Raw genomic sequence first — 56,062 nt, 5'->3', positions numbered from 1 at the left:
CCAGGCGCGGCGGTTGCTCCAGAGCCCGGCCCGGGGCGCCGGGGGGCCATTGCGGCGTCCTGCGCCCAGGGGCAGGCACAGCCACAGCAGCAGGGCGGCCATGGCCGGCAGCACCCAGATGCCCAGTCCCACTTGCCAGTTGGCGAAGTGGCTGGCCAGCTGCGGGCTGAGCAGGGCGGCGATGCCACCACCGCCCATCAGCGACGCCGAGTAGACGCCCATGGCCAGGGCCACGCGCTGTTGAAACTGGCGCTTGATCAGCGTCGGCACCAGGGCCTGGATCAGGGCCACTCCGGCGCCGCCGAGCAGGGCGGTGGCGAGCAAGGCCGCGGCCTGGCCGAAGAACAGCCGCACCAGGCAGGCCAGCAGCACCAGCAGCAAACCCAGGGACACGCCCCGGCGCTCGCCCAGGCGGGCTTCGATCCGTACCCCGAGCAGGGCCACCAGGCCCATGCAGATCACCGGCAGGCTGGTGAGCCAGGCGCTGCTCTGGAAGCTCATGCCGGTGGCGCCGCGGATCTCGTTGAGCAGCGGGCTGACCGAGCTGAGGATCGGCCGCAGGTTCAGGCCCAGGCACATCAGCAGCGCCCAGCCGGCGAAGGTCTTGAAGGCCGATTCAGTTCGCGGCATGACGCGCCTGCCAGTCCTGGTACAGGGCGGTCATGGCCGCCTGGGGCAGGTGCAGCAGCGGCAGGCGCTGGGCTTCCAGGGGCTTGCTCAGCTGTTGGTAGATGGCCGCGGTGGACAGGCCGAACGGCTCTGCTTGTTCATTGCTGGCGGCGAACACCGCGCGGGACACGCCGCACAGGTACATGGCGGCCAGGCACATGGGGCACGGCTGGCCGCTGGCGTAGATCACGCAGTCGTCCAGGCGCGGGCCCAGTTGCCGGCTGGCGGCGCGGATGGCCAGCATCTCGGCGTGGGCGGTGGGGTCCTGGCTGAGGTGGATTTCATTCACCGCCTCGGCCAGCACCCGGCCGTTGCGCACCAGCAGCGCGCCGAACGGACGGCCGCCCTGTTCGACATTGCGCCGGGCCAGTTCAACGGCCCGGTGCAGGAAGAGTTGATCGTCGTTCATCAAGGTTTCCGAGCAAGAGGGGGGATCGGCACGTTCTGAAGTTGCCTCGCAACGGCGGGTCCCGATTGCAGAGGGGAAAGTATGCTGAGCGGCCCTGGTATTCTGAAATTAAATATAACCATGCCAATCAGTGGCGTTGAGGATGGTAGGTCAAGATGCTCGATCCCGTGTTGCTCCGCAGTTTTGTCGCCGTGGCCGACAGCCAGAACTTCACCCGCGCCGCCGAGCGCCTGCACTTGACCCAGTCCACGGTGAGTCAGCAGGTTCGACGTCTGGAAGAGAGCCTGGGCTGCCAGTTGCTCGACCGCGACCAGCGCCGGGTGGTGGCCACGGTGGAGGGCGAGCGCCTGCTGGCTTATGCCCGGCGCATTCTGGCGCTGCATGAAGAGGCCTGCGATGTGCTGGTCAACCAGCGCGGCGAGGAGGTGCTGCGCCTGGGCGTGCCGGAAGATTTTGCCGCCGAGCGCCTGATGCCGATGCTCTCGCGCTTTGGCCGCGACTATCCGGCGGTGCGCCTGGAAGTCACCAGTGGTCTGGGGCCGGAGTTGCTGCGTCAGTTCCGTCGTGGCGAGTTCGACTTGCTGCTGGTCAAGCAGATGGGCCACAGCGACGACTGCGTGGAATCCTGGCCCGAGCCTTTGTGCTGGGTCGATAGTGTTCGCCAGCCCGCCTTTGGCCGCGATCCACTGCCGCTGGTGGCGTTCCCGGTGGGCGGTTTGTATCGCCAGGAAATGCTCCACCACCTGGAAGTCGGCGGCTGGCCCTGGCGCATCGCCTATTCCAGCGCCAGCCTGGCCAGCGTCTGTTCGGCAGTGGCGGCGGGCCTGGGTATCAGCCTGTTGCCGGTGCGGGTGCTGGGCAAGGGCCATCGGATGCTCGATGCCGCCAGCGGTTTGCCGGATATCCAGGGCGTGCGCCTGGCGTTGTACGCCGGCAGTGGCCTGAGTCGGGCCGGCAAGGCGTTACAGGAGCAGTTGCGCGCAGTGGCCAGCGTCAAGCCGCAAGTTGAAAACACCGGGAAGTTATAAGTGCTGTTGTTTCGGTCATAACTTATAGAGGGCCGATTGCAGGCTATAGCTATTTAATTAGTTGTTGCGCAAGTTTGTTTTGGACAGAGTTATAAACGCCGACCATGCTGGGTTTGTGAGTTCCAGGAGGAACTTGCTTCATTGGACGAAACATTCAACCGCATAAGGAAACCCGCATATGTCGAGCATCAATGGCACCTATGTAAACTCCAACGCTGACGCCCGTCTGGTCGTGACCGACGGCAACGACTCCAACGGTTCGTTCAGCGGTGAGTTGACCCAGGCCGGGGTCAAGTACAGCGTCGCCGGGCATTACCACTTCCAGAACAGCACCGGGCAGCCGACCATCATCAATGTATCCGGCTACAACGATGGCTACGGCTACCAGGCCTGGGCGCTGTTTTCACCCGATCACAACTATTCCCGGTTGCGTGCCTCCGGTGCCCGCAGCAACTTCAGCGGCGATGTGGTCGGCCTGAGCGGTGAGTTCGTCAAGCAATAACCCGCTCGATAATAAACAGCCGCTGAATACGCGCTGCCTTATATAAGGTGGCGTGCCGGTTCAGCGGCTTTGTCGTGTCCGCTTGTAAAGTTAATTAAGTACATGGGCGCTGAAGTTGGTTTCGAGTGCAATGGAGTTCTATTGTTTTTCTGCACTAACAGGCCTGTTTCGATGCTTTGCGGGAATATTTTCAATGCCTGCAAGGCATGGCGTTTTTCCCTCTTGGCTACAGCCCTTGAATCACGGGGCCTGAGCTGTTCCGGGTGAATTCAATATTCCGTTTCGGTCTATCTATAACTTGAAAGATTACTTTAAGAGATAAGCGCGGGGCACTGATCATTGGCCCCGCGGCACCGTTGCGTGGGGGGTGTTCAAACGCCGGTGCCGGGTTTTTCAAAAGATCGTAGGGAGTGAATCCATGGGCAATGTCCAGACCGCCGCCAGTGCACACGAGGTGCTGTGGCGCCAGGCACCGAGCGGCGAGTTGGTCGACCTCGGCCGGCCTCACCGCTCGCCGCTGGGCCAATTGCGTCTGCAACGCACGCCCAAGGGAATTTTGCGCCGCCGGGAGGCATTCATCCTTGGCGCGGCGGCGCTGCTGCTGCATGCGGCGGTGATCTACTGGCTGAGCCAGAAACCGACCCCGGTGCTGCCGATCGTGCCGCCGGAAATTCCGCCCATGACCATCGAATTCTCGCACCCGGCGCCGCCTGCAGTGGAGCCGCCTCCGCCTGTGCCGGTACAGCCGGTGGTGGAGCCACCACCGCCGGTGGAGGACGAGCTGGCGGTCAAGCCGCCACCGCCCAAGCCGGTGCCTAAACCCAAGCCCAAGCCAGTGCCCAAACCCGAGCCCAAGCCTGCGCCCAAGCCGGTGCAGCAGACGCCGGCACCGCCGCAGCCGGCCGCTCCGGTAGCCGCTCCGGCACCGCCCGCGCCACCGGCTCCGGCCCCCGTGACCCCGGCTTCGGCCAGCGCCGCGTACCTGAAGAACCCGGCGCCGGAATACCCGTCACTGGCTCAGCGCCGGGGCTGGGAAGGCACGGTGCTGCTGCGGGTGCACGTACTGGCCAGCGGCAAGCCGGGGGAGATCCAGATCCAGAAGAGCAGCGGTCGCCAGCAGCTCGACGATGCGGCCCTGGCCGCGGTCAAGCGCTGGAGTTTCGTTCCGGCCAAACAGGGCGACGTGGCCCAGGACGGCTGGGTCAGCGTACCCATCGACTTCAAGATTCATTGAGCCGCAAGGCCGATCAACCAACACGTGCTAAACGCTTACACAGAGGGAACACATCATGACGTTACTGGCATCTCCACTGGAATCCATCGAAAGCGCGGTGATCTGGCTGTTGGTGGTCTTCTCCGTCGCCACCTGGGGCCTGGCCCTGGTCAAGGGCGTGCAGTTCGCTCGTCTCAAATCCCAGGATCGCAAGTTCCACAATCAGTTCTGGGCGGCGTCCAGCCTCGACTCCGCCGCCCCGTTGAGTGAAACCCAGCCCGGCGCGGCGGCCCGGGTGGCCCAGGCCGGCTATGCGGCGATCCAGGTTGGCGAAGCGCCCCATGCGGCGGACCTGAGCCAGGCAATCAACCACCAGGACCGTCTCGAACGTGCCCTGCGCCAGCAGATCGTGCGTGAGCGTCGTTCCCTGGAAACCGGCCTGGCGGTGGTTGCCAGTATCGGCAGCACCTCGCCCTTCATCGGCCTGTTCGGCACCGTGTGGGGGATCATGGAAGCCCTGAAAGGCATCAGCGCGGCGGGCTCGGCGAGCCTGGAAACCGTGGCCGGGCCCATCGGCGCGGCCCTGGTCGCCACCGGCGTGGGGATCGCCGTCGCGGTGCCGGCGGTGCTGGTTTACAACTACTTCCTGCGGCGCCTGAAGCTCACCGCCGCGGACCTGGACGACTTCGCCCACGACTTCTACAGCCTGGCGCAGAAGAACTCGTTCCGCGTGCTGATCCACCCGAGCCTGCACAAGGCCGCGGCCCAGGGCAGCCAACAGAAAGTCAAGGAGGCGTCCTGATATGGCCTTCTCCACCCAAGACAGCGATGAGGTGCTGAGCGAGATCAACGTCACGCCCCTGGTGGACGTGATGCTGGTACTGCTGGTGGTGTTCATCGTCACCGCGCCGCTGCTGACCAACGCCATCCCGATCAACCTGCCCAAGACCGAGGCCGTGGCCCCGGTGGAGCAGAAGGACCCGCTGGTGGTGAGCATCGACGGCACCGGCAAACTCTTTATCAACAAGGACCAGATCCAGCCGGACCTGCTGGAAACCAACTTGCAAGCGGCCAAGGCCAAGGACCCGCAAGTGCGGGTCCAGCTGCAGGCCGACGATGGCGTCAACTACGGCGAAGTGGCCCGGGCCATGGCGTCCATCGAGCGTGCGGGCATCACCAAGCTGTCGGTGATTACCGCGCGCTGACACCGAGCAACAAAGCCACGACTTTTCAGGCCGTCTCCTTGGCAGGGTGCGGCCTTTTTTTTGTCTGGCGAAAAAGCCCCCGCAGAACTCCCTTCGCCGGCAAGAACACCCCCGCAATCGCGCCAACTGTAGGAGCTGGCTTGCCAGCGAAGGCGTCCTCAAGGTTGCGCAAGAGCTGATGGCCTCTTCGCCGGCAAGCCGGCTCCTACGGAGGGCAGGGGATGTTTTATATTCGTTTAAGGTATTAATAAATAGCTTCTTATTCCTTAACGAATATAAATCCCCTCCCTATACTCGTCCGGGAACAGACACGCAGCAGGAGAGTTCCCCATGCGCAACGCATCCATTCGCTACTTGATTGTGCCGGGCTGGCAAGGATCGCCAGAAGATCATTGGCAAACCCATTGGCAGAACAGCCTGCCCAACAGTGCGCGGGTGGAGCAGGCCGATTGGCTGACGCCGCGTCGCGAAGACTGGGTGGCGGCCCTGGCGGAAGCCATCGCCGCCGACGACACGCCGGTGATCCTGATTGCCCACAGCCTGGGTTGCATCACCGTGGCCCACTGGGCGGCTCGCGCGCCCGTAGCCGCGCTGCGCCAGGTGCGCGGGGCGCTGCTGGTGGCGCCGGCGGATGTCGAGCGTCCGGCCTGTGCCCCGGCGCTGCGCAATTTTGCGCCTATTCCTCGGGACCTGCTGCCGTTCCCCAGCCAGGTGGTCAGCTCGGACAACGACAGCGCGGTCAGCGCGCCGCGTGCCCTGGAACTGGCCCGTGACTGGGGCGCCGAAGCCGGGATCCTGGCCGGTGCCGGGCATATCAACGTCAAGTCCGGCCACCAGCGCTGGGAGCAGGGCTTTGCCTATCTCTACCGTCTGCAGAACCGCGTGGAGCAACACGCGCGGCGTCGTGCCTGATCGTCCTTTTCCTGTTTAAGCGCCCCCGTCCCCAGGCGGCCTGGGGCGGGAGTCTGCCATGAGTCCTCATACCCCTTTCGGCCAGCCGCTGCTGACCTTTCCCGATGCGGAAAAAAGCCCCCTGAGCATCCGCGCCAAGGCGCTGGTGTTCGTCGATCCGCGTTCGCGGCAACTGCGTGAAGAGCTGGAGCACTTGGCGCCGCGTGCGGTGTCGGTGCTGATCCGCGGTGAAACCGGCACCGGCAAGGAGCTGCTGGCCCGGCACATCCACCGCGCCAGCGACCGCAGCGGCCTGTTTGTCTCGGTCAACTGCGGCGCCATCAGCCCCACCTACGCCGACGCCGAACTGTTCGGCTACGCCGCCGGCAGTTTCAGCGGCTCGGCCAGCAGCCGCGCCGGCTGGTTCGGTTCGGCCAATGGCGGGACCCTGTACCTGGATGAGATCGGCGACCTGCCGCTGCCGATCCAGACCAAGCTGCTGGCCGCCCTGGAGAACCACGAAGTGACCCGGGTCGGCGCCCAGCAGCCAAGCCCGGTGGATGTGCGCCTGGTGGCGGCCACCAGCATCGACCTGGCCCAGGCGGTGGCGGCGGGCAAGTTCCATGAGCGCCTGTATCGCTACCTCAGCGAAGGCCAGCTGGAATTGCCGGCGCTGCGCGAACGGGTCGGGGACATCGAGTCCCTGGCCGAGTACTTCCTGGGGATCTACAGCCAGCGCCTGGACCTGCCGGTGCCGCTGATCAGCGAAGCCGCGCAACAGGCCCTGGAGCGCCACAGCTGGCCGGGCAATACCCGGGAGCTGGAGAACGTCATTCACTTTGCCCTGCTGGTGAGCAGTGGCGAGGAGATTCTTCCCGAGCACCTCAACCTGCCGCCGACCCCTTCGCCGCTGGAGCAGATCGAGCAATTGCTGCGGCAGATCAGCGAATCCGGCACCCCCGCAGAGCGCCAGGCCCTCGAGCGCCTGCTGGCGGTGTAGCCGCTGCCGCAGGCTGCGACCGGCTGCGCAGCAGACGCCAAACCGTTCCCCACGATCCTGCTGGAGAGCCCCGATGGCCCCGGCGCCGACTGCGTCGTCGTTCGCAGCCTGCGGCAGCGGCTACAGGGGGCGGTGGGGCGCGTTGGCGGGCTGTCTGGCTGTATGAACAAAATGGAATATGAACGTGAATAAAAGATATTGTTCGGGAATAAAAAATCTCGGTATTGTCCGCTTCACGCCAGCAGTGGCACTTCACTGGCACCGCAATCAGCCCCCTATTTGAAGCCGTCGTCGATCCCGACACCTAAGGACCTTGCATGAAAAAAGTTCTGTTGTTCACCGCACTGGCGGCAGCCCTGAGCGCCGGTATTGCCCAGGCCGGCGAGAAGCTGGTGGTTGCCGCGACTCCGGTGCCACACGCCGAGATCCTTGAGCTGATCAAGCCCACCCTGGCCAAGGAAGGCGTGGACCTGGAAATCAAGGTGTTCACCGACTACGTGCAACCCAACGTGCAGGTCGATCAGAAGCGTCTGGACGCCAACTACTTCCAGACCCTGCCGTACCTGAAGAACTTCAACGAGGGCAAGGGCACTCACCTTGAAACCGTGATCGGTGTGCACGTCGAACCCTTCGGCGGCTACTCGAAGAAGGTCAAGTCCCTGGCCGAGCTCAAAGACGGCGCCACCATCGCCATCCCCAACGAAGGCAGCAACAGCGGCCGCGCCCTGATCCTGCTGCAGAAGGCTGGCCTGATCGAGCTCAAGGACCCGAAAAACGCCGTGTCCACGCCCAAGGACATCGCCAAGAACCCGCACAACTTCAAGTTCAAGGAACTGGAGTCGGCCATGCTGCCGCGGGTCCTGGATCAGGTTGACCTGGACATGATCAACACCAACTACGCCCTGGAAGCGGGCCTGAACCCGGCCAAGGATGCGCTGGTGATCGAAGGCGCCGATTCGCCTTACGTGAACTACCTGGTGGCGCGTCCGGACAACAAGGACAGCGCGGCGATCCAGAAGCTGGCCAAGGCCCTGACCAGCCCCGAGGTGAAAGCCTTTATCGAGAAGAAATACAACGGCGCGGTATTGCCAGCGTTCTGATGAACTAGGCTACTGACGCGATAAACCCCTTCAGGTTTGAACGCCGACGGCTATGACAGCGTCGGCGTTTTTTATTGCCTTCGTAAAAGCCGTAGGAGCCGGCCGGGCGGCGAAGAGGCCGTTGAGTTTTGCATCGCTCTTGCGGGCGCCTTCGCTGGCAAGCCAGCTCCTACACAAGCCAGCCCTTGAAGCGGAGCGCTTTAGGCGCTGGGTTGGGTGGCGCGGCGCAGGGCTGCCAGCCATTTCATCAGTTCATGGGGGTCCAGCGGTTGCGGGGTCTTTGCATCGGCCATGGCGGTCGTCCTTGAGAAGTGCAGCGTCCGGTGGGGCTGTACGAGCGCGAAAGAACCCGGCAGGCCCGGCAGAAAAGGTAGTAGCTCGGCGCCAGCCCGGCAAATCCGCGGGTTAGGTTTTTGGGTGATATCAATATGCCTTAACGGTATTTAAATTCTGCTTTTTATAGCTATAAAGTCGCGGCAGCCGGGCGGTTACCCACTGCCCCACGGACTGCGCCACCGCCGCTGTACCCCAGCGGCGTTCAGGATGATTCATGACCCTCGATTACGCTTTTATCCTCAGCACCCTGCCGGCCTTTCTCAAGGCCGTGGGGGTGACCCTGCAGGTCGGCCTGATCGCCATTGGCACCTCGCTGCTGGTGGCCCTGATCAACGCCACTGTCCTGGTGTTTCGCACCCCTTACCTGCACCGGCTGATCGGCCTGTACGTGGAACTGGCGCGCAACACACCGCTGCTGATCCAGCTGTTCTTCGTCTACTTCGCCTTGCCGGCACTGGGGATCAAGGTGTCGGGGTTCACTGCGGCGATCATCACCATGACCTTTCTCGGCGGCGCCTACCTCACCGAAGTGCTGCGCGCCGGCGTGGATGCAGTGCCCCAGGCACAGTTGGAATCGGGGCGCTCCATCGGCCTGTCGCAGTGGCAGTTGCTGCGCTACGTGATCCTGCCCCAGGCCGGGATCCTCAGCCTGCCGTCGCTGTTCGCCAATTTCATTTTCCTGCTCAAGGAAACCACCGTGGTTTCGGCGGTGGCGGTGCCGGAGATTCTCTACACCACCAAGAGCTACATCGCCCTGTACTACAAGACCTACGAAATGCTCGCCGTGCTGACGCTGATCTGCGTGCTGTTGTTCCTGCCGTTGTCGCTGTTGCTCAGCCGTCTGGAAAGGAGGCTGCAACATGGCCAGTTCGGGTCTTGAGCTGTTGCTGGTGTCCTTGCCGCAACTGGCCCGGGGCGCTGCGCAGACCTTGTCGATTTCCCTGCTGAGCATTGCCTTCAGCACCCTGGGCGGGGTGCTCTACGGCGTGCTGCGCAGCTTGCAACGCAAGGTGCTGGACGTGCCGCTGCGGATCTACCTGGAGCTGTTCCGGGCGATCCCGGTGCTGGTCTGGTTGTACCTGCTGTTCTTCGGCTTTCCGATCTTCTTCGGCCTCAGCATTCCCAGCTTCACCTGCGCGGTGCTGGTGCTGTCGCTGTGGGGCGCCAGCGAGGTCGGCGAGGTGGTCCGCGGGGCCCTGCAATCCCTGCCCCGGGGCCAGCGGGAAGCGGGCTTGTCCATTGGCCTTTCCGCTGCCCAGTTGTACGGCTACGTACTGCTGCCCCAGACGCTGAAGCGCATGACCCCGCCGACCATCAACGTCTACACGCGAATCATCAAGACCAGCTCCCTGGCGGTGCTGATCGGCGTGGTGGACGTGATCAAGGTCGGCCAGCAGATCATCGAGCGCACCTACGAGTCGGTGTTGATCTACGGCGTGTTGTTCCTGTTTTTCTTCTTTATCTGCTACCCGCTGTCGGCCGCTTCCCGCGTGCTGGAGCGGCGCTGGACGCAAGCATGAGCGCATTGATCGAGTTCCAGGGTTTCAACAAATTCTTTGGCCCGCAGCAGGTGCTCAAGGAGGTCGACCTCAGCGTGGCCGCAGGGGAGGTGATCGTCATCCTCGGCCCCAGCGGCTGCGGCAAGAGCACTCTGCTGCGCTGCCTCAACGGCCTGGAAAGCGCCCAAAGCGGCCATCTGCGTTTCGCCGGGCGCGAGCTGCTCAACCCCGACACCGATTGGCGCCAGGTGCGCCAGCAGATCGGCATGGTGTTCCAGAGCTATCACCTGTTCCCCCACATGAACGTGCTGGACAACCTCCTCCTCGGGCCGCTCAAGGTGCAAAAGCGCGAGCCCCGGGAAGCCCGGGCCCAGGCCGAGGCGCTGCTGGAACGGGTGGGCCTGCTGGACAAGCGCGAGGCTTTTCCCCGGCAGCTGTCCGGCGGCCAGCAGCAACGCATCGCCATCGTCCGCTCGTTGTGCATGAACCCCCAGGTGATGCTGTTCGACGAGGTCACCGCGGCCCTTGATCCGGAGATGGTCAAGGAAGTGCTGCAGGTGATCCAGGGCCTGGCCCGGGACGGCATGACCCTGTTGATCGTCACCCATGAAATGGCCTTCGCCCGGGCCGTGGCCGACCGCATCGTGTTCATGGACGGCGGGCGCATCGTGGAACACAACACCCCCGAGGCTTTCTTCACGAACCCGCAGAGCGCACGCGCGCAGCAGTTCCTGGAGAAGTTCTCCTTCGTTGCAGCACTGCCCAAGAAAGCCCCCAAAAAGGAACTGGAGCTCTTATGAAAACTGCCAAGTCTTCGTTGTTGTTACTGCCGCTGTTCGGTCTGGCCCTGCTGGCCGGCTGCGATAAAGCGGCCGAGGCGCCCAAGCCGGCGGCCACCGCTGCCAGCGCCGCGCCGGCGCCTGGCTACCTGGACAAGATCAAGGCCCGGGACAAGCTGATCGTCGGCGTGTTCACCGACAAGCCGCCGTTCGGTTTCGTCGATGAAACCGGGCGCTACGTGGGCTTCGATACCGACATCGGCCGCCAGTTCGCCAAGGACCTGCTGGGGGACGAGAACAAGGTGGAGTTCGTCGCCGTGGAACCGGCCAGCCGCATTCCCTTCCTGCAGAGCGACAAGGTTGACCTGATCCTGGCCAACATGACCGTGACCCCGGAGCGCAAGCAGGCGGTGGAATTCACCAACCCCAACCTCAAGGTGGCGGTGCAGGCCCTGGTGCCCGAAGGCAGCCCGGTGAAGAGCCTGGATGACCTGGCGACCCGCACCACCATCGTTACCACCGGCACCACCGCGGACATCTGGCTGACCCAGAACCACCCGGACTGGAAGCTGCTCAAGTTCGAGAAGAACACCGAGTCCCTGCAAGCCCTGGCCAATGGCCGTGGCGACGCCTATGCCCAGGACAACCTGATCCTGTTCAGCTGGTCCAAGCAGAACCCGGGCTACCGTGTATTGCCGCAGACCCTGGGCGAACAGGCGCCGATTGCCCCGGCGGTGAAGAAGGGCAATATCGAGCTGCGGGATTGGGTGAATGCCGAACTGGCCAAGCTCGGCGAGGAGAAGTACCTGCTCAAGCTGTATGACCAGTACGTGCGCAAGGAACTGAGCGACGACACCCCGCCTGAGAGCGTGATTGTCGAAGGCGGCAAATGGCAGGGCTGAGGCGTACTGTCAGCTGCTGAAAGCGGATCCTGAATCCACTGTGTAGCCGCTGCCGAAGGCTGCGAACGGCTCCGAAGGAGACGCCGCTCTTGAGGGCCTCGGAAGGTCCTGCGGACCTTATCGCAGCCTTCGGCAGCGGCTACAGGGTGTGGGGAGACGCGATTTTCAGTCAGGCCAGTGCCACGCCGGTTCGTCCAGCAGGCGCTGGCCGACGATGCCGGTCTGGCCCAGCTGTTTTTCCAGCACGATGCAGTTGCATTCGGGGGCTTCCTGCAAGGCCGCGATCAGGCGCCGGGCGTGGGACACCACCCACACCTGGCACTGCTCTGAAGCCCTGATGATCAAGCGCGCCAGGGCCGGCAACAGGTCCGGGTGCAGGCTGGTCTCCGGTTCGTTGAGCACCATCAGGCTCGGCGGACGCGGGGTCAGCAAGGCCGCCACCAGCAACAGGTAGCGCAAGGTGCCGTCCGACAGTTCCGCCGCCGACAGCGGTCGCAACAAGCCTTCCTGGTGCAGCTGCACGCTGAACAAGCCCCCCGGAACGGCATCGATCTGCAGCCGCGAATCCGGGAAGGCGTCGCTGATGCTCTCGTGCAATGCCTGCTGATCGCCCACCTCGATAATGGTCTGCAACGCGGCGGCCAGGTCCCGGCCATCGTGGTGCAGCACCGGGGTGCGGGTGCCCAGCTGTGGTCGGCGCGCGGGTGCCTGGCTGTCGGTGCGCAAGTGGTCATAGAAACGCCAGCCACGAATCTGCTCGCGCAGATGCAGGACCTCGGGCGATGAGCTCAGGTTGCCCACCCGGTCGAACAGGCTGTCGCCGCTGCTCGTATGCTGCGCCAGTACCTCCCATTGACGCCCCGCGCGGGCTCGTACCATCGGTCCCTGGCGGTCTACCAGGGCACTGGCCGAGCGATACAGGGGCCCGCCCCAGATGCTCTCGCGCTTGATCCACGGGTCGAGAGTGAAGCGCGAGGCAATCGGCAGGCTGTGCCCGGGCAACATGAAATGACCGCTGGAATCCGGCAGCCCCAGGCTGATCGCGTACCCGAAGTCCTCACCGGCAAAGCCCAGCTGCAGGCGTCTGGCGGCCTTGCGCGGCCCGCCCTGGACCGGCACCTCGCCCTGGCTCATGCGCCGGCTGATCTGTTCCGGCCCGGCCCAGAAGGTCGACTCCAACCCGCCTTCCTTGGCCAGGGCATTGACCACCCCGCCCTGGGCGGTTTCCGCCAGCAGGCGCAGGGCGCGGTACAGGTTGGACTTGCCGCTGCCATTGGCGCCGGTGATCAGGTTCAGCCGGCCGAGGGGCATCACCAGGTTGTTGATGGAACGGTAATTGGCCACCGCCAGGGTCTTGAGCATGTCGGATCTCCTGCTGCGTGGTGCGCAGTGTGCCTGATTTGGAGAGCGGGAGCTTGCTTGCGGCTGCCCTCGAAACCGACGTTGTGCTTGCCAGGATAGAGCGCGTCGAGGGCCGTTGCGGCTGCTGCGCAGCCGAGCGGGAGCAAGCTCCCTCGCCACCGAAGCCCCCACTGATGAGAGCTGCGTGCAAGGGTTGAACCCTGTTCTAAGCTCACAGTCGTAACGTCACTGGCGCGACGAACAAGCACAAGGAGTCTGCATGACCGGTCTCAATTCGAAGTGGATGGTGGGGCTGGGTCTGCTGGCTCTGCTCGGCGGCTGCGGGGCGGAAAAGCCGACCGAGAAGGAGCACCCGCGGGTGCGGATCCAGTCGGTGCAGAGCAGCGATTTTGCGCCTTCGGTGACCCTCACCGGCGACATCCAGGCTCGGGTGCAGACCGAGTTGTCGTTCCGCGTGGGCGGCAAGATCATCCAGCGTCTGGTGGATGTCGGCGACCGGGTTTCCGCCCAGCAGGTACTGGCTCGGCTCGATCCCAAGGACTTGCAGACCAATGTCGATTCCGCCGCCGCCTCGGTGTTCGCCGAGCAGGCCCGGGTCAAGCAGGCCAGCGCGGCGTTTGTCCGCCAGCAGAAGCTCTTGCCCAAGGGCTACACCAGCCAGAGCGAATACGACTCGGCCCAGGCCGCCCTGCGCAGCAGCCAGAGCGCCCTGAGCGCGGCCCAGGCGCAACTGGCCAACGCCCGCGAGCAGTTGAGCTACACCGAGCTGGTGGCCGAGGCGCCGGGGGTGATCACCGCGCGCCAGGCCGAGGTCGGTCAGGTGGTGCAGGCTACCATGCCGATCTTCAGCCTGGCCCGGGACGGCGAGCGCGACGCGGTGTTCAACGTCTACGAGTCGTTGCTGATGGAGCCGCCGGGCCAGGAAACCATCCACATCAGTCTGCTGGACAACCCCAAGGTGGCCACCACCGGCAAGGTCCGTGAAGTGACTCCGGTGGTTTCGGCCCAGAGCGGCACGGTGCAGGTCAAGGTGCTGCTCGATGCACTGCCGGCGGGCATGGACCTGGGCTCGGTGGTCAGCGCCACCGCCCGGGCCAATGGCAAGGCCAGCGTGGTGCTGCCCTGGTCGGCGTTGACCAAGAACCTCCGCGAGCCGGCGGTGTGGCTGGTGGGCGAGGACGGCAAGACCGTGCTGCACAACGTCAAGGTCGGGCGTTACCTGACCGGCAAGGTGATTATCAGCGAGGGCCTCAAGGGCGGCGAGAAAGTGGTGGTGGCGGGGGGGCAATTGTTGCACCCGGGGATGAGGGTGGAGATTGCCGCCAGCGGCGACGATCAGGGAGCGCAACCATGAAGCGCCTGCTGCCACTGTTGTGCGCCGCCGCCCTGCTACCGGGCTGCTCCAGGGAAGAACCGGCGCCGGAACCGGTGCGTCCGGTGCTGTCGATCCGGGTGGTGGCGCAGTCCGAGGAAAGCCTGGGGCGCTTTGCCGGTAACATCCAGGCCCGTTATGAAACCAACCTGGGCTTCCGGGTGCCGGGGCGCATCGCCAACCGCGCGGTCGATGTCGGCGCCGAAGTCGGCCCCGGGGACTTGCTGGCGACCCTCGACCCCACCGACCAGCAGAACCAGTTGCGGGCCGCCCAGGGCGACCTGGCCAAGGTCGAGGCGCAGTGGATCAACGCCCAGGCCAATGCCCGGCGCCAGCAGGAACTGTTCGACCGTGGGGTCGGCGCCCAGGCGCAACTGGACATCGCCCAGACCGACCTGAAGACCACCGGCGCCGCCCTGGATCAGGCCAAGGCCGCGCTGCGCCAGGCCCAGGACCAGCTCAACTACAGCCAGTTGCGCAGCGATCACGGCGGCGTGGTCACCGCCTGGAACGCCGAAGCCGGACAGGTGGTGACCGCCGGCCAGCAGGTGGTGACCCTGGCCCGGCCGGAGATCAAGGAAGCGGTGATCGACCTGCCGGCGAGCCTGGTTGACCAGCTGCCGGCGGACGTGGAATTCAAGGTCGCCGCACAACTGGACCCGAGCATCAGCACCACCGCCACCGTGCGCGAGATCGAGCCCCAGGCCCAGAGCGCGACCCGTACCCGGCGCGCGCGCCTGACCCTCAAGGACACCCCCGAGGCCTTTCGCCTGGGCACCGCCATCAGCGTGACCCTGAGCTCGGCCATCGCGCCGCGCACCGAGTTGCCGCTCAGTGCCCTGCAAGAGGTGGATGGCCAGACCCGGATCTGGGTCATCGACCCGCAGAGCCAGACCGTCGCCCCGCGTGAGATCAAGGTGCTCAGCCGCGACGCGGATTCGGCGCTGATCGGCCAGGGGGTCAAGCCCGGCGAGCGCGTGGTCAGTGCCGGGGTCAACAGCCTCAAGCCGGGGCAGAAAGTCAAAATCGACGAGGATCGCGCGCAATGACGCCTGCCAGCAAAGGAAGCTTCAACCTGTCCGAATGGGCTATCAAACATCAGTCCTTCGTCTGGTACCTGATGTTCGTCGCGCTGCTGATGGGGGTGTTTTCCTACCTGAACCTGGGGCGTGAGGAAGACCCGTCCTTCACCATCAAGACCATGGTGATCCAGACCCGCTGGCCCGGCGCGACCCAGGAAGAAACCCTGAAGCAGGTCACCGACCGCATCGAGAAAAAACTCGAAGAACTGGATTCGCTGGACTACGTGAAAAGCTACACCCGCCCCGGCGAGTCGACGGTGTTCGTCTACCTGCGCGACACCACCAGTGCCAAGGACATTCCCGAGATCTGGTATCAGGTGCGCAAGAAGATCAACGACATCCGCGGCGACTTTCCCCAGGGCTTGCAGGGCCCGGGTTTCAACGATGAATTCGGCGATGTGTTCGGCTCGGTCTATGCCTTCACCGCCGACGGCCTGAGCATGCGCCAGCTGCGGGACTACGTGGAGCAGGTCCGCGCGCAGATCCGCGAAGTGCCGAACCTGGGCAAGGTGGAGATGGTCGGTGAGCAGGACGAAGTCATCTACCTCAACTTCTCCACCCGCAAGCTGGCGGCCCTGGGCATCGACCAGCGCCAGGTCCTGCAAAGCCTGCAAGCGCAGAACGCGGTGACCCCGGCCGGGGTGATCGAGGCCGGACCGGAGCGGATCTCGGTGCGCACTTCCGGGCAGTTCGCCTCGGAGAAGGACCTGGCCACGGTCAACCTGCGGCTCAACGACCGCTTCTATCGCTTGGCGGACATCGCCGACATCAGCCGCGGCTACGTCGACCCGTCCACGCCGCTGTTCCGCTTCAATGGCCAGCCGGCCATCGGCCTGGCGATTGCCATGAAGAAGGGCGGCAACATCCAGGACTTCGGCAAGGCCCTGCATGCGCGCATGAACGAGCTGACCGCCGACCTGCCGATCGGCATCGGCGTGCACAAGGTGTCCGACCAGGCCGAGGTGGTGCAGGAGGCGGTGGGCGGTTTCACCAGCGCCCTGTTCGAGGCGGTGATCATCGTCCTGGTGGTGAGCTTCATCAGCCTCGGGGTGCGCGCCGGGCTGGTGGTGGCCTGCTCGATTCCGCTGGTGCTGGCCATGGTCTTCGTGTTCATGGAGTACAGCGGCATCACCATGCAGCGGATCTCCCTGGGGGCCTTGATCATCGCCCTGGGGCTGCTGGTGGACGACGCCATGATCACCGTGGAAATGATGGTCACCCGCCTGGAGAAGGGCGAGAGCAAGGAGCAGGCGGCGACCTTTGCCTACACCTCCACCGCCTTCCCGATGCTCACCGGGACCCTGGTGACCGTGGCTGGCTTCGTGCCCATCGGCCTCAACGCCAGCTCCGCCGGCGAGTACACCTTCACCCTGTTCGCGGTGATCGCCGTGGCCATGCTGGTGTCGTGGATCGTCGCGGTGCTGTTCGCCCCGGTGATCGGCATCCACATCCTCAGTACCAACGTCAAACCCCACTCCGAGGAGCCGGGGCGCATCGGTCGTGCCTTCAATGGCGGCCTGCTGTGGGCCATGCGCAACCGCTGGTGGGCGATCGGCATCACCGTGCTGCTGTTCGCCGCCTCGGTGTTCGGCATGCGCTTCGTGCAGAACCAGTTCTTTCCGTCTTCCGACCGGCCGGAGATCCTGGTGGACCTCAACCTGCCGCAGAACGCCTCGATCAACGAGACCCGCATGGCCGTTGACCGGCTGGAAGCGACCCTCAAGGACGACCCGGACATCGAGCGCTGGAGCACCTACATCGGCGAAGGCGCGATCCGTTTCTACCTGCCCCTGGACCAGCAACTGCAGAACCCCTACTACGCCCAGCTGGTGATCGTCAGCAAGGGCCTGGAGCAGCGCACCGCCCTGAGCGAGCGCTTGCGCAAGCGCCTGCGCGAAGACTTCGTCGGCATTGGCAGCTATGTGCAGGCCCTGGAAATGGGCCCGCCAGTGGGGCGGCCGATCCAGTACCGGGTCAGCGGCAAGGACATCGACCAGGTGCGCAAGCACGCCATCGACCTGGCCACCGAACTGGACCAGAACCCGCATATCGGCGAGATCATCTACGACTGGAACGAGCCCGGCAAAGTGCTGCGCATCGACATCGCCCAGGACAAGGCGCGCCAGCTCGGGCTGTCCTCGGAAGACGTGGCGCGGCTGATGAACAGCATCGTCAGCGGCTCCACCGTGACCCAGGTGCATGACGACATCTACCTGATCAACGTGGTCGGCCGCGCCGACGACAATGAACGCGGCTCCCCGGAAACCCTGCAGAACCTGCAGATCGTCACCCCCAGCGGCACCTCGATTCCGCTGCTGGCTTTTGCCACGGTGGGCTACGAACTGGAGCAGCCGCTGGTATGGCGCCGCGACCGCAAGCCGACCATCACCATCAAGGCCGCGGTGCGCGACGCGATCCAGCCCACCGACCTGGTCAAGCAACTCAAGCCGACCATCGAGCGCTTCGCCTCCAGCCTGCCGGCCGGTTATTCGGTGGCCACCGGCGGCACCGTGGAGGAAAGCGGCAAGGCCCAGGGCCCGATCGCCAAGGTGGTGCCGCTGATGCTGTTCCTCATGGCGACCTTTCTGATGATCCAGCTGCACAGCGTGCAGAAGCTGTTCCTGGTGGCCAGCGTGGCGCCCCTGGGGCTGATCGGCGTGGTCCTGGCCCTGGTGCCCACCGGCACGCCCATGGGCTTTGTGGCGATCCTCGGGATCCTCGCGCTGATCGGCATCATCATCCGCAACTCGGTGATCCTGGTGACCCAGATCGACGACTACGAGCGCGAGGGTTATCACCCCTGGGACGCGGTACTGGAAGCCACCCACCACCGGCGCCGGCCGATCCTGCTGACCGCCGCCGCGGCCAGCCTGGGGATGATCCCGATTGCCCGTGAAGTGTTCTGGGGGCCGATGGCCTACGCCATGATTGGCGGCATCATCGTTGCCACCTTGCTGACCTTGCTGTTCCTCCCGGCGCTGTACGTGGCCTGGTACAAAATCAAGGAGCCCAGCCAAGACTCCGACCGCGACCGCCCCACGGCCTCGTAGCAGCTGGCTTGCCAGCGAAGGGGCCCGAGAGGCGAGCGCTTGATCCGGAAACGCCTTCGCCGGCAAGCCGGCGCCTGCGAGGTTGGCGGTGTTGCGAATGGCCTAGGCAGCCCGCGGTCGTAGGAGCTGGCTTGCCAGCGAAGAGGCCCGAGAGGCGGGCGCCTGATCCGCAAGCGCTTTCGCCGGCAAGCCGGCTCCTACAGGGGAGTGGGGCGGGAGGGCTCAGGCCTTGTGCCAGACGCTGGCCAGCCAGGGTTGCTGTTCCCGGGGCAGGCCGGCGGGGCGGTAGTAGTGCTCCAGTTCGATAAAGCCTGCCTCGGTCAGCAGTGCCTGCCAGGCCGCGAGGTCGTGGTAGGCGCCGTAGCGTGGGCCGTTCCAGCCTTCCTGGTTGTCGCCGCGCGGGTTGGAGCTGAACAGCACGCCGCCGTCCTTGAGGCTGGCATGCAACTGCTTGAGCACCCGTGGCAGTTCCTGGCGGGGAATGTGAAACAGCACCGCGTTGGCGAAGATGCCGTCGAAGTGACCCGCCGGTAGATCGAGCTTGAGAAAGTCCTGCTGCCACACTTCGCAACCGCTGTCGTCCCGGGCCATCTGGGCAAAGCGCTCGCAGCCGTCGAGGCCGATGGCCACGTGGCCCAGGCGGGTGAAGGTTTGCAGATCGCGCCCCGGACCGCAGCCGAAGTCCAGCACGCGGAACGGCGCCGGGCCCTGGATATGCCGCAGCAGCGCGTCGATGTTCTGGCTGACGTCGTGGTCGCGGGTGCCTTCACGAAAGTCTTCGGCCACCTGCTGGTAGTGGCCGAGGGTGGTGGCGGTGATGGTATCGAGATCGTCGGGGGCGAGTTTCATGGCGGGTCGCATGGCGTTAAGGGAATGGCCCGAATATACCCCATGCACCCTGTAGCCGCTGCCGCAGGCTGCGAACGGCTCCGCAGGAGACGCCGCTCTTGAGGGCCTCGCAAGGTCCTGCGGACCTTGGTCGCAGCCTGCGGCAGCGGCTACACGGGATGCCACTAGCGTTTGTTCAGCACCCGCGCCAGACGGTCGCCGCCCAGCTGGATCGCCGCCACCAGGATCACCAGCAGCACGATCACCGTGAGCATGATCTGGCTGTCGAAACGCTGGTAACCGTAGCGGTAGGCAATGTCCCCCAGGCCACCCGCGCCAATCGCCCCGGCCATCGCCGAGGAGTTGATCATGGTCACCAGGGTGATGGTGAAGCCTCCAACGATGCCCGGCAGCGCCTCGGGCAGCAGCACGTGCCAGACGATGTGCCAGCGTCGGCAGCCCATGGCCTGGGCGGCTTCGATCAGGCCGTGGTCGACCTCCCGCAAGCTCACTTCGGCGATCCGCGCAAAGAACGGCGTGGCGGCAATGGTCAGCGGCACCACCGCCGCCCACACGCCGTAGGTGGTGCCGACGATCAGCCGGGTAAAGGGGATCAGCGCCACCATCAGGATCAGGAACGGAATCGAGCGGAACAGGTTCACAAAGGCCCCCAGGGCCCGGTTCAGGTTCGGCGCTTCATAGATCCCGCCCTTGCCGCTGGTGACCAGGATTACCGCCAGGGGAATCCCCGCCAGCAGGGCGATCAGCGAGGACACGCCAACCATCAGCAGGGTGTCGAGAATGCCCTGCAACAAGCGATCAAACCACATAGCCCAGTACCTCCACTTGCTGTGCCCATTGCCCGGCGCGCTGGCGCAGCTCCGCCGCCCCCAGGGACGAGCCCTGGACCGCCAGCAGCAGTTGCCCCAGGGCGTGGCCCTGGATGCGTTCCACGCCGCCTTGCAGCAGGCGCACGCGACCGCCGAGGGCGCTGAACAGCGCCGCCAGATCCGGCTCCTCACGCTGGCTGCCGGTAAAGCGCAGGCTCAGCACCACGGCGGCCTCGGACGATTCGGGATGACTGCGCAGACGGCTTTGCAGCTCTGGCGGCAGGCCGTGCTGCAACGGCGCCAGCAGGGTCTTGCTGACCTCGTGTTGCGGGTGGCCGAAGACTTCCCAGACCGGCCCCTGTTCGACGATGCGCCCGTGTTCCAGCACCACCACCCGGTCGCAGATCTCGCGGATCACCGCCATCTCGTGGGTGATGAGGATGATGGTCAGGCCCAGGCGCTGATTGATCTGTTTCAGCAGGCCGAGGATCGACTGGGTGGTTTCCGGGTCCAGGGCCGAAGTGGCCTCGTCGCACAGCAGGATCTCGGGATCGTGGACCAGGGCCCGGGCGATGCCCACCCGCTGCTTCTGCCCGCCGGACAGCTGCGCCGGGTAGGCCTGGTGCTTGTCCTTGAGGCCCACCAGTTCCAGTAGCTCGCGGACCTTGCGCTCGCGCTCGGCCTTGGGCACCCCGGCCACCTTCAGCGGCAGCTCGACGTTGTGCCACACGGTCTTGGCCGACATCAGGTTGAAGTGCTGGAAGATCATGCCGATGCGCCGGCGCAGGGCGACCAGGCGGTCTTCGTCGAAGTCGCCGATGTCCACCTGATCGATCAGCACCCGGCCGCTGCTGGGCTGCTCCAGGCGGTTGATGGTACGGATCAGCGACGACTTGCCGGCGCCGCTGCGGCCGATGATACCGAACACTTCGCCGCGCTGGATCGACAGGTCGATGCCGTGCAAGGCCTGCACCGTGCCCTGCTGGCCCTGATAGGTCTTGCCCAGGCCGATAAAGCGCACCTGGGCGCGATTCAGTTCGGGGTGCAGCTCGGTCCGTTCGGCGCTGTGGGGCGCCGGGTCGGCTAGCTTGCGCTGTAGCGTCGCGACACTCATCTCAACCTTCCCAGCCGGCTTGGTAGAGCTTGCCGTGGGCTTTATCCAGGGCGGCGCGAACCTGTGGCGAGTGCTGGTAGATATCGACGAACTTGATCAGCCGCGGGTCGTTCTTGCTCTTGGGCTGGATCACGAACTGGATCACGTATTCCTTGTGGTCCAGGCCGTCGAACAGCAGCGCCGAGCCGGCATCGAAGGTCTTGGCCAGGCGGATGTAGGCCGGGTAACCCTGGACCAGATCGGCGTCGTCATAGGCGCGCACCAGTTGCACGGCTTCGACCTGGAGGATCTTGATCTTCTTCGGGTTGCTGACGATGTCTTCTTCGGTGGCCTTGTAGCCGACGCCCGGCTTGAGGGTGATCAGCCCGGCCTTGGCCAGCAGTTGCAGGCCGCGACCGCTGTTGATCGGGTCGTTGGCGATGGCCACGCTGGCGCCGACGGGCAGTTCGTCGAAGCTTTTGTATTTTTTCGAGTACAGGCCGACGTTGTTGATGATCCCGGGGGCGAAGGGCACCAGATCGAAACCGGCGGCGGCCTTGGCGTTTTCCAGGAACGGGATGTGCTGGAAGTAGTTCACGTCGATATCGCCGGCGGCCAGGCTGACGTTGGGGGCGATCCAGTCGGTGAATTCCACCAGCTCGACTTTCAGGCCCTGTTTGCCGGCCTCTTCCACGGCAGCCTCCAGGGGAATGGCGAAGGCGGCGGTGGTGCCGACCTTGAGCGGCGCGTCAGCGGCGAAGACGGCGCTGCTGAACAGGCCGAGGGCGAGGGCCAGGGCTTTGACCGGGTGGCGCAGGAGCGTGGTTTTCATGATGGTTACTTCCAGTCAATCCGAATGATGAGGTTGAACAATTGCCTTTGGGTGTGGCGAAGACCGCTGTCTGTGGCGAGGGAGCTTGCTCCCGTTGGGCCGCAAAGCGGCCCCAGATCCAGGTGGCGTGGTGCTGCAGGCATACCGCGCCGTCAGGGTTTGGGCTTGCTGTGCAAGCCAGCGGGAGCAAGCTCCCTCGCCACTAGAGTTCCTGCTACCTCGTCTCAGCGGCGGTAGGCCGCGCCGGTGTGTCGTCCGGGCAGTTTGCGGTCCTGGTGGAACAGTTTTTCCCGCAGGGTGCCCTCGTCGTAGGCGGTCTTGTAGGAGCCGCGTCGTTGCAGTTCGGGGATCACCAGATCGATGAAGTCGACATAGCTTTCCGGGGTGACGATGCGGGTCAGGTTGAAGCCGTCCAGGCCGGTTTCGGCGATCCAGGATTCCAGCTCGTCGGCCACCTGCTGCGGCGAGCCGACCACGGTGAAGTAGCGGCCGCCCAGGGCGTGCTGCTCCAGCAGCTTGCGCCGGGTCCAGTCGTTGTTTTGCAGGTGCTTGGTGGCCGACTGGATGGCGTTGCTCTTCACGTACTGGATCGGCTCGTCGATCTGGTACTGGGAAAAATCGATTCCGGTGGACGCGGAAAAATGCGCCACGCCGGCTTCGGCGCTGGCATGGCTGCGGTACTCGGCGTGCTTGTTCCAGGCCAGTTCCTCGGTCTCGCCGACTATCACGTTGAGGCCCATGAACACCTTGATGTCCTCGGGATTGCGCCCGGCGGCCACGGCGCTGGCGCGGACCTTGTCCACCTGGGCCTTGGTCGCCGCCTTGTTCTGCCCGCTGATGAACACGCACTCGGCGTGGCGCCCGGCGAACAGCAGGCCGCGATCCGAGCTGCCGGCCTGGAACAGCACCGGGGTGCGCTGCGGCGACGGTTCGCACAGGTGATAACCGCTGACCTGATAGAACTCGCCCTGGTGCTCGACCTTGTGCACCTTGCCCGGCTGGGCATAGATGCGTTGCTCGCGGTCATTGAGGACCGCGTCGTCCTCCCAGCTGCCTTCCCAGAGTTTGTACAGCACCTCCAGGTATTCGTCGGCCTGGTCGTAGCGGCGGTCGTGCTCGATCTGCTCCTTCAGGCCCATGGCCTGGGCGGCGCTGTCCAGGTAGCCGGTGACGATGTTCCAGCCGACCCGGCCACGGCTCAGGTGGTCGAGGGTGGAAAGGCGCCGGGCGAACAGGTAGGGCGCCTCGTAGGTGAGGTTGGCGGTGAGGCCGAAACCCAGGTTCTTGGTCACTGCCGCCATCGCCGAAACCAGCAGCAGCGGGTCGTTGACCGGCAGTTGGATCGACTCCTTGAGGGGCACGTCCACCGAGTTCTGGTAGACGTCGTAGACCCCGACGATGTCAGCAATGAACAGCCCGTCGAACAACCCGCGCTCCAGCAATTGAGCCAGTTCGGTCCAGTATTCCAGGGTCTTGTACTGGGTCGAATTGTCCCGTGGGTGGGTCCACAGGCCGTGGTTGATGTGCCCGACGCAGTTCATGTTGAAGGCGTTGAGCAGGATCTTCTTCTTGGCGGTTTCTGGCGCGGCCATCAGATGGTCCCCCGCAGCGGCGGGTTCTGCTGGTTGAGGTAGTAGTTGCCCACCGCGTGGTACTTCCAGCGCACCGGGTCGTGCAGGGTGTGCACCCGGGCGTTGCGCCAGTGGCGGTCCAGGCCGTGCTCGGCCAGGGTCGCCTGGCTGCCCGCCAGTTCGAACAGGGTGCTGCCGGCGGCCAGGGAAATCTCCGTGCTCAGGGCCCGGACCTCGGCCACGGCGATGGATGCGGCGGCCACGCTCTCGGCATTGGTTTCGGCCTGGGCCCGGTCGAGGAATTCCCCGGCGCGCTCCAGCAGGGCCTCGGTGGCGTGCAGGCGGATGCTCAGGTGGCCGAAGCTCTTGAGGGTCAGCGGGTCTTCGGTGGCTTTGTCATTGCCGGAGTCGATCCAGGGCCGGGTCTTGGTGCGCACGAAGCGCAGGGCGTCTTCGTAGGCGGCGCGGGCGATGCCGGTGTCGATGGCGGCGTGGAGGATCTGCGCCAACGGGCCTACCGGAGTCGGGCGCTCGAAGGCGCTCTGGAACGGCATCACGTCGGCCTCGTCCACCGCGACGTTGTCGAACACGACCGAGCCGCTGCCGGTGGTGCGCTGGCCGAAGCCGCTCCAGTCGTCGATCACGCTCAGGCCCTGGGCGTCGGCGGGGACGAAGGCCAGTTGCTGCACGCCGTGTTCATCCACCACCGAGGTGGGAATGCGCTGGGCGTAGATGGCGCCGGTGGCGTAGAACTTGCGCCCGTCGATGCGGTAGCCCTGGCCGCTGCTGTCGCGGCTCAGGCGGGTGGTGCGGTCGTGGGCGGTCTTGGTGCCCAGCTCGGCCAGGGCATTGCCGAAACGCCGGCCGGCGAGGACTTCGGCGTACAGCCGTTGTTTCTGCTGATGGCTGCCGTTCACCCGCAGCACTTCCAGGGCGTAGAAATGGTTCTGCGGGATCTGCCCCAGGGAGGCGTCGGCCTCGGCGATCAGGGCGATGACCTTGGCCAGGGTGACATTGGACACCCCGGCGCCGCCGTATGCCTTGGGCACGCTGATGCCCCACAGGCCGGAGCGGGAAAAGGCTTCCAGCTCGGGGTGCGGCAGGCGCCGTTCACGGTCGCGCAGGGCGCTGTCGCGCTTGAAGTCTTCCGCCAGGTCGCTGGCGACAATCAGGGCTTGCTCATCGCTGGTGATGACCGCGACGTGTTGGGAAAGAGACATGTGTTTCTCCAGAGATCTGGTCAAAAGCGTTCTGGGCGGTTAAATCCAGGAGTGCCGGGCCGGCAGCGTGCCGTTCAGGTGGTAGGCGCCGACGGCGTGGTACTTCCAGCGCACCGGGTCGTGCAGGGTGTGCACCCGGGCGTTGCGCCAGTGGCGGTCGAGGTTGAATTCGGCGAGGGTGGCGCGGCTGCCGGCCAGCTCGAAGAGCTTTTCGCTGGCCAGCAGCGAGATCTCGGTGGTCAGCACCTTGGCTTCGGCCACGGCGATGGATGCGCGGGCCGCGGACTCGGCGGTGATCGGCGCCGCGCTGACTTGATCCAGCACCTGGCCGGCCTTGCGCAGCAGAGCCTCGGCGGCGTGCAGTTCGATCTGCAGCTTGCCGATCTCGGCGATCACGTACAGGTCATCGCTGGCGCGCTCGACGTTGGCGTCGATCCACGGGCGGGCCCGTTCGCGGACAAAGGCGATGGCGTCGGCCACGGCTTCCCGGGCGATGCCGGCGTCGATGGCAGCCTGAATCAACTGCGACACCGCGCCCTGGATATTCGGCGATTCGTTGATCCGCCAGTTGTCCAGCACCAGCTCGGATTCGACCCGCACGTTGTTCAGCAGGATGGTGCCGCTGGCGGTGGTGCGCTGGCCGAAGCCGGACCAGTCGTCGACGATGCGCAGCCCCGGGGTGCCACGGCGGACGAAGGCCAGTACCTGGCGGCCTTCCTCGTTGAGTGCCTTGACCGCTACCCAGTGGGCGAACAGGGCGCCGGTGGAGTAGAACTTCTGGCCGTTGATCACATGGCCGTCGGCGTCTTTGGTGATCCGCGCCTTGAGTTCCAGGGTGTTCTTGGTGCCGCGTTCCGGGCCGGCATTGCCGATGCGCCAGCCTTCCAGGACGCTCTGCAGCAGCTGTTTCTTCTGTCGCTCGCTGCCGCAGCCGAGAATCAGGCCGAGGAGGCCGAACTGGTTCTGCGGGATCTGCCCCAGGGCCGGGTCGGCCGCGGAAATGATCGCGAAGACTTCGGCCAGGGTGACGAAGGACACCTGCGGCCCGCCGTAGGCGCGGGGGATGGAAATACTACCCAGGCCGCTGCGGGTGAATTGTTCGATCTGCGCCCAGGGCAGCTTGCGCTGACGGTCGCGCTGGGCGGCCTGCTGGCGGGCGACGTCCGCCAGTTCATGGGCGGCTTGCAGGGCTTCGGCGTCGTTGCGCAGCACCCGAGCGGGCAGCAAAAGGGGAGCGATATCCAGGTCACTCTGGACCTGGGCTTCGATCAGACTGGACATCAGTGCCACTCCTTGGCTGCACGCAATGCCCTGGCGATCTGCACTGGGGTGATTGTGTTCCGGACCATACCTACCTCACATCTTTTGGATAGGCCGCGTCATGCGGCGAAATCAGAATCAAGAATGTCCGGTGGTCCGGTGCATATACCCTAAGCGTGTATAAAAATTAAATAAACTAACTTTTAGGAATATGAATAGAAGGGTTGAATCGAAGCCCGCAGGCGTTATGGATCAAGGCCTTAGCGTGCTTCCACGGCTGTGGTTCTAGCGACGAATGTCCCCCAAAACCACCCCGTACCTGCACGTAGGAGCTGGCTTGCCAGCGAAGGCGTCCGCGAGGGCGGTGCAAGGTTTGAGGGCCCTTTCGCCGGCAAGCCGGCTCCTACGGTGGGTGTGGTGAGGGGGGCGTCAGGCGGGGGACTGGCCGGGGTTGAGGAACTTGCTGAGAAACTGTCGGGTGCGCTCTTGCTGGGGGTTGGCGAACAGCGCCTTGGCTTCGCCCTGTTCGACGATCACCCCCTTGTCGAAGAAGATCACCCGGTTGGCCACGTCCCGGGCGAAGCCCATTTCGTGGGTGACGATGATCATGGTGCGTTTCTCTTGCGCCAGGCTGCGGATGGTGGCCAGGACTTCGCCCACCAGTTCCGGGTCCAGGGCCGAGGTCGGTTCGTCGAACAAAATCACCCGGGGTTCCATGGCCAGGGCCCGGGCAATCGCCACCCGCTGTTGCTGGCCACCGGACAGGCGCCTGGGGTAGCTGTCTTCCTTGCCCGCCAGGCCGACCTTGGCCAGCAGCGCGCGACCCAGGGCGACGGCTTGCTCCCGCGGGGTCTTCTTCACCACCAGCGGGCCTTCGATGACGTTCTCCAGGGCGGTGCGGTGGGGGAACAGGTTGAAGTTCTGGAACACGAAACCCACTTGCTGGCGCAGCTGGCGGATCCGGCTTTGTTGCTGGTTCAGGGGGATGCTGCTGTCGATGGCGATGTCGCCGATGCGGATGCGTCCGCTGCTCGGTTCTTCAAGAAAGTTCAGGCAGCGCAGGAAGGTGGTCTTGCCCGAGCCGCTGGGGCCGATGATGGCGATCACTTCGCCTTCCTTGACCTGCAGGTCGATGCCATTGAGCACCGTCTGGCCCTTGAACTGCTTGGTCAGTTTTTCCACCACGATCATGGTTTCAGGACTCCTGGTCGTGCCGATTGACCCGCTGCTCCAGGCGATTCTGCAGGTGCGCGAGCACGCTGGCGAGAATCCAGTAGATCAGCGCGGCGGCAAGATACATGGTGAAGATTTCGAAGGTACGGGCGGTGATCAACTGCGCCTGGCGGAACAGTTCCGGCACCTGGATGGTGGCGGCCAGGGCGGTGTCCTTGACCAGGGAAATGAAGCTGTTGCCCAGCGGCGGCAGGGCGGTGCGCATGGCTTGCGGCAGGATCGCCCGGCGCAGGGTCTGGGCCCGGGTCATGCCGATGCTGGCGGCGGCTTCCCATTGACCGCGTTCGATGGAGCCGATGGCGGCCCTGAGGATTTCACAGGCGTAGGCCGCCATGTTCAGGGAAAAACCGATCAGCGCGGCGGGCAACGGGTCCAGTTCCAGCCCCAGTTGCGGCAGGCCGTAATAGATCACGAACAGTTGCACCAAGAGCGGCGTGCCGCGAAAGAACGACACGTAGACCCGGGCAATCCAGCTCACCAGGGCCAGGCGCGACAGGCGCATCAAGGCCAGGCCGAAGCCCAGCAGCAGTCCGAAGAACATGCCGCCGAGGCTGAGGATGACCGTGTAGTACGCGCCCTTGAGGAGAAATGGCGCTGAATCCAGCGCCAGTTGCAGACCTGCTTCCATTATTGGGTGACGTCAGCGTTGAAGTATTTTTCCGAGAGCTTTTTCAGCGTGCCATCGGCGCGCAGTTCCTCGATCGCCTTGTTCACCGCGGCCAGCAGTTCGGGTTCGCCTTTGCGCAGGGCCACACCGGCTTCCTGGCGGGAGAAGGGTTCGCCGGAAACCACCAGGGTGTCCTTGGTTTTCTTGATCAGCTCGAAGGCCGCCAGACGGTCCACCAGGATGGCGTCGATCCGGCCTACGCGCAGGTCCTGGTACTTGGTCGGATCATCGTCGTAGGTCTTGATGATGGCGGTGGGCACGTTGTCCTTGAGCCATTGCTCGTAGTTGGTGCCCAGGCCCACGCCGACCTTGTGGCCACCCAGGTCGGCGGCGGTCTTGAACTTGCCTTCATCCTTTTTCTGGGTCAGGGCCTGGATCCCGGAGACGGTGTAGGGGGTGGAGAAATCGTACTTTTTCTTGCGCTCCTCGGAGATGGTCACCTGGTTGATCACCGCGTCCAGGCGCTTGGACTCCAGGGCGGCGAGGATGCCATCCCATTTGGTCGGTTGCAGCTTGACCTTGACCCCGAGCTTGTTCGCCAGGGCTTCGGAGAATTCCACTTCGAAGCCGGCCAGCTTGCCGTTTTCGTCGACGAAGCTGAAAGGTGGATACGTGCCTTCCAGGCCGACGTTGATCACGCCCGCGCTCTTGATCTTCTGCAGTTGCTCGCCGGCAACCGCTTGTCCCATCAGTCCGGCACCGAGGGCCAGGCCCAGTGTGCCGATCAGCAGATTGCGACGCAGTACGGAAAAATTCATGACAAGCCCCTGTGATTTTCTTATGCACGATGCGGGTGGGAGATGCAGGCCAATCGGTGAGCCGAGCGTGACGCCTTATCCTGCCTTAATGCAGCGTATGCGTCTTTGGGCAAATCAGCCTGCGGCGCGACTATAAAGCGGCGTTTATAGGTTTAAAAATAATATAAATTCACTTTGTTATTCTTTTTTGTTTGGTTGTCCGCGAGCAATCCCCTCCCTTTTCGGAGCTGGCTTGCCAGCGAAGGCGCCGGCGAGGGCGGCGCAAGGCTCGCGGGCCTCTTCGCCGGCAAGCCGGCGCCTACTCCTAGGAGAAGGCGCCGGGGTAGGCGAACAGGGCCGGGGCGCCGCCGGTGTGCAGGAAGATGATCGGGCCATCGTTGAAACGCTGGCGACCAACGCCGTCCAGTAGGCCGGCCATGGCCTTGCCGGTGTACACCGGGTCGAGCAACAGGCCTTCCTGGCTGGCCAGCAACTTGACCGCGGCCAGGGTGCCGGCATTGGGTTCGCCGTAACGAGGGGCGAAGTATTCGTCCCACAGTTGCACGTTGAACGCCACCGGCAGGTTCACCCCCAGCAGTTCGGCGGTGCGTTCGGCCAGGCCCTGGACCTTGGGCCGCTGATCCTCGTCGCTGCGCGAGACGGTGACGCCGATCACCGGCAACTGCGGCAGCACTTCGCTCAAGGCCAGGGCCAGGCCGCTGTGGGTGCCGGCGCTGCCGGAGGCCAGGACCACGGCGGCGAATTCCAGGCCGCTGTCTTCGATCTGCTGCGCCAGCTCCAGGCCGGCCCGCACGTAACCCAGGGCGCCAAGGGCATTGGAGCCGCCGATGGGCACCAGATAGGGTTTCTTGCCGTTGCTGCGCAGGCGCGCGGCCAGGGCCTGCAACTGTTCGTCGGCCTGGTCGAGGTTTTCCACCAACTCGACCTTGGCATCGAACAGCTCCAGCAGCAGGCGGTTGCCGTTGCCCAGGTAGCTGGGGTCTTCGGTGCCGATGGGGTTTTCCAGCAGGGCCACGCAACCCAGTCCCAGCTTGGCGGCCAGGGCCGCGGTCTGGCGCACGTGGTTGGACTGGATCGCGCCGGCGGTGATCAGGGTGTCGGCACCCTGGGCCAGGGCATCGGCGGCCAGGTATTCGAGTTTGCGCAGCTTGTTGCCGCCCATGGCCAGGGGCGTGGTGTCGTCGCGCTTGACGTAGATATCGCGCCCGATCCAGGCCGACAGGCGTTCGAGTTTTTCCAGGGCGGTGGTAGACCCGAGCAGGTCGAGACGGTGAAAGCGGGCAAGCTGTTGTTTGATCATGAGTCCGCACGGAACAGGGAAGGTGCAAGGACTATAGGCAGCGATATTTGCCCGGGCAACCGCCAATCGCTTATGCGAAAAAGTGCTGTGAGGCGAACAATTAGTTCTTAAACCTGGCCCTGGCGGGGCGTAAAGTGATCGCCGTTTGCGCGGCCCGATTGTCCGGCCGCCCGAGTAAGGAGTCTTATCGTGAGCGAGCGTTCCAGCCATTGGCAATTGCAGACCATCGTTGGCCAACTGCGCGATGCCCGTGATCAGTGGCGTACCCGCAACGGTCGGGTCAGCGGCGAGCAGGGCGGGCGTGAGTTGCCGTCGCGAGCGGCCATGGCAGAGATTCTTGAGGCCCTGTGCGGAGCCCTGTTCCCCATGAGGCTGGGGCCGGTGGATCTGCGCGAAGAGAGTGAGGACTTTTACGTCGGCCATACCCTGGACGCGGCGCTCAACTCGTTGCTGGCCCAGGCGCGCCTGGAGCTGCGTTATGTGGCCCGGCAGAACGGCGAGTCGGATGCCGAGGTCAACGCCAAGGCGATCCGCCTGATCCAGGATTTCGCCCTGGCCCTGCCCGGCCTGCGGGTGCTGCTGGACACCGACGTGCTGGCCGCCTACCACGGCGACCCGGCGGCCCGCAGCGTGGATGAAGTGCTGCTGTGCTACCCGGGCATCCTGGCGGTGATTCACCACCGTCTGGCGCACCATCTGTACCGTGCCGGCCTGCCGCTGCTGGCGCGGATCAGCTCGGAAATCGCCCATTCGGCCACCGGCATCGACATTCACCCCGGGGCGCAGATCGGCCGCAGCTTCTTCATCGACCACGGCACTGGCGTGGTGATCGGCGAAACCGCGATCATCGGCGAGCGGGTGCGCATCTACCAGGCGGTGACCCTGGGCGCCAAGCGCTTCCCGGCGGACGAAGACGGCCAGTTGCAGAAGGGCCACCCGCGCCACCCGATCGTCGAGGACGACGTGGTGATCTACGCCGGCGCGACCATCCTCGGGCGCATCACCATCGGCAAGGGCTCGACCATTGGCGGCAACGTCTGGCTGACCCGCAGCGTGCCGGCCGGCTGCAACCTGACCCAGGCCAACCTGCAGCACGACGACGGCTCGCAGAAGTAGCACCGTCTCTGTGGCCGCTGCCGAAGGCTGCGAACGAGCCGCAGGCTCGCCGGCGAGAGGCCCCTTCGGTGCCTGGCGCAGCCTGCGGCAGCGGCTACAGAGGCGCCCATGACTGCCGCTGCACCGGCTTCTTGTAGCCGCTGCCGAGCCTGCGAGGCTGCGAAAAGGTCCGCAGGACCTTGCTTGACGATCAACCGCCGTACACAACCTGCGGCGTTTTTTCTGCTGAACGATTGCGTTCGACATACGTCATACCCCTCCCTGAGCTAGCGTACTGAAACGTACCGCTGAGCCCTGCGATTAGTCCTCGAGCGCCTATCCATGTTTAACTTGAACGCTCGTTCAAGTTAAACCGGTGGTTCGCTGCCCGCTCACAACAGGAGGCTTGCCTTTGCTGAGTCCGTACATTTCAGCCGTGTTTCATCCCTTCGAGGTGCACCTTTCATGAGTGCGCCATCCAGCTCCGCGAATAGCCTGATTCGCATGAACCCTCCGGTGTTCTACTTCGCCGCAAGCTTTATCCTGATCTTCGGCGTGGTGGTGATTTCCATGCCGGAACAGGCCGGCGCCTGGCTCCTGGCGGCGCAAAACTGGGCGGCCAATACGGTCGGCTGGTACTACATGCTGGCGATGACCCTGTACCTGGTCTTCGTGGTGGTCACCGCCTTGTCCGGCTACGGCAAGATCAAGCTCGGTGCCGACCACGACGAACCCGAGTTCAGTTACCTGTCCTGGGCCGGCATGCTGTTCGCCGCCGGGATCAGCATCACCCTGTTCTTCTTCTGCGTCTCCGAGCCCCTGACCCACATGCTGCAACCGCCCCAGGGCGAGGCCGGCACCGCCGAGGCGGCGCGTCAGGGCATGCAGTTGCTGTTTCTGCACTGGGGCCTGCACGGCTGGGGGGTGTTCGCCTTCGTCGGCATGGCCCTGGCCTATTTCGCCTACCGGCATAACCTGCCGCTGGCCCTGCGTTCGGCGCTGTACCCGCTGATCGGCAAGCGCATCAACGGCCCCATCGGCTATGCGGTGGACGGCTTCGGCATCATCGCCACGGTGTTCGGCCTGGGCGCCGACATGGGCTTTGGCGTGCTGCACCTGAACTCCGGGCTCGACTACCTGTTCGGCATTGCCCACACCCAGTGGGTTCAGGTCGGCCTGATCACCCTGATGATGGGCGCGGCGATCATTGTCGCGGTGTCGGGAGTCGACAAGGGCGTGCGGGTGATGTCCGACATCAACATGCTGCTGGCGGTGGCGCTGCTGTTGTTCGTGCTGTTCGCCGGCCCCACCCAGCACCTGCTCAACACCCTGATCCAGAACCTCGGCGACTATCTGGGCGCCTTGCCGACCAAGAGTTTCGACGTCTATGCCTATAACCCCCCCAGCGACTGGCTGGGCGGTTGGACGGTGTTCTACTGGGCCTGGTGGATTGCCTGGTCGCCGTTCGTGGGGCTGTTCATCGCGCGGATTTCCCGGGGCCGGACCATTCGTGAGTTCGTCTTCGGCGTGCTGCTGATTCCCCTGGGCTTCACCCTGGCGTGGATGTCGATCTTCGGTAACAGCGCCATCGACCAGGTGCTCAATCACGGCATGAGCGCCCTGGGCCTGTCGGCCATCGACAACCCGTCGATGACCCTCTACCTGCTGCTGGAAACCTACCCCTGGAGCCAGACCGTGATCGCGGTCACGGTGTTCATCAGCTTCGTGTTCTTCGTCACCTCGGCGGATTCCGGCACCGTGGTGCTCTCGACCCTGTCGGCCAGGGGCGGCAACGCCGACGAGGATGGGCCGAAATGGCTGCGGGTGTTCTGGGGCGCGATGACCGCGCTGGTCACCAGCGCGTTGTTGTTCGCCGGCAGCATCGACTCGCTGAAGTCGGCGGTGGTGCTGACCTCGCTGCCGTTCTCGCTGATTCTGCTGCTGATGATGTGGGGGCTGCACAAGGCGTTCTACCTGGAGTCGCAGAAGCGCATCGCCCAACTGCACTCCCTGGCCCCGGTAGCGCCTTCGCGGCGCGGCAAGGGCGGCTGGCGCCAGCGTCTGAGTCAGGCGGTGCACTTCCCGTCACGGGATGAGGTGTATCGCTTCCTCGACCAGACGGTGCGTCCGGCCATCGAAGAGGTGACCGCGGTGTTCGTCGAGAAAGGCCTGAACGTGGTGACCCAGCCCGACCCGGCCAACGACAGCGTGAGCCTGGAAATCGGTCACGGCGACGAGCATCCGTTCATCTACCAGGTGCAGATGCGCGGCTACTTCACCCCGTCCTTCGCCCGTGGCGGCATGGGCCCCAAAGAACTGCGCAACCGCCGTTACTACCGGGCCGAGGTGCACCTGGCCGAGGGCAGTCAGGATTACGACCTGATGGGCTACAGCAAGGAGCAGATCATCAACGACATCCTCGACCAGTACGAACGCCACATGCAGTTCCTGCATCTGGTGCGCTGAGCCAGGCGCTCAGGCCCGGGTGAACAGCAGGTAGAGCACCAGGGCCAGCACCGGCACGGCAAACACCAGGCTGCCGACCATCAGCTCCGAGCGCAGGGGCTGGTGGGCGGTGACCATCCCCACTGCGCCGTTGATGACCGTCAACGCCAGCCACAACCCGATGAATCCATAGCTCAATGTCTGTCGGGCAAAGCCCAGCCGTTCGCCGATATACAGCATCAGCGCCAGCAGAATCAGGCCGAAGGTGATGATGATGGTGGTGTGCATGGAAAGCGTCTCCTCCAGGAGCGGTCGGACGGCGTTGCGCGGGTCGGCACAGAGTGCTTGCCGGCCTGTGCATGGAGCATAGGCGGCAAACTCGCCGGCTGAGATTGATCCAAGGCTGAAGACTTCTTTGCCCGCAAGCCTGCTCCGCCAAGGGGGGGGCGATGGGCTGTCAGTGTATTGATTAACCAAGTGTGTATAGTGTGTATCGCTGCTCGCCTGGTTGGATAAGGTGCCTGATGGTTCGGTATCCACAGGGCAGGGTTATGCGCAGTCGGGAGATGATCGGCAAGATCGAGGCGGATGGTTGGTACCTGATCGCCGTGAAGGGCAGTCACCATCAGTACAAGCATCCCTGGAAGCCAGGGCGCGTCACCATCAGGCACCCGGATGCGGATCTGCCCCGGGGCACGATCAACAGCATCTTGAAACAGGCGGGCCTGAAATGAGTCCGTTATTGCATGAGGAGTCCAACGACATGAAATTCCCGGTGGTTCTGCACAAGGATGCCGACTCCGAATACGGGGTGATCGTTCCGGATGTGCCGGGCTGTTACTCCGCCGGCCAGACCGTGTCCCAGGCGTTCGAAAACGTGAAGCAGGCGCTGTCTCTGCATTACGAAGGATTGGTGGCCGATGGCGAGCCCCTGCCGCAGGTGCACGAAATCGATGATCACCTGGATAACCCCGACTACGCCGGGGGCGTATGGGGCGTGGTGGAGTTCGACGTGACGCCGTATTTCGGCAAGTCGGTGCGCTTCAATGCCACCCTGCCCGAGCACCTGCTGGAGCGCATCGATCAGACGGTCAAGCGTGACCAGCGCTACAACTCGCGTTCCGGGTTCCTGGCTGCCGCAGCGCTGCGCGAACTGTCGGCCTGAGGCTAGGTGCTTTCGCGTTCGATCACCTGGCATTGCAGCAGGTTCAGGCGCTGCACCTCGGCGTCGGTCGGCAGCACCCCGAGGCTCTCCAGGACCCGGGTCGCGGCCAGTACGCCGATCTCCAGCGCCGGTGGCTGGATGGTGCTCAGGCTCGGTAGCAGCATCTGGGCGAAGGGGTAGTCGCCAAAGCCCAGCACCGCGCACTCCTCGGGGATCTTCAGCCCCGCTCGCTGCCCGGCCAACAGAGCGCCGGCGGCCAGGTTGTCGTTGGCGAAGATGATGGCGTCGGGGCGCGCTGCGGCGCTCATCAGCGCCTCCATGGCCTGCTTGCCCGCTTCGAAGGGGGCAAGCTCGGGATCGGGGGCAAACACCCTGGGCGGCAACCCCAGCTCTTTCAGGGTGGCGAGATAGCCATCGCGGCGCTCCAGGGCGCTGTAGTCGCCGGGGGCGCTGTTCTGCACGAAGGCGATGCGCCGGTAGCCCTTGGCGTGCAGGTAGCGAGCGGCGCTGACCCCCACTTGAACGTGGGAAAATCCGATCTGCATGGGCTGGCGCTGGGGCTGGTAATCCCAGGTTTCGATCAGCGGGATCTCGGCTTCGGCGAGCATCTTTTCCGTGCCCGGGCTGTGGAAGTGGCTGGTCAGCACCAGGGCCGCCGGCGACCAGCCGAGAAAGGCCCGTACCGCGCTCTCTTCCTGTTTCGCGTCGAAGTAGCTGGAGGCCAGCAGCAGCTGATAGCCGTGGCGGCTGAGGGTGTCGCTGAAGCCCTGGATGGTCTGGGCGAAGATCGGCCCGGAAATGTTCGGAATGACCATGGCGACGATCCTGCCCCGGGCCGAGGCCAAGCCGCCGGCCACCAGATTGGGCACGTAGCCGAGTTCGGCCACCACCGCGGCGATGCGCTCCCGGCGCTCCGGGGAGACGCTGTCGGGCTGGTTGAAGTAGCGCGACACGGTGATCGCCGAGACTCCGGCCTGGCGCGCCACGGTGTTCAGGGTCACGCGGCCGGCGCCGCGGCGCTTGCGGCCCGGGGGAGTGTCAGCAGTCAAAAGCACCGTCCTTTTGCCAAACGAAAAAGCATATAAAAGTAATTTTTCAGTATTGGACGCTCTATGCAGAGCTTGTCGATACTGGCGATGTTAGCGCTAACAAGGTGTCATGTCTGCTACTCGCTCGAGCGAATGCCCAAGACAGATTTCAGGCGCTGCCGGCACAGATCGGCAGCGGTTCGGGGCATTTTTCAGCAGGTGCAGCATGCAGATATTTCTTGGGGAGCAACACCGACTCGCGCATTCGATCCGTGCCACCACGGCGTCCCGCCCGCATCTGGGCTGGTTGCTGGCGGGGCTGGCGGCCTTGCCATTGCCCGCGGCCCACGCCGCCGATAACGGCGTGGGCGCCCAGGACCAGGAGCCGACCCTGAAGTCGGTGACGGTCACCGCCACGCGCCGCGAGGAGTCGCTGCAGAAGGTGCCGGTGGCGGTGTCCGTGGTGGATGGCGAGCAGTTGGAGCGGGACAACCGCAACGGCGTGGCGAGCATCGTGCAGCAGGTGCCGTCGTTGAATTTCCGCACCGGGGCCTCGAACAAGGACACCTCGCTGTTCATCCGCGGCGTGGGCACCATTTCCACCTCGCCGGGGGTCGAGCCGACGGTAGCGACGGTGATCGACGGCGTGGTCTACGGGCGTCCCGGGCAGGCCACCCTGGACCTGCTGGACCTGGAGCGGATCGAGGTGCTGCGCGGTCCCCAGGGCACCCTGTTCGGCAAGAACGCTTCGGCCGGGGTGCTGAATATCGTGACCAAGGCGCCTTCCGCCGAGACTCACGGCTACATCGATCAGGCCTATTACAGCGGCAACGAAAGCCGTACCCGTTTCGGCATTGGCGGCAGTCTGATTCCCGACACCCTCAAGGGCTCGCTCACCACCTTGTTCGGCAGTTACGACGGCAACGTGGACAACCGCCACAACGGCCAGGAGGTCAACGGCTACAACCGCAAGGGCGTGCGCGGCAAGCTGGAATTCACCCCCAGCGCCGACCTCAAGCTGACCCTGGCGGCGGACTACATGCAGGCCCATGACGACGCGCCCAATGGCGTGGTCAGCAAGGCGCTGACCCCGGCCTTCGCCAATGCCTTGAACCCGGTCCGGGCCAGCAGCGACAACCGTGAGATCAACACCGATACCCGCACCCATGTGGAGGACATCAACAAGGGCCTGTCCGGCCAGCTGGACTGGAACCTCGGCGACTACACCCTGACGTCGATCACCGCCTGGCGTGGCTGGAACAACACTCAGTACCAGGACGGCGACCGGCTTGGCACGGTCACCGCGGCGTTTCCCGGGACCGCCGACAAGGGCGACCTGGACTACCACCAGTACTCGCAGGAGCTGCGCCTGGCCTCGCCCAAGGGCCAGTTCCTGGAGTACGTCGGCGGCCTGTTCTACCTGCACGGCAAGGACCAGGAAACCTACCAGCGCACCCTGACCACGACCACCAGCGTCAACCGCGGGGTTGCCGACTACAGCACCACCAACGACAGCTACGCGGTCTTTGGCGAAAGCACCCTGAATTTCACCGAGGACTTTCGTGGTATCGCCGGTTTGCGCTGGACTCACGATGACCTGAAATACGACCACCGTCGGGTATCGACCTCGGCCACCACGGTCAGCGGGATCCAGCCGGGCACCCAGAGTTCGGGCTCGGTGGATGAGGACGGCTGGTCCGGTCGCCTGGGGCTGCAATACGACCTCAGCGACACCGTCACCAGCTACCTGACCTATTCCCGCGGCTACAAGGGCCCGGCCTACAACGTGTTCTTCAACATGCAGCCCCGGGACACCGATGCGCTCAAGCCCGAGACTTCCAACACCTGGGAGGCGGGGATCAAGGCCAGTGCCTGGAACAATCGCCTGACCACCAACCTGGCGGTGTTCCACAGCGAGTACGACAACTACCAGGCCAACTTTTTCGACACCGTGGCCGGGCAGGTGGTGACCCGCCTGATCAACGCCGGCCGCGTCAGCAGTGAAGGCGTCGAGCTGGACTATGCCTTGCAGGCCACCCAGCAATTGAAGTTCTCCGGGGCCCTGGCCTACACCCGGGCGCGCATCGACGAGTTCGCCTGCCCGGCGGGGGCCGCGGCGTCCTGCAACGTCAACGGCAAGCCGTTGCCCTTCAGCCCGGACTGGAAGAGCTATGTGCGGGCCGACTACAGCATCCCCCTGGATAACGGCCTGGATCTTGAGTTGGGCACCGACTACAGCTGGCAAAGCCAAGTGCAGTACGACATCAGCCAGAACCCCGACACCCGGCAGGGCGCCTACGGCATCTGGAACGCCAGCATCGCCCTGGCCGACTACAACGACGGCTGGCGCGTGGCGTTGCTGGGCAAGAACCTGGCCGACAAGTCCTATTCGCCGTTGCTGGCCAGTGGCGGCAACTACATTTACCGCGCGGTGCCCCGGGATGACGAACGTTATTTCGGCGTGCAACTGCGCAAGGACTTCTGATGCCCTGCCGTTGTAGGAGCCGGCTTGCCGGCGAATGGGGCGGCGAGTTGGGCGCAGGTCTTGCGGGTGTTTTCGCTGGCAAGCCAGCTCCTACGGTGGGTGTTTGAGTGTCCCTTTTGCAGCATGAAACAAGGAGTGATCCATGTCCCGTTCCACTCGCCAGCTCAAGCTCGGCGCCTTTCTCATGGCCACCGGTCACCACGTTGCCGCCTGGCGGCATCCGGATGTGCCGGTCCAGGCAGCGCTGGACTTTGCGGTCTATAAAGAACTGGCGCAGATCGCCGAAGCCGCGCGCTTCGATGCGCTGTTCGTCGCCGACAGCCTGGCAGCGCCTACCGGTGCCATCGCCAGCCGCATGGCCCGTTCCGATTACTTCGAGCCGTTGACATTGCTTTGCGCCCTGGCGGCTGTGACCGAGCGGATAGGGCTTATTGCCACTAGCACTACGAGCTATAACGTACCGTACCACGTAGCACGTAAATTCGCTTCGCTGGACCATCTTTCAGGGGGCCGGGCGGGGTGGAACCTGGTGACTTCGGACAATGCCGCCGAGGCGCAGAATTTCGGTCGGGATGAACATTTCGGGCATGCCGAACGGTATCGCCGGGCCCGGGAGTTCCATCAGGTGGTGACCGGGCTCTGGGACAGTTGGGAGGACGACGCCTTTGTCCGAAACAAGGCCAGTGGCGAGTATTACGACCCGAACAAGCAGCATTTACTGGACCATCGCGGCGAATTCTTCCAGGTCAAAGGGCCCTTGAATGTGCCGCGCCCGCCCCAGGGTTACCCGGTGATCGTGCAGGCCGGCTCCTCGGAAAGTGGCCGCGACCTGGCGGCGCAGACGGCCGAGGTGGTGTTCACCGCGCAGCCTTCCCTGGCCGCTGCTCAGGCTTTTTATGCCGACTTGAAGGGCCGTCTCAAGCAGTACGATCGTAGTACGGAATCGCTGAAAATCATGCCCGGGGTGTTCGTGGTGGTGGGGGACAGCGAAAGCCAGGCCCGGGAGAAATTCGAATCGTTCCAGGCACTGGTGGAGCCCGAAGTGGGGGTGGCCCTGCTCGGGCGGATGCTGGGCAATTTCGATTTGTCCGGTTATCCGCTGGATGGACCCTTGCCGTCGTTGCCACTGACCCAGAGCGGTCAGCAAAGCCGCCAGCAGTTGCTCACCGAGCTGGCCGGCAAGGACAACCTGACCCTGGCTCAGTTGGGGCGCAAGATTGCCGGAGGGCGCGGGCACTACAGCCTGATCGGTACGCCCGGGCAGATTGCCGATGAACTGCAGGCCTGGTTCGAGGAGGGCGCGGCCGATGGTTTCAATGTGCTGGTGCCGCACCTGCCGGGCGGCCTGCGGGATTTTGCGACGGGGGTGATTCCGGAACTGCAGCGGCGCGGGCTGTTCAGAACTGAATACGAGGGCCGGACCCTGCGGGAAAACCTGGGGCTGGCGCGACCGAAGAACCAGTTTGTGTAACCACCGCCGGCTCCGGCGGGGCGCATTGATTGACGTTAGTGGTTTTGGAAAGACCTGACTCAGAGAGGATTCGATGACTTACATAGCTGCCGAAAATCGCTACGACTCCATCCCTTATCGCCGTGTCGGCCGCAGTGGCCTGGTGCTGCCGGCGCTGTCCCTGGGGCTTTGGCACAACTTCGGTGACAGCACGCCGATCGACACCCAGCGCGCCCTGTTGCGCACGGCCTTCGACCTGGGGATCAACCACTTCGACCTGGCCAACAACTACGGCCCGCCCTATGGCAGCGCCGAGATCAATTTCGGTCGTCTGCTGCGCGAGGACTTCAAGGCCTATCGCGATGAGCTGATCATCTCCAGCAAGGCCGGCTGGGACATGTGGCCCGGGCCTTACGGCCAGGGCGGCGGTTCGCGCAAGTATGTGCTGGCCAGCCTGGACCAGAGCCTGCAGCGCCTGGGCCTGGATTATGTGGATATCTTCTATTCCCACCGCTTCGACCCGGATACGCCGCTGGAAGAAACCGCCAGCGCCCTGGCCAGCGCAGTGCAGCAGGGCAAGGCGCTGTACATCGGCATTTCCTCCTATTCCGGGGCGAAGACCCGGGAAATCGCCGCGTTGCTCAAGGAGTGGAAAGTGCCGCTGCTGATTCATCAGCCGGCCTACAACATGCTCAATCGCTGGGTGGAGAAGGACCTGCTGGACACCACCGATGATCTGGGTGTGGGGGTGATCGCCTTTACTCCGCTGGCCCAGGGGCTGCTCACCGATAAATACCTCAATGGCATTCCCGAGGATGCACGGGTCAATCGTCCGGGCGGGGGCTCGCTGCAGGCGTCGCACCTGTCGGAGGCCAATCTTGCCCATGTGCGGGCCCTCAATGAGATTGCCAGGAACCGCGGCCAGAGCCTGGCGCAACTGGCCCTGGCCTGGACCCTGCGAGATCCGCGGGTGACTTCGGCCTTGATCGGTGCCAGCCGTCCGGAGCAGATCGTCGAGAACGTCGGGGCCCTGCAGAACCTGAGCTTCAGTGTGGAGGAACTGGCGCAAATCGATCATTTCGCCAAGGAGGGGCGGATCAACCTGTGGGAGAAACCGTCGCTGGCGCAATAGCCTCCTCAGGCACCGCGCTTGGCGGACAGCCCCCGGCAGAGCGGTTTGCCGGGGGCTTTTTGCTGGGACAGGGCCAGAGCAGGGCGTTTTTCATGGGGCGCTCATTGCGCCGTGGTGGGCGCGTTGCTGCTCACCTTGAGCGCGGTCTGGGTGCTGGCCACGGCGCGTGCCTGTGAGCTGTCCAGATCGACTTTTGCCGTGACCGACAGGCCCGGCCGCAGGCGTTCGAGGCCGGGTTGCTCGGCATTGAAGCGGATACGCACCGGCACCCGCTGCACGATCTTGGTGAAGTTGCCGGTGCCCGGCTCGAAGGGCAGCAGGGCGAAGGTCGAGCCCGAACCCGGTGCCAGGCTTTCCACGGTGCCGACGAGGCTCACCCCCGGCAGGGCATCGATCTTGATCCGCGTCGACTGGCCCGGGTACATGTGCTGGGTCTGGGTTTCCTTGAAATTGGCCAGTACATAGAGCTCGTGCAGCGGCACCAGGGTCAGCAGGCGCGAGCCGGGTTGCACGTAATCACCCACCTGAACCTGCCGGTTGCCCACGGTGCCGTCCATCGGTGCATAGACGGTGGCGTGGCGCAGGTCCTGCTGCGCCAGTTCGAGTCGTGCCTGGGCGGTCGCCACCTTGGCCCTGGCGCTCTGCCGCTGGGCTTGCAGGCGTTGGCGTTGCGCCGCCGTGACCGCCTGGTCGTTTTCGGCCACTTGCAGCATGGCCTGGGCATAGGCCAGCCCCTGTTCTGCCGAGATGGCCTGGGTGCTGTATTTCTCCACTTCGTTGCGCGCCACGGCGCCGGTGGTGACCAGGGTGTCGAAGCGGTTGCGCTCCGCGCCGGCGCGCCTGGACTCGGCCTGGTTGGTGCGGATGGCCGTTCGCGCGGCCAGCACGCGGGCGCTGGCCAGGCGCTGTTCGGCGTCCTGAATGGCCAGCGCGGCTTCGGCCAGGGCGACTTGCGCCTGGGCGTCCGCCAGATCGCCTTCGGCCAGGGTCACCCGGCTGTCGAATTCTTCGCTGTTGATACGCACCAGCGGCTGGCCGGCGCTGACCGTCTGGTGATCCTTGACCAATACCTGTGTCACCAGGCCGTGGACCCGCGGCGCGACGGCAGTGGCGTCGGCGGCGATATAGGCATCGTCCGTGGCTTCCGTCGACGGTGCCAGCAACACCCAGCCCGCTCCGAGCGCCACCAGCGTCAGCGCAACGGCGCCGGCGATCAGTGGGCGCCTGGAGCGTTTGCGCGGCTGATCGGTCTCCTGGGCGGCTTGCAGGATGGCGTTCTGAGTCTGGGTGCTCTGCTCCATGTTGAAGCTCCACGTGGATTGTATTACGCTCATAATATTCATATGTCGGGCGTAATGCCACAGGGAAGCACCTACCGTGACGACAAGCGCAACTGGCCTTCGCGATGCAGGCATCGAGCCTGGGCAACATTCGACAAAGCGCAAATTTCTGGTCTTCACGATCATGGCCTTTGGCATGTTCATGGCGCTGATCGACATCCAGATCGTCGCGGCTTCGCTCAACGATGTGCAGGCCGGCCTCAGTGCCGGTCCCGATGAAGTGAGCTGGGTACAGACGGCCTACCTGATCGCCGAACTGATCATGATTCCCTTCTCGGCATTTCTCGCCCAGGCGCTTTCCACCCGTTGGCTGTTCGCCGCCAGTGCGGCGTTCTTCACCTTGTTCAGCGTGGGCTGCGGCATGGCCTGGAACATCGAGTCGATGATCGTGCTGCGGGCTTTGCAAGGATTTGCCGGCGGGGCCATGGTGCCCACGGTCTTCGCCGTGGGGTTCGTGTTGTTCGAAGGCAAGCAGCGGGCAATGGTCCCGGCGATCCTCGGCATGACCGCGGTGTTGGCGCCGACCTTGGGCCCCACCGTGGGCGGTCTGGTGACCTTCTATCTGGACTGGCGCTGGATCTTCTTTATCAACGTGCTTCCGGGGCTGCTGATCTGCATCGGCGCGGCGCTGCTGATCGATGTCGACCGCCCGGACCTGGCCCTGCTGCGGCGTATCGACTGGCTGCATTTTGTCGCCATGGCGCTGGCCCTGGGGTGCTTCGAATACGTGCTGGAGGAGGGGCCGCGCAAGGACTGGTTCAGCGACACCGGGATCGTCATGGCGGCCTGGGTTTCCCTGGTGTCCTTTGGCTTGTTCATCGAGCGCTCGTTGTATTCGCACAATCCGATCGTGTCGCTGGGGCCGTTCCGCGACCGCACCTTTGCCATTGCCTGCCTGCTGAACCTGGTGATCGGCTTTGGTCTGTATTCCTCGACGTATCTGGTGCCGGTGTTCCTCGGGCGGGTGCGCGGATTCGACAGCCTGGAAATCGGCACCACGGTTTTTGTCGTCGGCATCGGGCAGTTGGTCAGTACGATCATCGCGGCTCGCGCTTCGGAGAAAGTCGATCGGCGCCTGATCCTCTCGGTGGGTTTCCTGGGCCTGGCGTTGAGCCTGTGGTTGACCTCCCGGGTCACTGCCAACTGGGGCTTCGATGAGTGGCTGGTGCCACAGGTGGCGCGCGGCCTGTTCCTGATGCTGTGCATCGTGCCGAGCGTGAACATGGCCTTGAGTTCATTCCAGGGCGCTGAACTGCGCCAGGCCTCCGGGCTGTTCAACCTGATGCGCAACCTGGGCGGAGCCATTGGCATTGCCACGGTCAACACCTGGCTGCAGGACGATGCCCGGGCCCAATTGCTGCGCTTGTCCGAGTCGCTGGGGAGCCAGGCTGGCGCCGCCCAGGCACTGATGGAGCAACTGGCGCTGAAGATTGCCGCCGATACACCGGATCCCAGCCACGCTTTGCTCATGGCCCAGGGGATTTTCGGCCGGCTGGTGGGGCGTGAAGCCCTGACCCTGGCGTTTGGCGATGTGTTTCGGTTGATGGCGATGATGTTTGTGCTGGCGCTGTTGCTGGTGCCGTTGTGCAAGGTGGCCCCGGCCGTGACGGGGCCGGTGACGAAGGAAAAGTGATTGCTTCTGCCGGGCCGCTACGGGGCCGAAGCGCCGGATCTGGCGGCTGCGCTAGTTGCTTGCGGGGCCTGATCGGCTCGGCAAAAACACAAGGAGGTGAAACATGGATTATCCCGGTCGTTGGTTTCGGGAGACTTGGTACGACCACGATATCTACTTGATGATCATCAAGGAGCCGGGTTCGCCAAGTCTTCATTCATACGCTGCGCAGGAGTCGTTCAGCTACGTCGGACGGTTGGCCGGGCATGGCCAGCATCCAAGTTTTTCGGTGCATTTTGCCTGCCCGCCCTACGGCAATGATTACGCCAGCAACGAGGCGGCATTGCGCGCCGGGCGGGCGCATGGGCGCGCGTTGATCGAACGTTGGTGCAATCGCTCACCCACGCCAGCGGCACGTCTGCCGCGCTACGCGGCCAGCCCGGCCAACTAGGCCGGCTGGCGAGTATGCCGCGCGGGTGGACGGTGCCGCACCGGGCGCCAGTGGGCGCTGTACGACCGCCAGGAACTGGAGGAAAAGTCGCCGGGCCAGGCCAGGCGGCAACAGGTGCAAGAGGCTGTTTCAAACGCAACAGAGTCAGGGTGCAGCAGCGCCCGCAGACGCGGACAGATGATGACTCAAGCACAACCTTCGGTGCCCTCAGGCGCCGCCGCAAGCGCTTCACCAAGGTGCTCTGCAAGGGCATCTGCAACGGGGTTGTGGCCGCGTGGCAAACCCGCGGGCTTGGCCACCCGCACATTCTCAACGACAGCGCGACCCTGGGGGCCGTGGTCGATTTTGTTTATGCACAGGACGACAAGCTATGAATGAACAATACGATGTGATCGTGATCGGCGCGGGTCCCGGCGGCTATGTCGCGGCGATCCGCGCGGCGCAACTGGGCCTGAAGACGGTCTGTATCGAGCGCTACCAGGGCAAGGACGGCAAGACTGCCCTGGGTGGCACCTGCCTCAATGTAGGCTGCATTCCCTCCAAGGCGCTGCTGGACAGCTCCCATCACTATGACGAAGCGCGCAACGGTTTTGCCGTGCACGGCATCGACATCAGCAACCCGCAGATCGACGTGCCGGCCATGCTGGCGCGCAAGGACAACGTGGTGCGCAATTTCAACGGCGGCATCGCCGCGCTGTTCAAGGCCAATGGCGTGGCCCTGCTGGAAGGTCACGGCAAGCTGCTGGCCAACAAGCAAGTGGAGGTGACAGCGGCCGACGGCAGCACCCAGCGCATCAGCGCCACCAGCATCATCCTCGCCCCCGGCTCACGGCCCATCGATATTGCCGCGGCGCCGCTGACCGGGCAGGTGATCGTCGACTCCACCGGTGCCCTAGAATTCACCCGCGTGCCCAAGCGCCTGGGGGTGATTGGCGCCGGCGTCATCGGCCTGGAGCTGGGTTCGGTCTGGGCTCGCCTGGGGGCTGAAGTGACGGTGCTGGAGGCCCTCGACAGCTTCCTGCCAGCGGTGGATGTGCAGATCGCCAGAGAGGCGCAGAAGATCCTCGGCAAACAGGGCCTGGACATCCGCCTGGGCGCCCGGGTGACGGCCTCCGAGGTGCAGGGCGACAGCGTCACGGTCAGCCTCAGCGAAGGCGGCGAGGACAAGCAGCAGACTTTCGACCGGCTGATCGTCGCCGTGGGTCGCCGGCCCCTGACCACCGACCTGCTGGCCGCCGACAGCGGCGTGCAACTGGATGAACGCGGCTTTATCCATGTCGACGGGCAATGCCGCACCAGCGTGCCCGGGGTGTTTGCCATTGGCGACGTGGTACGCGGCCCGATGCTGGCGCACAAGGCGTCGGAAGAAGGGGTGATGGTGGCCGAGAGCCTTGCCGGGCATCAGCATCCGCTGAATTACGAGCTGATCCCGTCAGTGATCTACACCCACCCGGAAATCGCCTGGGTCGGCCAGACTGAACAGGCCCTCAAGGCCCAGGGCATCGAACTGAACATCGGCACCTTCCCGTTCTCCGCCAGCAGCCGGGCCATGGCGGCCAACGACACCGCGGGGCTGGTCAAGGTGATTGCCGATGCCGCCACCGACCGAGTGCTCGGGGTGCATGTGATAGGACCGGGCGCGGCGGAACTGGTCCAGGAAGGCGCGATCGGCATGGAATTCGGCACCAGCGCCGAAGACCTGGGAATGATGGTGTTCTCCCACCCGACCCTGTCCGAAGCCCTGCATGAAGCGGCGTTGGCGGTGAATGGCCAGGCGATCCATATCGGTAATCGCAAGAAGAAGGCCCCCGCCAGCGTCAAATAACCAGCCACCCCGGCCTCGCGTGTTGCGCGTGGCCGGGGCGCTCGGCCCCTTTGGGTTTCAGCGAAAGAACGGCACATCCCCAAGAATGGTCGCGCGCTGCATCACCCGGCGCTGTGGGCGGTAGTCGTCCACGGCATAGTGTTGGGTCACGCGGTTGTCCCAGAAGGCCACGTCGTTTTCCTGCCAGCGCCAGCGGATGGTGAATTCCGGGCGGGTGGCGTGGGCAAACAGCAGCTTGAGGATGGCCTCGCTTTCGCTTTCGGACAGCTCATTGATGCGGGTGGTGAAGCCGTCGTTGACGAACAGCGACTGGCGTCCGCTCACCGGATGGGTGCGGATCACCGGGTGCGACAGTGGCGGATTCTTGCGTCGGGTTTCCTCCCAGCGCGCCAGGTCTTCGGGGGTGTTGCCAAAGCGCTCCAGGGGGAAGGACTTGATGAATTCGTGGGTGGCGGTCAGGCCTTGCAGCAGCTTCTTCATCGGCTCGGACAAGGCTTCGTAGGCGGCGATGCCGCTGGCCCACAGGGTGTCGCCGCCGAACGCCGGCAACAGCTTGGCGCTGAGCACCGCGCCCAGGGCCGGGGTCGGCAGGAAGGTCACGTCGGTGTGCCAGATGGCGTTGTCGCGCACGTCGGTTTCGGCGGTGTCGAGGATCAGGATCTCCGGCTGTTCCGGCACATTGGGGTAGATCGGGTGAATGTGCAGGTCACCGAAGTGGGCGGCGAAGCGCGCTTGCTGCTGTGGGGTGATCGGCTGGTCACGGAAGAACAGCACCTGATGCTTGAGCAGCGCCTGCTCGATGGCGTCACGATGTTCGATGCTCAAGGGCTGGCTGATATCGATGCCGCCGATCTGGGCGCCGAGGGCGGAGCTTAGAGGAGTGATGGTCAGGCTCATGGTCGTTCTCGTATTCGCTGTGTGTAGGAGTCGGGCGGCGCTCCGCTCGCCGGCGCAGGCCGCCGAGAGGATGGTATGAGGCTTGTGGGCCTCTTCGCTGGCAAGCCAGCTCCTACGCAGGAGAGGGGGGATCTGTTGTTAGTGGGATTGGCCGTGCCAGGGCACCAGTTTGCGTTGCAGGGCGCGCAGGCCCATCTCCATGGCGAAGGCGATCAGGGCAATCACCAATATCCCCAGCACCACCACATCGGTGACCAGGAATTGCGCGGCGGACTGCACCATGAAACCCAGGCCGCTGGTGGCGGCAATCAGCTCCGCCGCCACCAGGGTCGACCAGCCCACGCCCAGGCCGATGCGCACGCCGGTGAGGATGTCCGGCAAGGCGCTGGGCAGGATCACGTGGCGAATCAGCTGCGCCCGGGTCGCGCCCAAAGACTGCGCCGCGCGCAGCTTGGCCGGGTCGACGGTGCGCACTCCGGTGGCGGTGGCGATGGCGATCGGGGCGAAGATGGCGAGGTAGATCAGCAGCACCTTGGACAGCTCGCCAATGCCGCACCAGATGACGATCAGCGGCAGATAGGCCAGTGGCGGAATCGGCCGGTAGAACTCGATCAAAGGGTCGAGCACGCCACGGGCGATGCGGTTGGCGCCTATGGCGATGCCCACCGGAATCGCCGTCAGCACGGCAAAGCCCAGGGCCAGGCCGATGCGTTGCAAGCTTGCCGCCAGGTGCTGCCAGAGGGTGGAATCCATGTAGCCGCTGGTGGCCAGCAACCAGCCTTTTTGCAGCACGGCGGCCGGTGGCGGCAGGAACAGTGGTTCGATCAGGCCGCTGGCGGTGACGGCCCACCACAGGGCCAGCAGGGTGATCAGAGTCAGCACACTGATCCAGCGCGTGCTCAGGCTGCGACGCACCGGCACTGGCGCTTTCGGATTGGCGTCGCGGGTTGCGGTGGCGGGAATCTCGTAGCTGCTCATGGGCGCTCCTGCTGCTGGGTGGCGCTGCGTTGGGAGAACACCCGGGACAGCACGTGTTCGCGGGTTTCGATGAACAACGGGTCGGACTTGATCGCCCGCGCCGATTCGCCGGCGGCGTAGCGCTGGCCGAAGTCCAGGTTCAGGCGCTCGACGATCTGCCCCGGGTTGGGCGCCAGGAGGATCAGGTCGGTGGCCAGGAACACCGCTTCTTCGATGTCGTGGGTAATCAGGAACACCGGCTTGGCGGTGCGCCGCCAGACTTGCAGCAACAGTTCCTGCATCTGTTCGCGAGTGAAGGCATCCAGGGCGCCGAAGGGTTCGTCCATCAGCAGCACGCGTGGGTCGGCGGCCAGGGCGCGGGCCAGGCCCACGCGCTGTTTCTGTCCACCGGAGAGTTGCCAGATGCGGCGCTTGTCGAAGCCGGCCAGGTCCACCAGGGCGAGCATCTCCCGCGCCCGGGTTTCACGCAGGTCGCGGGCGACGCCGGCCAGTTCCAGGCCGAAGGCAACGTTGCCCAGCACATCCTGCCAGGGCAGCAGGGCGTCGTCCTGGAACACCACGCCACGCTCGGCGCTGGGGCCCTTGACCGGCACCCCGTCGAGGTTGATGCGCCCGGCGCTGGGCTCGACGAACCCGGCAATCAGGTTCAGCAGCGAGGTCTTGCCGCTGCCGGAGGGACCCAGGGCGACCAGCAGTTGCTGTGGCCCCAGGGTCAGGGAAATATCCGCCAGCACCGGTTCGGCGGCGCCGGGGTACTGTGCGCTGATGCGCTCCAGTTGTAGCAAGGCCATGACGGCTATCTCCTGTCCGGTCGCGGGTTACTCAGGGATGAACTTGGCGCTGACGTAGGGGGCGTAGTCCGGCAGCACCGCTTCGACCTTGCCTTGCTCCTTGAGGAACAGCGCGGTGTCGGTGATGGCCTTGGTGGTCGGGGCGCCGAGGCTGACCACCTGGTCGGCGGCCAGTGGGTAGACGTTGCCTTGCAGCAGCAGCGGGATATCGCTGGCCTTGGCCCCGGAGAGCTTCACCAGCTTGTCGACGTTGCCCTGGTTGGCCAGCCAGGCTTGTGGGTCCTTGCGGTACTGGGCGTAGGCATCCAGGGTCACCTTGGCGAAGGCGCTGACGATCTCCGGGTGCTTCTCGGCAAAATCCTTGCGCACGATCCAGGCGTCGAAGGTCGGCGCGCCGAACTTGGCCAGTTCACCAGAGGTGATCAGCACCTTGCCGTTTTCCTTGGCCACGCCCAGGGCCGGGTCCCAGACGTAGGTGGCGTCGATATCGCCGCGCTTCCAGGCGGCGATGATTGCCGGTGGCGCCAGGTTGAGGATCTGCACTTTCGAGGGGTCGATGTTCCAGTGCTTCAGTGCCGCCAACAGGCTGTAGTGGCCGGTGGAAACGAAGGGCACGGCGACTTTTTTACCGATCAGGTCCTGAGGGCTGTTGATCCCGGAACCGTCGCGGGCCACCAGGGCTTCGGCGGCGCCGATCTGGGTGGCGATGAGGAAGGTCTGCACCGGCACCTTGCGGGTGATGGCGGCGGTCAGCGGGCTGGAGCCCAGGTAGCCGATCTGCACATCGCCGGAAGCGATGGCGGCGATGACGTCGGCACCGTTATCGAATTTGCGCCAGTTGATCTTGGCCTGGGTGGCTTTTTCGTAGCTGCCGTCGGCTTGCGCGACCTTGGCCGGGTCGACGGTGGTCTGGTAGGCGACGGTGACGTCGGCCGCCTGGGCAAAGAAACTCGCAGCGGCCAGGGACGCGGCCGCCAGGAGGCGAAGGGGGAAGTGCAGTTTCATGTGGGGGCTCCTCATAGGCGGCCGGTGATCGGCGTGGGAGGAGACTAAATGATCTAAGAATGCAGAAATAAATAACTTATTTGCATTAGCTTATGAGGGGAAATCCACGGGGATGGCCCGGAGGCGGTTGTGGCGAGGGAGCTTGCTCCCGTTGGGTGGCGCAGCCGCCCTCAAACCCGGCGACGGGATATTCCTGAATAACCGCGCCGCCTGAGCTGAGGGCTGCTTTGCAGCCCAGCGGGAGCAAGCTCCCTCGCCACTCTAGTTGCTGATGGCCAGGATGCTGGCCTGGTAGGCGCCGACGAACACGTCGAAATCACCCACTTCGTTCTGCTCAAGCTCGGTCTGCTGTTCCAGGGATTGGCGCGCCGCGTCTTCGAAGGCGGTTTGTTCTTCCTTGGCCAGGGGCTGGCTGCGGAAGTACTCGGCATGCGCCTGGCTCTGGCGCAGGGAGAACTGGCTGAAGCTCTCCTTGTGCTCGCTCATGGCCGCCAGCACCTGGGCCGACGGGGTCAGGGACGAATCCTTGACCTTGGCCAACTGGGCGTCCAGGGCCTTGCTGTGCACGTCGCTGCCGTGGCTCTGGTCGAGCAGGGCAGCCAATGGCGCGATCTGCTCCAGCAGTTCGGCGGCCCACTCTTTCATTTCCACCGGCTGGCCCCGGCGTTGCAGTTGCAGGCCCGGACGCCGGCCTTCCTTGACCACGGCGAGGAAGTTGGAGGTGGCGTTGCCGCACTCGTTGTCCGCGAACAGCGGACTGTCGTTGAGCGCGCAATACAGCAGGAAGGCGTCGAGGAAGCGCGCTTCCTGCAGGTCGATGCCCAGGGGCAGGAACGGGTTGATGTCCAGGCAACGCACTTCGACGTACTGGATGCCCCGGGCCATCAGCGCCTGGATCGGCCGCTCGCCGGTGTAGGTCACGCGTTTGGGGCGGATGTTGGAGTAGTACTCGTTTTCGATCTGCAGGATGTTGGTGTTCAGTTGCACCCACTCGCCATCCTTGTGGGTGCCGACGGCCACGTAAGGCGCGTAGGGCGTGGCCACGGCCTTGCGCAGGCTGTCGGTGTAGCTGTTCAGATCGTTGTAGCAAGGGGTCAGGCCGGCCTGGGCCTTGCTCTGGTAGCCCAGGTCGCTCATGCGCAGGCTGGTGGCGTAGGGCAGGTACAGGGTGTCGGCGTCCAGCTGTTCCAACTGGTGCGAGCGGCCGCGCAGGAAGCCCGCGTCCAGGGCCGGCGAGGCACCGAACAGGTACATCAGCAGCCAGCTGTAGCGACGGAAATTGCGGATCAGCGCGATATAGGCCGAGGACTGGTAGTCCCGGTCGCTGCCGACGAAGCCTTCGGCTTCTTTGAGCAGTGGCCACAGCTGTTCCGGCAGGGAGAAGTTGTAGTGGATCCCGGCAATGCACTGCATGGCCTTGCCGTAGCGCAGCGCCAGGCCCTTGCGGTACACGTACTTGAGCTGACCGATGTTGGAGGTGCCGTAGTAGGCGATCGGGATGTCTTCCTCGGCCGGCAACGGGCACGGCATCGATGGACTCCACAGGTACTCGTTACCGAGCTTGCTGTAGGCGAAACGATGAATCTTGTCGAGGCTGGCCAGGGTATCGGCCGGGTCCGCGAGGGCCGGGGTGATGAACTCCAGCAGCGACTCGGAATAGTCGGTGGTGATCTGTTCGTTGGTCAGCGCGGAACCCAGTTCTTCCGGGTGCGGGGTCTGTGCCAGGCGGCCTTCGCCGGTGACACGCAGGCATTCACGTTCGATACCGTGCAGGCACTGCTCGAGCAGGGAGAGGTTAGCGCGCTCGCCGAGCAGAGCCAGGCGGCGGTTGAGAAGTTCGCTCAAGTTGGATTCCTTCACGCGTCAGTCGCCCCAATATGGGGGTGGGCAGGACGGTCTACAAGGGTGAAGTTAAAACTGGCGTTTTCGCCTGGTTTTTGAGTCAAGCCGACTCGCTTGAAAACGCCAATCCTTCATCCCTGAATCTGGCTTTAGCGCGGGCAAAAAACTCCGACGCCGCTTTCGCAGCGCCGAAATTAACCCAAATTCATGACGGGGAGCTATAGGACCGCGAAGGTGCCTTGTGCTTTTGCGACCAGTTTGTCGCCCTGGATCACGTCCGCTTCCACCACCAGGGTGCGGCGGCCGGGGTGGATCACCTTGGCCCGGCACAGCACTTCACCCTCGGCCACGGCGCGTATGTAGTTGATCTTGCATTCGATGGTGGCGCTCTGCTGGTCAAAGCCGTGGGTGCTGGAACAGGCCAGCCCCATGGCAATGTCCACCAGGCTGAAGATCGCCCCGCCATGGAGCTTTTGCCCGCGATTGCGCAGCTGCGGGGTCAACTCCAGGGCGACGTCCGCCTCGCCGGTTTCCAGGCGTTGCAGACGGCAGCCGAGCAATTGGCTGAAGGCGCTTTCGGTCAGGCCGGCGGGGATTTCCATCAGCGCTTCTTCAATTGCTTGGCGTTGGCGAACAGCGAGGCCATGGCGTTGTTGCTCGGGGCAGCAGCGGTGGTTTCCTTGCGCGGCGCATTGCCCTGGGAAGAGCGCGGCGCCGCACCCGGACGGGAGCCGCGAGCGCCGTCGATCTTCTCGCCCGGGGTGTCGCTCATGCGCATCGACAGGCCCACGCGTTTGCGCGGAATGTCGACTTCCATGACCTTCACTTTCACCACGTCACCGGCCTTCACCGCCTCACGCGGGTCCTTGATGAACTTCTCCGACAGCGCCGAGATGTGCACCAGGCCATCCTGGTGCACGCCGATGTCGACGAAGGCACCGAAGTTGGTGACGTTGGTCACCACGCCTTCGAGGATCATCCCCAGTTGCAGGTCCTTGAGGTCTTCCACACCATCCTGGAACTCGGCGGTCTTGAACTCCGGGCGCGGGTCGCGGCCGGGTTTGTCCAGTTCCTGAAGGATGTCGGTGACGGTGGGCAGACCGAAGGTTTCGTCGGTGAATTTCTTCGGGTCCAGGCGCTTGAGGAAGCTGCTGTCGCCGATCAGCGAGCGGATGTCGCGGCCGGTGTCGGCGGCGATGCGCTGCACCAGCGGGTAGGCTTCCGGGTGCACCGCCGAAGCGTCCAGCGGGTTGTCGCCGTTCATCACGCGCAGGAAGCCGGCGGCCTGCTCGAAGGTCTTTTCACCCAGGCGGGCGACCTTTTTCAGCGCGGCGCGGGTCTTGAACGCACCGTGCTCGTCACGGTGGCTGACGATGTTCTGCGCCAGGGTCGCATTGAGGCCGGAGATCCGCGCCAGCAATGCCACGGAGGCGGTGTTGACGTCGACGCCGACGGCGTTCACGCAGTCCTCGACCACGGCGTCCAGGCCGCGGGCCAGTTTCAGCTGCGACACGTCGTGCTGGTACTGCCCGACACCGATGGATTTCGGATCGATCTTCACCAGTTCCGCCAGCGGGTCTTGCAGGCGGCGGGCGATGGATACGGCGCCGCGGATCGACACGTCCAGGTCCGGGAACTCCTTGGCCGCCAGTTCCGAGGCCGAGTACACCGATGCACCGGCTTCGGAAACCATGACCTTGGTCATCTTCATGGCCGGGTATTTCTTGATCAGCTCGGCGGCCAGCTTGTCGGTCTCGCGGCTGGCGGTGCCGTTGCCGATGGCGATCAGGTCCACCGAGTGCTTGGCGCACAGCGCGGCCAGGATGCCCAGGGTCTGGTCCCACTTGTTGTGCGGCACGTGCGGGTAGACGGTGGCGTGGTCCAGCAGCTTGCCGGTGGCATCCACCACCGCCACCTTGCAGCCGGTGCGCAGGCCCGGGTCCAGGCCCAGGGTGGCGCGCGGGCCGGCCGGAGCGGCCAGCAGCAGGTCGTGCAGGTTGTGGGCGAAGACGTTGATCGCCTCGGTTTCCGCGTTGTCGCGCAGCTCGCCCAGCAGGTCGGTTTCCAGGTGGGTGTAGAGCTTGACCTTCCAGGTCCAGCGCACCACTTCACCCAGCCATTTGTCGGCGGGACGGTTCTGGTTCTGGATGCCCACGTGCTGGCCGATCATGCCTTCGCAGGGGTGCATGGTGCCCGGCAGCTCGTCACCGACTTTCAGCGCGGAGCTGAGAATGCCTTCGTTGCGGCCGCGGAAAATCGCCAGGGCGCGGTGCGACGGCATGCTTTTCAGCGGTTCGTCGTGTTCGAAGTAGTCGCGGAATTTGGCGCCTTCTTCTTCCTTGCCCGCCACCACGCGGGCGCTGAGGGTGGCTTCCTGCTTGAGGAAGTTACGCAGCTTGTCCAGCAAACCCGCGTCTTCGGCGAAGCGCTCCATGAGGATGTACTTGGCGCCTTCCAGGGCGGCCTTGACGTCGGCCACGCCTTTGTCGGCGTTGACGTAGCGGGCGGCTTCGGCTTCCGGAGTCAGGCTTGGGTCGTTGAACAGGCCGTCCGCCAACTCGCCGAGGCCGGCTTCCAGGGCGATCTGGCCCTTGGTGCGGCGCTTCTGCTTATAAGGCAGGTACAGGTCTTCGAGGCGGGTCTTGGTGTCGGCCAGCTTGATCTCGCGAGCCAGCTCCGGGGTCAGCTTGCCCTGCTCTTCGATGCTGGCGAGGATGCTGATCCGCCGTTCGTCGAGTTCTCGCAGGTAGCGCAGGCGCTCTTCCAGATGACGCAGTTGAGTGTCATCGAGGCTGCCGGTGACCTCTTTCCGGTAACGGGCGATGAAGGGCACGGTGGAGCCTTCATCCAATAGAGCGACGGCCGCTTCGACCTGTTGTGGGCGTACACCGAGTTCCTCGGCAATGCGGCTGTTGATGCTGTCCATAAAACCACCTGACAAATGTGTGAAAGCAGGCCCGCGGGCACGAAAATAAGGCCCGGCGAGTCTGGTTGAGCGGCCTGGCACGCGCCGCCACCTGGATCAAAAGGCTGGCTGTTGACCCGTGAAATCGAAAAAATACTGCCGGCCCAGGCAAATAAAAAAACCGGCCGCAGGCGTACTGATCAGATATTGCCCAACACAAAAGGCGGCGCATTATACCCAGCGTTAGTCGTTGCGGGGTGATCGCCAGCCTCAGGCCGACAGCGGGTTTGCTGGCGATAGAGGAAAAATCTGCTAACAATGCACACGGTGCGTATAACGGCAGCTACGCCATAATGCGCACCGAGATTAGAGGAGCATCCAATGAGCAGCACTGCACAAACTGCTGAAGGCGAAAAAATTCTTATTGTTGACGACGATCCGGGGCTGAGCAGCCTGCTGGAGCGTTTTTTCGTCAGCAAGGGCTACCGTGCCCGCGCGGTGCCGAACACCGAGCAAATGGACCGTCTGTTGGGTCGCGAAGTGTTCAACCTGGTGGTCCTCGACCTGATGCTGCCCGGCGAAGACGGCCTGACCGCCTGCCGCCGACTGCGCAGTGCCAACAACCAGATTCCGATCATCATGCTCACCGCCAAGGGCGACGAGCTGAGCCGCATCAAGGGCCTGGAGCTGGGCGCCGACGATTACCTGGCCAAGCCGTTCAACCCTGACGAGCTGATGGCCCGGGTCAAGGCTGTGCTGCGTCGTCAGTCGGCTCCGGTGCCGGGCGCGCCGGGCAGCGAAGACGAAAGCGTGACCTTCGGTGACTACGAACTGTCCCTGGCCACTCGCGAACTCAAGCGTGGCGATGAAGTGCACATGCTCACCACCGGTGAGTTCGCGGTGCTCAAGGCGCTGGTGATGAACGCCCGCCAGCCGCTGACCCGCGACAAGCTGATGAACCTGGCCCGTGGCCGCGAGTGGGATGCCCTGGAGCGTTCCATCGACGTGCAGATCTCCCGCCTGCGGCGGATGATCGAGCCTGATCCTTCCAAACCGCGTTATATCCAGACCGTCTGGGGCGTGGGTTATGTCTTCGTGCCGGATGGCACCGCGACCAAGTGATAGGTGATTTGTAGGAGCGAACGCCCGGGCCGGTAACGACCCGGGCGTTCGCATTCCGCAACTCTGCGAGCGCGAGTCGCTCCTGCAAAGTGTGTAGTGGCTGTTATGAAAACCCCGCTGTGGTTCCCCCAGAGTTTCTTCTCCCGCACCCTGTGGCTGGTGCTGATCGTGGTGCTGTTTTCCAAGGCATTGACCCTGGTTTATCTGTTGATGAACGAGGACGTGCTGGTGGACCGGCAATACAGCCACGGCGTGGCCCTGACCCTGCGCGCCTATTGGGCCGCCGACGAATCCAACCGCGATCAGATCGCCGAAGCCGCTGGCCTGATCAAGGTGGTGGGCAGCGGCGTGCCGGCCGGCGAGCAGCATTGGCCCTACAGTGAGATTTATCAGCGCCAGATGCAGGCCGAGTTGGGTGCCGACACCGAAGTGCGCCTGCGCATGCATGCACCACCGGCGCTGTGGGTGCGGGCCCCGAGCCTGGGGGATGGCTGGCTCAAGGT

52 protein-coding genes (2 of these 52 only partly in view) are annotated in these 56,062 nt (G+C 64.5%); 28 read left to right on the top strand and 24 right to left on the bottom strand.

Annotation, left to right across the window (positions count from 1 at the left end):
- Both GWQ44_RS15095 and GWQ44_RS15090 read right to left on the bottom strand, forming a co-directional pair.
- Positions 1-630: the 5' portion of a CynX/NimT family MFS transporter gene (locus tag GWQ44_RS15095; RefSeq protein ID WP_275927677.1), read on the bottom strand. 576 nt of this gene lie to the left of the window's left edge; only the first 630 of its 1,206 coding nucleotides appear in the window; it begins with the start codon at positions 628-630; its stop codon lies off the left edge, out of view.
- Complete coding sequence (locus GWQ44_RS15090) at positions 617-1,078, bottom strand: nucleoside deaminase (RefSeq protein WP_275927676.1); 462 nt, start codon at positions 1,076-1,078, stop codon at positions 617-619. The genes GWQ44_RS15095 and GWQ44_RS15090 overlap by 14 nt, the downstream gene beginning before the upstream one ends.
- 155 nt (positions 1,079-1,233) lie before the next feature.
- On the opposite strand from GWQ44_RS15090, the gene GWQ44_RS15085 reads away from it, so the two are divergent.
- The 12 genes from GWQ44_RS15085 to GWQ44_RS15030 all read left to right on the top strand — a co-directional run bounded on the left by GWQ44_RS15085 (position 1,234) and on the right by GWQ44_RS15030 (position 11,533).
- Positions 1,234-2,106 carry a LysR substrate-binding domain-containing protein gene (locus GWQ44_RS15085; RefSeq protein ID WP_199009339.1) on the top strand — a complete coding sequence of 291 codons (873 nt, stop codon included), beginning with the start codon at positions 1,234-1,236 and terminating at the stop codon, positions 2,104-2,106.
- 178 nt (positions 2,107-2,284) lie between these two features.
- Complete coding sequence (locus tag GWQ44_RS15080; RefSeq protein ID WP_016963092.1) at positions 2,285-2,608, top strand: hypothetical protein; 324 nt, start codon at positions 2,285-2,287, stop codon at positions 2,606-2,608.
- Positions 2,609-3,026: 418 nt separating this feature from the next.
- Entirely contained in the window at positions 3,027-3,842 is an 816-nt protein-coding gene (locus GWQ44_RS15075) for an energy transducer TonB (RefSeq protein WP_179598749.1), read from the top strand.
- Between the two features lie 55 nt (positions 3,843-3,897).
- Positions 3,898-4,623 carry a MotA/TolQ/ExbB proton channel family protein gene (locus GWQ44_RS15070; protein WP_103741667.1) on the top strand — a complete coding sequence of 242 codons (726 nt, stop codon included), beginning with the start codon at positions 3,898-3,900 and terminating at the stop codon, positions 4,621-4,623.
- 1 nt (position 4,624) lies between these two features.
- A complete protein-coding gene (locus GWQ44_RS15065) occupies positions 4,625-5,026 on the top strand; it encodes a biopolymer transporter ExbD (protein WP_110722563.1) in 402 nt (133 codons plus the stop codon).
- A gap of 330 nt (positions 5,027-5,356) precedes the next feature.
- Entirely contained in the window at positions 5,357-5,938 is a 582-nt protein-coding gene (locus GWQ44_RS15060; protein ID WP_047300912.1) for an alpha/beta hydrolase, read from the top strand.
- Positions 5,939-5,996: 58 nt separating this feature from the next.
- A complete protein-coding gene (locus GWQ44_RS15055; RefSeq protein WP_275927675.1) occupies positions 5,997-6,917 on the top strand; it encodes a sigma 54-interacting transcriptional regulator in 921 nt (306 codons plus the stop codon).
- Positions 6,918-7,234: 317 nt separating this feature from the next.
- Complete coding sequence (locus GWQ44_RS15050; protein ID WP_016962818.1) at positions 7,235-8,017, top strand: MetQ/NlpA family ABC transporter substrate-binding protein; 783 nt, start codon at positions 7,235-7,237, stop codon at positions 8,015-8,017.
- Between the two features lie 550 nt (positions 8,018-8,567).
- Positions 8,568-9,233 (top strand): amino acid ABC transporter permease, encoded by a 666-nt coding sequence (locus GWQ44_RS15045; protein WP_016962816.1) that lies wholly within the window; start codon positions 8,568-8,570, stop codon positions 9,231-9,233.
- A complete protein-coding gene (locus GWQ44_RS15040; RefSeq protein WP_275927674.1) occupies positions 9,214-9,873 on the top strand; it encodes an amino acid ABC transporter permease in 660 nt (219 codons plus the stop codon). The genes GWQ44_RS15045 and GWQ44_RS15040 overlap by 20 nt, the downstream gene beginning before the upstream one ends.
- Positions 9,870-10,652: an amino acid ABC transporter ATP-binding protein gene (locus GWQ44_RS15035; protein ID WP_275927673.1), complete on the top strand. Its 783-nt coding sequence runs from the start codon at positions 9,870-9,872 to the stop codon at positions 10,650-10,652. The genes GWQ44_RS15040 and GWQ44_RS15035 overlap by 4 nt, the downstream gene beginning before the upstream one ends.
- The gene (locus tag GWQ44_RS15030) at positions 10,649-11,533 is read left to right on the top strand and encodes a transporter substrate-binding domain-containing protein (protein WP_275927672.1); all 885 of its coding nucleotides are present in this window, start codon (positions 10,649-10,651) and stop codon (positions 11,531-11,533) included. Before GWQ44_RS15035 ends, GWQ44_RS15030 begins: the two co-directional genes overlap by 4 nt.
- A gap of 165 nt (positions 11,534-11,698) precedes the next feature.
- On the opposite strand, the gene GWQ44_RS15025 is transcribed toward GWQ44_RS15030, so the two are convergent.
- Positions 11,699-12,895 carry an AAA family ATPase gene (locus GWQ44_RS15025; protein WP_016967329.1) on the bottom strand — a complete coding sequence of 399 codons (1,197 nt, stop codon included), beginning with the start codon at positions 12,893-12,895 and terminating at the stop codon, positions 11,699-11,701.
- Positions 12,896-13,154: 259 nt separating this feature from the next.
- Here GWQ44_RS15025 and GWQ44_RS15020 point away from each other — a divergent pair, with 259 nt between their 5' ends.
- From GWQ44_RS15020 to GWQ44_RS15010, 3 genes are read left to right on the top strand one after another with little or no spacing between them, the layout of a single operon-like run.
- Entirely contained in the window at positions 13,155-14,249 is a 1,095-nt protein-coding gene (locus GWQ44_RS15020) for an efflux RND transporter periplasmic adaptor subunit (protein WP_179598737.1), read from the top strand.
- Positions 14,246-15,316, top strand: a complete 1,071-nt coding sequence (locus tag GWQ44_RS15015) for an efflux RND transporter periplasmic adaptor subunit (RefSeq protein WP_016967328.1) — start codon at positions 14,246-14,248, stop codon at positions 15,314-15,316. The genes GWQ44_RS15020 and GWQ44_RS15015 overlap by 4 nt, the downstream gene beginning before the upstream one ends.
- Positions 15,313-18,399 (top strand): efflux RND transporter permease subunit, encoded by a 3,087-nt coding sequence (locus tag GWQ44_RS15010; RefSeq protein WP_275927671.1) that lies wholly within the window; start codon positions 15,313-15,315, stop codon positions 18,397-18,399. Before GWQ44_RS15015 ends, GWQ44_RS15010 begins: the two co-directional genes overlap by 4 nt.
- 222 nt (positions 18,400-18,621) lie before the next feature.
- On the opposite strand, the gene GWQ44_RS15005 is transcribed toward GWQ44_RS15010, so the two are convergent.
- The 11 genes from GWQ44_RS15005 to GWQ44_RS14955 form a co-directional block, all read right to left on the bottom strand.
- Positions 18,622-19,248 (bottom strand): class I SAM-dependent methyltransferase, encoded by a 627-nt coding sequence (locus GWQ44_RS15005; protein ID WP_275927670.1) that lies wholly within the window; start codon positions 19,246-19,248, stop codon positions 18,622-18,624.
- A gap of 164 nt (positions 19,249-19,412) precedes the next feature.
- Positions 19,413-20,057 (bottom strand): methionine ABC transporter permease, encoded by a 645-nt coding sequence (locus GWQ44_RS15000; protein ID WP_011058620.1) that lies wholly within the window; start codon positions 20,055-20,057, stop codon positions 19,413-19,415.
- Positions 20,047-21,171, bottom strand: a complete 1,125-nt coding sequence (locus tag GWQ44_RS14995; RefSeq protein ID WP_275927669.1) for an ATP-binding cassette domain-containing protein — start codon at positions 21,169-21,171, stop codon at positions 20,047-20,049. The genes GWQ44_RS15000 and GWQ44_RS14995 overlap by 11 nt, the downstream gene beginning before the upstream one ends.
- Before the next feature lies 1 nt (position 21,172).
- On the bottom strand, positions 21,173-21,982 hold the full coding sequence (locus GWQ44_RS14990; RefSeq protein WP_275927668.1) for a MetQ/NlpA family ABC transporter substrate-binding protein: 810 nt from the start codon (positions 21,980-21,982) through the stop codon (positions 21,173-21,175).
- 224 nt (positions 21,983-22,206) lie between these two features.
- A complete protein-coding gene (locus GWQ44_RS14985) occupies positions 22,207-23,574 on the bottom strand; it encodes an LLM class flavin-dependent oxidoreductase (protein WP_275927667.1) in 1,368 nt (455 codons plus the stop codon).
- Positions 23,574-24,773 carry an SfnB family sulfur acquisition oxidoreductase gene (locus tag GWQ44_RS14980; protein ID WP_275927666.1) on the bottom strand — a complete coding sequence of 400 codons (1,200 nt, stop codon included), beginning with the start codon at positions 24,771-24,773 and terminating at the stop codon, positions 23,574-23,576. Before GWQ44_RS14980 ends, GWQ44_RS14985 begins: the two co-directional genes overlap by 1 nt.
- A 39-nt stretch (positions 24,774-24,812) precedes the next feature.
- On the bottom strand, positions 24,813-26,054 hold the full coding sequence (locus GWQ44_RS14975) for an SfnB family sulfur acquisition oxidoreductase (RefSeq protein ID WP_275927665.1): 1,242 nt from the start codon (positions 26,052-26,054) through the stop codon (positions 24,813-24,815).
- A gap of 408 nt (positions 26,055-26,462) precedes the next feature.
- Complete coding sequence (gene tcyN, locus GWQ44_RS14970) at positions 26,463-27,224, bottom strand: L-cystine ABC transporter ATP-binding protein TcyN (RefSeq protein WP_016962754.1); 762 nt, start codon at positions 27,222-27,224, stop codon at positions 26,463-26,465.
- Between the two features lie 4 nt (positions 27,225-27,228).
- A complete protein-coding gene (gene tcyL / locus GWQ44_RS14965) occupies positions 27,229-27,894 on the bottom strand; it encodes a cystine ABC transporter permease (protein WP_016962755.1) in 666 nt (221 codons plus the stop codon).
- Positions 27,894-28,691, bottom strand: coding sequence for a cystine ABC transporter substrate-binding protein (tcyJ, locus tag GWQ44_RS14960; protein ID WP_275927664.1), 798 nt, complete (start codon positions 28,689-28,691; stop codon positions 27,894-27,896). The genes tcyL and tcyJ overlap by 1 nt, the downstream gene beginning before the upstream one ends.
- Before the next feature lie 304 nt (positions 28,692-28,995).
- Positions 28,996-29,991, bottom strand: coding sequence for a D-cysteine desulfhydrase (locus GWQ44_RS14955; RefSeq protein WP_103741602.1), 996 nt, complete (start codon positions 29,989-29,991; stop codon positions 28,996-28,998).
- 189 nt (positions 29,992-30,180) lie between these two features.
- Between GWQ44_RS14955 and epsC the strand changes: the two genes are divergently transcribed.
- Positions 30,181-31,107 (top strand): serine O-acetyltransferase EpsC, encoded by a 927-nt coding sequence (gene epsC / locus GWQ44_RS14950; protein WP_016962758.1) that lies wholly within the window; start codon positions 30,181-30,183, stop codon positions 31,105-31,107.
- 483 nt (positions 31,108-31,590) lie between these two features.
- A complete protein-coding gene (betT, locus tag GWQ44_RS14945) occupies positions 31,591-33,552 on the top strand; it encodes a choline transporter BetT (protein ID WP_161799155.1) in 1,962 nt (653 codons plus the stop codon).
- A 9-nt stretch (positions 33,553-33,561) separates the two neighbouring features.
- Here the strand turns inward: betT and GWQ44_RS14940 are convergent, their stop codons facing one another.
- Entirely contained in the window at positions 33,562-33,819 is a 258-nt protein-coding gene (locus tag GWQ44_RS14940; protein WP_016962760.1) for a hypothetical protein, read from the bottom strand.
- Positions 33,820-34,082: 263 nt separating this feature from the next.
- On the opposite strand from GWQ44_RS14940, the gene GWQ44_RS14935 reads away from it, so the two are divergent.
- Both GWQ44_RS14935 and GWQ44_RS14930 read left to right on the top strand, forming a co-directional pair.
- Positions 34,083-34,265 (top strand): type II toxin-antitoxin system HicA family toxin, encoded by a 183-nt coding sequence (locus GWQ44_RS14935; RefSeq protein ID WP_016962761.1) that lies wholly within the window; start codon positions 34,083-34,085, stop codon positions 34,263-34,265.
- Positions 34,266-34,294: 29 nt separating this feature from the next.
- The gene (locus GWQ44_RS14930; RefSeq protein ID WP_042940457.1) at positions 34,295-34,696 is read left to right on the top strand and encodes a type II toxin-antitoxin system HicB family antitoxin; all 402 of its coding nucleotides are present in this window, start codon (positions 34,295-34,297) and stop codon (positions 34,694-34,696) included.
- A gap of 2 nt (positions 34,697-34,698) precedes the next feature.
- On the opposite strand, the gene GWQ44_RS14925 is transcribed toward GWQ44_RS14930, so the two are convergent.
- Positions 34,699-35,745: a LacI family DNA-binding transcriptional regulator gene (locus tag GWQ44_RS14925; protein ID WP_179598721.1), complete on the bottom strand. Its 1,047-nt coding sequence runs from the start codon at positions 35,743-35,745 to the stop codon at positions 34,699-34,701.
- A gap of 205 nt (positions 35,746-35,950) precedes the next feature.
- Here GWQ44_RS14925 and GWQ44_RS14920 point away from each other — a divergent pair, with 205 nt between their 5' ends.
- The 3 genes from GWQ44_RS14920 (at position 35,951) to mgrA (ending at position 40,791) form a co-directional block, all read left to right on the top strand.
- On the top strand, positions 35,951-38,209 hold the full coding sequence (locus GWQ44_RS14920; protein ID WP_275927663.1) for a TonB-dependent receptor: 2,259 nt from the start codon (positions 35,951-35,953) through the stop codon (positions 38,207-38,209).
- A 142-nt stretch (positions 38,210-38,351) separates the two neighbouring features.
- Entirely contained in the window at positions 38,352-39,680 is a 1,329-nt protein-coding gene (locus GWQ44_RS14915) for an LLM class flavin-dependent oxidoreductase (RefSeq protein WP_275927662.1), read from the top strand.
- A 73-nt stretch (positions 39,681-39,753) separates the two neighbouring features.
- The gene (gene mgrA, locus GWQ44_RS14910; protein ID WP_047300954.1) at positions 39,754-40,791 is read left to right on the top strand and encodes an L-glyceraldehyde 3-phosphate reductase; all 1,038 of its coding nucleotides are present in this window, start codon (positions 39,754-39,756) and stop codon (positions 40,789-40,791) included.
- A 101-nt stretch (positions 40,792-40,892) separates the two neighbouring features.
- Here the strand turns inward: mgrA and GWQ44_RS14905 are convergent, their stop codons facing one another.
- On the bottom strand, positions 40,893-42,092 hold the full coding sequence (locus GWQ44_RS14905; RefSeq protein WP_275927661.1) for an HlyD family secretion protein: 1,200 nt from the start codon (positions 42,090-42,092) through the stop codon (positions 40,893-40,895).
- Between the two features lie 163 nt (positions 42,093-42,255).
- Here GWQ44_RS14905 and GWQ44_RS14900 point away from each other — a divergent pair, with 163 nt between their 5' ends.
- From GWQ44_RS14900 to lpdA, 4 genes are all read left to right on the top strand, one after another.
- The gene (locus GWQ44_RS14900; protein WP_275927660.1) at positions 42,256-43,764 is read left to right on the top strand and encodes a DHA2 family efflux MFS transporter permease subunit; all 1,509 of its coding nucleotides are present in this window, start codon (positions 42,256-42,258) and stop codon (positions 43,762-43,764) included.
- A 103-nt stretch (positions 43,765-43,867) separates the two neighbouring features.
- Positions 43,868-44,194, top strand: coding sequence for a hypothetical protein (locus GWQ44_RS14895; RefSeq protein ID WP_253127437.1), 327 nt, complete (start codon positions 43,868-43,870; stop codon positions 44,192-44,194).
- Positions 44,195-44,343: 149 nt separating this feature from the next.
- Positions 44,344-44,568 carry a hypothetical protein gene (locus tag GWQ44_RS14890; RefSeq protein WP_275927659.1) on the top strand — a complete coding sequence of 75 codons (225 nt, stop codon included), beginning with the start codon at positions 44,344-44,346 and terminating at the stop codon, positions 44,566-44,568.
- Positions 44,565-46,019, top strand: coding sequence for a dihydrolipoyl dehydrogenase (gene lpdA, locus GWQ44_RS14885; RefSeq protein ID WP_275927658.1), 1,455 nt, complete (start codon positions 44,565-44,567; stop codon positions 46,017-46,019). Before GWQ44_RS14890 ends, lpdA begins: the two co-directional genes overlap by 4 nt.
- 57 nt (positions 46,020-46,076) lie before the next feature.
- On the opposite strand, the gene tauD is transcribed toward lpdA, so the two are convergent.
- From tauD to GWQ44_RS14850, 7 genes are all read right to left on the bottom strand, one after another.
- A complete protein-coding gene (gene tauD / locus GWQ44_RS14880; protein WP_047300970.1) occupies positions 46,077-46,916 on the bottom strand; it encodes a taurine dioxygenase in 840 nt (279 codons plus the stop codon).
- A 138-nt stretch (positions 46,917-47,054) separates the two neighbouring features.
- Positions 47,055-47,894 (bottom strand): taurine ABC transporter permease TauC, encoded by an 840-nt coding sequence (gene tauC, locus GWQ44_RS14875; RefSeq protein ID WP_275927657.1) that lies wholly within the window; start codon positions 47,892-47,894, stop codon positions 47,055-47,057.
- On the bottom strand, positions 47,891-48,685 hold the full coding sequence (gene tauB, locus GWQ44_RS14870) for a taurine ABC transporter ATP-binding subunit (RefSeq protein ID WP_275927656.1): 795 nt from the start codon (positions 48,683-48,685) through the stop codon (positions 47,891-47,893). Before tauB ends, tauC begins: the two co-directional genes overlap by 4 nt.
- 27 nt (positions 48,686-48,712) lie before the next feature.
- Positions 48,713-49,690, bottom strand: a complete 978-nt coding sequence (tauA, locus tag GWQ44_RS14865; RefSeq protein ID WP_275927655.1) for a taurine ABC transporter substrate-binding protein — start codon at positions 49,688-49,690, stop codon at positions 48,713-48,715.
- Between the two features lie 261 nt (positions 49,691-49,951).
- Positions 49,952-51,535, bottom strand: coding sequence for a glutamate--cysteine ligase (gene gshA, locus GWQ44_RS14860; RefSeq protein WP_275927654.1), 1,584 nt, complete (start codon positions 51,533-51,535; stop codon positions 49,952-49,954).
- Positions 51,536-51,750: 215 nt separating this feature from the next.
- A complete protein-coding gene (locus GWQ44_RS14855; RefSeq protein WP_016966994.1) occupies positions 51,751-52,134 on the bottom strand; it encodes a PaaI family thioesterase in 384 nt (127 codons plus the stop codon).
- On the bottom strand, positions 52,134-54,458 hold the full coding sequence (locus GWQ44_RS14850) for a Tex family protein (protein WP_275927653.1): 2,325 nt from the start codon (positions 54,456-54,458) through the stop codon (positions 52,134-52,136). The genes GWQ44_RS14855 and GWQ44_RS14850 overlap by 1 nt, the downstream gene beginning before the upstream one ends.
- 360 nt (positions 54,459-54,818) lie before the next feature.
- Here GWQ44_RS14850 and ompR point away from each other — a divergent pair, with 360 nt between their 5' ends.
- Both ompR and GWQ44_RS14840 read left to right on the top strand, forming a co-directional pair.
- On the top strand, positions 54,819-55,559 hold the full coding sequence (gene ompR, locus GWQ44_RS14845; RefSeq protein WP_016966992.1) for a two-component system response regulator OmpR: 741 nt from the start codon (positions 54,819-54,821) through the stop codon (positions 55,557-55,559).
- A gap of 105 nt (positions 55,560-55,664) precedes the next feature.
- Positions 55,665-56,062, top strand: partial view of an ATP-binding protein gene (locus GWQ44_RS14840; protein WP_016966991.1) — the start only. 916 nt of this gene lie beyond the right edge of the window; only the first 398 of its 1,314 coding nucleotides appear in the window; the start codon lies at positions 55,665-55,667; its stop codon lies beyond the right edge, outside the window.

This window comes from Pseudomonas sp. 3MA1 (assembly GCF_029237275.1).
GTDB classification, from domain to species: Bacteria; Pseudomonadota; Gammaproteobacteria; order Pseudomonadales; family Pseudomonadaceae; genus Aquipseudomonas; species Aquipseudomonas fluorescens_AP.
Note: the sequence above shows the minus strand (reverse complement) of the source record. Positions and strands in the feature narration are given on the sequence as shown.

Bases quoted from the DNA above. Each gene is read 5' to 3' on its own strand.
- GWQ44_RS15090 (WP_275927676.1), bottom strand. From the start codon at position 1,078: ATGAACGACGATCAACTCTTCCTGCACCGGGCCGTTGAACTGGCCCGG.
- GWQ44_RS15085 (WP_199009339.1), top strand. From the start codon at position 1,234: ATGCTCGATCCCGTGTTGCTCCGCAGTTTTGTCGCCGTGGCCGACAGC.
- GWQ44_RS15080 (WP_016963092.1), top strand. From the start codon at position 2,285: ATGTCGAGCATCAATGGCACCTATGTAAACTCCAACGCTGACGCCCGT.
- GWQ44_RS15075 (WP_179598749.1), top strand. From the start codon at position 3,027: ATGGGCAATGTCCAGACCGCCGCCAGTGCACACGAGGTGCTGTGGCGC.
- GWQ44_RS15070 (WP_103741667.1), top strand. From the start codon at position 3,898: ATGACGTTACTGGCATCTCCACTGGAATCCATCGAAAGCGCGGTGATC.
- GWQ44_RS15065 (WP_110722563.1), top strand. From the start codon at position 4,625: ATGGCCTTCTCCACCCAAGACAGCGATGAGGTGCTGAGCGAGATCAAC.
- GWQ44_RS15060 (WP_047300912.1), top strand. From the start codon at position 5,357: ATGCGCAACGCATCCATTCGCTACTTGATTGTGCCGGGCTGGCAAGGA.
- GWQ44_RS15055 (WP_275927675.1), top strand. From the start codon at position 5,997: ATGAGTCCTCATACCCCTTTCGGCCAGCCGCTGCTGACCTTTCCCGAT.
- GWQ44_RS15050 (WP_016962818.1), top strand. From the start codon at position 7,235: ATGAAAAAAGTTCTGTTGTTCACCGCACTGGCGGCAGCCCTGAGCGCC.
- GWQ44_RS15045 (WP_016962816.1), top strand. From the start codon at position 8,568: ATGACCCTCGATTACGCTTTTATCCTCAGCACCCTGCCGGCCTTTCTC.
- GWQ44_RS15040 (WP_275927674.1), top strand. From the start codon at position 9,214: ATGGCCAGTTCGGGTCTTGAGCTGTTGCTGGTGTCCTTGCCGCAACTG.
- GWQ44_RS15035 (WP_275927673.1), top strand. From the start codon at position 9,870: ATGAGCGCATTGATCGAGTTCCAGGGTTTCAACAAATTCTTTGGCCCG.
- GWQ44_RS15030 (WP_275927672.1), top strand. From the start codon at position 10,649: ATGAAAACTGCCAAGTCTTCGTTGTTGTTACTGCCGCTGTTCGGTCTG.
- GWQ44_RS15025 (WP_016967329.1), bottom strand. From the start codon at position 12,895: ATGCTCAAGACCCTGGCGGTGGCCAATTACCGTTCCATCAACAACCTG.
- GWQ44_RS15020 (WP_179598737.1), top strand. From the start codon at position 13,155: ATGACCGGTCTCAATTCGAAGTGGATGGTGGGGCTGGGTCTGCTGGCT.
- GWQ44_RS15015 (WP_016967328.1), top strand. From the start codon at position 14,246: ATGAAGCGCCTGCTGCCACTGTTGTGCGCCGCCGCCCTGCTACCGGGC.
- GWQ44_RS15010 (WP_275927671.1), top strand. From the start codon at position 15,313: ATGACGCCTGCCAGCAAAGGAAGCTTCAACCTGTCCGAATGGGCTATC.
- GWQ44_RS15005 (WP_275927670.1), bottom strand. From the start codon at position 19,248: ATGAAACTCGCCCCCGACGATCTCGATACCATCACCGCCACCACCCTC.
- GWQ44_RS15000 (WP_011058620.1), bottom strand. From the start codon at position 20,057: ATGTGGTTTGATCGCTTGTTGCAGGGCATTCTCGACACCCTGCTGATG.
- GWQ44_RS14995 (WP_275927669.1), bottom strand. From the start codon at position 21,171: ATGAGTGTCGCGACGCTACAGCGCAAGCTAGCCGACCCGGCGCCCCAC.
- GWQ44_RS14990 (WP_275927668.1), bottom strand. From the start codon at position 21,982: ATGAAAACCACGCTCCTGCGCCACCCGGTCAAAGCCCTGGCCCTCGCC.
- GWQ44_RS14985 (WP_275927667.1), bottom strand. From the start codon at position 23,574: ATGGCCGCGCCAGAAACCGCCAAGAAGAAGATCCTGCTCAACGCCTTC.
- GWQ44_RS14980 (WP_275927666.1), bottom strand. From the start codon at position 24,773: ATGTCTCTTTCCCAACACGTCGCGGTCATCACCAGCGATGAGCAAGCC.
- GWQ44_RS14975 (WP_275927665.1), bottom strand. From the start codon at position 26,054: ATGTCCAGTCTGATCGAAGCCCAGGTCCAGAGTGACCTGGATATCGCT.
- tcyN (WP_016962754.1), bottom strand. From the start codon at position 27,224: ATGATCGTGGTGGAAAAACTGACCAAGCAGTTCAAGGGCCAGACGGTG.
- tcyL (WP_016962755.1), bottom strand. From the start codon at position 27,894: ATGGAAGCAGGTCTGCAACTGGCGCTGGATTCAGCGCCATTTCTCCTC.
- tcyJ (WP_275927664.1), bottom strand. From the start codon at position 28,691: ATGAATTTTTCCGTACTGCGTCGCAATCTGCTGATCGGCACACTGGGC.
- GWQ44_RS14955 (WP_103741602.1), bottom strand. From the start codon at position 29,991: ATGATCAAACAACAGCTTGCCCGCTTTCACCGTCTCGACCTGCTCGGG.
- betT (WP_161799155.1), top strand. From the start codon at position 31,591: ATGAACCCTCCGGTGTTCTACTTCGCCGCAAGCTTTATCCTGATCTTC.
- GWQ44_RS14940 (WP_016962760.1), bottom strand. From the start codon at position 33,819: ATGCACACCACCATCATCATCACCTTCGGCCTGATTCTGCTGGCGCTG.
- GWQ44_RS14935 (WP_016962761.1), top strand. From the start codon at position 34,083: ATGCGCAGTCGGGAGATGATCGGCAAGATCGAGGCGGATGGTTGGTAC.
- GWQ44_RS14930 (WP_042940457.1), top strand. From the start codon at position 34,295: ATGAAATTCCCGGTGGTTCTGCACAAGGATGCCGACTCCGAATACGGG.
- GWQ44_RS14920 (WP_275927663.1), top strand. From the start codon at position 35,951: ATGCAGATATTTCTTGGGGAGCAACACCGACTCGCGCATTCGATCCGT.
- GWQ44_RS14915 (WP_275927662.1), top strand. From the start codon at position 38,352: ATGTCCCGTTCCACTCGCCAGCTCAAGCTCGGCGCCTTTCTCATGGCC.
- mgrA (WP_047300954.1), top strand. From the start codon at position 39,754: ATGACTTACATAGCTGCCGAAAATCGCTACGACTCCATCCCTTATCGC.
- GWQ44_RS14905 (WP_275927661.1), bottom strand. From the start codon at position 42,092: ATGGAGCAGAGCACCCAGACTCAGAACGCCATCCTGCAAGCCGCCCAG.
- GWQ44_RS14900 (WP_275927660.1), top strand. From the start codon at position 42,256: ATGGCCTTTGGCATGTTCATGGCGCTGATCGACATCCAGATCGTCGCG.
- GWQ44_RS14895 (WP_253127437.1), top strand. From the start codon at position 43,868: ATGGATTATCCCGGTCGTTGGTTTCGGGAGACTTGGTACGACCACGAT.
- lpdA (WP_275927658.1), top strand. From the start codon at position 44,565: ATGAATGAACAATACGATGTGATCGTGATCGGCGCGGGTCCCGGCGGC.
- tauD (WP_047300970.1), bottom strand. From the start codon at position 46,916: ATGAGCCTGACCATCACTCCTCTAAGCTCCGCCCTCGGCGCCCAGATC.
- tauC (WP_275927657.1), bottom strand. From the start codon at position 47,894: ATGAGCAGCTACGAGATTCCCGCCACCGCAACCCGCGACGCCAATCCG.
- tauB (WP_275927656.1), bottom strand. From the start codon at position 48,685: ATGGCCTTGCTACAACTGGAGCGCATCAGCGCACAGTACCCCGGCGCC.
- tauA (WP_275927655.1), bottom strand. From the start codon at position 49,690: ATGAAACTGCACTTCCCCCTTCGCCTCCTGGCGGCCGCGTCCCTGGCC.
- GWQ44_RS14855 (WP_016966994.1), bottom strand. From the start codon at position 52,134: ATGGAAATCCCCGCCGGCCTGACCGAAAGCGCCTTCAGCCAATTGCTC.
- GWQ44_RS14850 (WP_275927653.1), bottom strand. From the start codon at position 54,458: ATGGACAGCATCAACAGCCGCATTGCCGAGGAACTCGGTGTACGCCCA.
- ompR (WP_016966992.1), top strand. From the start codon at position 54,819: ATGAGCAGCACTGCACAAACTGCTGAAGGCGAAAAAATTCTTATTGTT.